The sequence below is a fragment of the Acidobacteriota bacterium genome (assembly GCA_028875575.1).
GTDB lineage: Bacteria > Acidobacteriota > Terriglobia > Versatilivoradales > Versatilivoraceae > Versatilivorator.
Map to the genome: position 1 here is coordinate 1 of JAPPDF010000009.1, position 57,671 is coordinate 57,671.

At 62.4% G+C, this 57,671-nt stretch carries 36 protein-coding genes; 13 read left to right on the forward strand and 23 right to left on the reverse strand.

Annotated features, from left to right (window positions below; all coding sequences use genetic code 11):
• Nucleotides 1–113 precede the first annotated feature (113 nt).
• From OXI69_01480 to OXI69_01505, 6 genes are all read right to left on the reverse strand, one after another.
• Nucleotides 114–890, reverse strand: coding sequence for an SDR family oxidoreductase (locus OXI69_01480; protein ID MDE2664803.1), 777 nt, complete (start codon nt 888–890; stop codon nt 114–116).
• Nucleotides 891–1,004: 114 nt separating this feature from the next.
• Nucleotides 1,005–1,997, reverse strand: coding sequence for an AEC family transporter (locus tag OXI69_01485; GenBank protein MDE2664804.1), 993 nt, complete (start codon nt 1,995–1,997; stop codon nt 1,005–1,007).
• The gene (locus OXI69_01490; GenBank protein MDE2664805.1) at nt 1,975–3,546 is read right to left on the reverse strand and encodes a hypothetical protein; all 1,572 of its coding nucleotides are present in this window, start codon (nt 3,544–3,546) and stop codon (nt 1,975–1,977) included. The genes OXI69_01485 and OXI69_01490 overlap by 23 nt, the downstream gene beginning before the upstream one ends.
• Complete coding sequence (locus OXI69_01495) at nt 3,543–6,341, reverse strand: PPC domain-containing protein (GenBank protein ID MDE2664806.1); 2,799 nt, start codon at nt 6,339–6,341, stop codon at nt 3,543–3,545. Before OXI69_01495 ends, OXI69_01490 begins: the two co-directional genes overlap by 4 nt.
• Before the next feature lie 148 nt (nt 6,342–6,489).
• Entirely contained in the window at nt 6,490–9,048 is a 2,559-nt protein-coding gene (locus OXI69_01500; GenBank protein ID MDE2664807.1) for a DUF1553 domain-containing protein, read from the reverse strand.
• Between the two features lie 19 nt (nt 9,049–9,067).
• Nucleotides 9,068–10,408, reverse strand: a complete 1,341-nt coding sequence (locus OXI69_01505; protein ID MDE2664808.1) for a DUF1501 domain-containing protein — start codon at nt 10,406–10,408, stop codon at nt 9,068–9,070.
• A 795-nt stretch (nt 10,409–11,203) separates the two neighbouring features.
• Here OXI69_01505 and OXI69_01510 point away from each other — a divergent pair.
• From OXI69_01510 to OXI69_01520, 3 genes are all read left to right on the forward strand, one after another.
• Nucleotides 11,204–11,830 (forward strand): hypothetical protein, encoded by a 627-nt coding sequence (locus tag OXI69_01510; protein MDE2664809.1) that lies wholly within the window; start codon nt 11,204–11,206, stop codon nt 11,828–11,830.
• Entirely contained in the window at nt 11,817–12,113 is a 297-nt protein-coding gene (locus tag OXI69_01515) for a transcriptional regulator (GenBank protein ID MDE2664810.1), read from the forward strand. Before OXI69_01510 ends, OXI69_01515 begins: the two co-directional genes overlap by 14 nt.
• A gap of 650 nt (nt 12,114–12,763) precedes the next feature.
• Nucleotides 12,764–13,663: a hypothetical protein gene (locus OXI69_01520; protein ID MDE2664811.1), complete on the forward strand. Its 900-nt coding sequence runs from the start codon at nt 12,764–12,766 to the stop codon at nt 13,661–13,663.
• Nucleotides 13,664–13,686: 23 nt separating this feature from the next.
• Here the strand turns inward: OXI69_01520 and OXI69_01525 are convergent, their stop codons facing one another.
• On the reverse strand, nt 13,687–15,018 hold the full coding sequence (locus OXI69_01525; GenBank protein ID MDE2664812.1) for a DUF1501 domain-containing protein: 1,332 nt from the start codon (nt 15,016–15,018) through the stop codon (nt 13,687–13,689).
• A gap of 298 nt (nt 15,019–15,316) precedes the next feature.
• Between OXI69_01525 and OXI69_01530 the strand changes: the two genes are divergently transcribed.
• The 5 genes from OXI69_01530 (at nt 15,317) to OXI69_01550 (ending at nt 22,101) form a co-directional block, all read left to right on the forward strand.
• Nucleotides 15,317–17,239 (forward strand): hypothetical protein, encoded by a 1,923-nt coding sequence (locus OXI69_01530; protein ID MDE2664813.1) that lies wholly within the window; start codon nt 15,317–15,319, stop codon nt 17,237–17,239.
• Nucleotides 17,240–17,259: 20 nt separating this feature from the next.
• Nucleotides 17,260–18,279: a phytanoyl-CoA dioxygenase family protein gene (locus OXI69_01535; protein ID MDE2664814.1), complete on the forward strand. Its 1,020-nt coding sequence runs from the start codon at nt 17,260–17,262 to the stop codon at nt 18,277–18,279.
• Between the two features lie 168 nt (nt 18,280–18,447).
• Entirely contained in the window at nt 18,448–18,648 is a 201-nt protein-coding gene (locus OXI69_01540) for a hypothetical protein (GenBank protein ID MDE2664815.1), read from the forward strand.
• Between the two features lie 310 nt (nt 18,649–18,958).
• Complete coding sequence (locus OXI69_01545; GenBank protein ID MDE2664816.1) at nt 18,959–20,689, forward strand: hypothetical protein; 1,731 nt, start codon at nt 18,959–18,961, stop codon at nt 20,687–20,689.
• A gap of 164 nt (nt 20,690–20,853) precedes the next feature.
• Complete coding sequence (locus tag OXI69_01550; protein ID MDE2664817.1) at nt 20,854–22,101, forward strand: FAD-dependent oxidoreductase; 1,248 nt, start codon at nt 20,854–20,856, stop codon at nt 22,099–22,101.
• 835 nt (nt 22,102–22,936) lie between these two features.
• On the opposite strand, the gene OXI69_01555 is transcribed toward OXI69_01550, so the two are convergent.
• From OXI69_01555 to OXI69_01595, 9 genes are all read right to left on the reverse strand, one after another.
• Nucleotides 22,937–24,316: a mandelate racemase/muconate lactonizing enzyme family protein gene (locus OXI69_01555; GenBank protein ID MDE2664818.1), complete on the reverse strand. Its 1,380-nt coding sequence runs from the start codon at nt 24,314–24,316 to the stop codon at nt 22,937–22,939.
• A 140-nt stretch (nt 24,317–24,456) separates the two neighbouring features.
• Entirely contained in the window at nt 24,457–26,124 is a 1,668-nt protein-coding gene (locus tag OXI69_01560; protein ID MDE2664819.1) for a family 10 glycosylhydrolase, read from the reverse strand.
• Nucleotides 26,125–26,361: 237 nt separating this feature from the next.
• Nucleotides 26,362–27,741 carry a hypothetical protein gene (locus tag OXI69_01565; protein MDE2664820.1) on the reverse strand — a complete coding sequence of 460 codons (1,380 nt, stop codon included), beginning with the start codon at nt 27,739–27,741 and terminating at the stop codon, nt 26,362–26,364.
• Nucleotides 27,742–27,944: 203 nt separating this feature from the next.
• Nucleotides 27,945–28,673, reverse strand: coding sequence for an NAD(P)-dependent oxidoreductase (locus OXI69_01570; protein MDE2664821.1), 729 nt, complete (start codon nt 28,671–28,673; stop codon nt 27,945–27,947).
• Between the two features lie 21 nt (nt 28,674–28,694).
• A complete protein-coding gene (locus OXI69_01575) occupies nt 28,695–29,492 on the reverse strand; it encodes an NAD(P)-dependent oxidoreductase (protein MDE2664822.1) in 798 nt (265 codons plus the stop codon).
• Nucleotides 29,489–31,183 carry a hypothetical protein gene (locus OXI69_01580; GenBank protein MDE2664823.1) on the reverse strand — a complete coding sequence of 565 codons (1,695 nt, stop codon included), beginning with the start codon at nt 31,181–31,183 and terminating at the stop codon, nt 29,489–29,491. Before OXI69_01580 ends, OXI69_01575 begins: the two co-directional genes overlap by 4 nt.
• 49 nt (nt 31,184–31,232) lie before the next feature.
• Nucleotides 31,233–32,933 (reverse strand): hypothetical protein, encoded by a 1,701-nt coding sequence (locus OXI69_01585; GenBank protein MDE2664824.1) that lies wholly within the window; start codon nt 32,931–32,933, stop codon nt 31,233–31,235.
• Nucleotides 32,934–33,082: 149 nt separating this feature from the next.
• Nucleotides 33,083–34,657, reverse strand: coding sequence for a hypothetical protein (locus OXI69_01590; GenBank protein ID MDE2664825.1), 1,575 nt, complete (start codon nt 34,655–34,657; stop codon nt 33,083–33,085).
• Complete coding sequence (locus tag OXI69_01595) at nt 34,654–35,859, reverse strand: Gfo/Idh/MocA family oxidoreductase (protein MDE2664826.1); 1,206 nt, start codon at nt 35,857–35,859, stop codon at nt 34,654–34,656. The genes OXI69_01590 and OXI69_01595 overlap by 4 nt, the downstream gene beginning before the upstream one ends.
• A gap of 429 nt (nt 35,860–36,288) precedes the next feature.
• Here OXI69_01595 and OXI69_01600 point away from each other — a divergent pair, with 429 nt between their 5' ends.
• The gene (locus OXI69_01600) at nt 36,289–37,044 is read left to right on the forward strand and encodes an aldolase/citrate lyase family protein (GenBank protein ID MDE2664827.1); all 756 of its coding nucleotides are present in this window, start codon (nt 36,289–36,291) and stop codon (nt 37,042–37,044) included.
• Between the two features lie 12 nt (nt 37,045–37,056).
• Here OXI69_01600 and OXI69_01605 read toward each other — a convergent pair whose 3' ends face one another.
• Nucleotides 37,057–38,235, reverse strand: a complete 1,179-nt coding sequence (locus OXI69_01605; protein ID MDE2664828.1) for a GNAT family N-acetyltransferase — start codon at nt 38,233–38,235, stop codon at nt 37,057–37,059.
• Between the two features lie 223 nt (nt 38,236–38,458).
• Here OXI69_01605 and OXI69_01610 point away from each other — a divergent pair, with 223 nt between their 5' ends.
• Together OXI69_01610 and OXI69_01615 are read left to right on the forward strand one after the other, a co-directional pair.
• The gene (locus tag OXI69_01610; GenBank protein ID MDE2664829.1) at nt 38,459–41,311 is read left to right on the forward strand and encodes a VCBS repeat-containing protein; all 2,853 of its coding nucleotides are present in this window, start codon (nt 38,459–38,461) and stop codon (nt 41,309–41,311) included.
• Between the two features lie 37 nt (nt 41,312–41,348).
• Nucleotides 41,349–42,245: a dihydrodipicolinate synthase family protein gene (locus OXI69_01615; protein MDE2664830.1), complete on the forward strand. Its 897-nt coding sequence runs from the start codon at nt 41,349–41,351 to the stop codon at nt 42,243–42,245.
• A gap of 66 nt (nt 42,246–42,311) precedes the next feature.
• Here the strand turns inward: OXI69_01615 and OXI69_01620 are convergent, their stop codons facing one another.
• The 6 genes from OXI69_01620 to OXI69_01645 all read right to left on the reverse strand — a co-directional run bounded on the left by OXI69_01620 (nt 42,312) and on the right by OXI69_01645 (nt 54,665).
• Nucleotides 42,312–46,070, reverse strand: coding sequence for a S8 family serine peptidase (locus OXI69_01620; GenBank protein MDE2664831.1), 3,759 nt, complete (start codon nt 46,068–46,070; stop codon nt 42,312–42,314).
• A 173-nt stretch (nt 46,071–46,243) separates the two neighbouring features.
• On the reverse strand, nt 46,244–49,582 hold the full coding sequence (locus OXI69_01625; protein ID MDE2664832.1) for a leucine-rich repeat protein: 3,339 nt from the start codon (nt 49,580–49,582) through the stop codon (nt 46,244–46,246).
• Between the two features lie 826 nt (nt 49,583–50,408).
• Complete coding sequence (locus OXI69_01630; protein ID MDE2664833.1) at nt 50,409–51,839, reverse strand: amidase; 1,431 nt, start codon at nt 51,837–51,839, stop codon at nt 50,409–50,411.
• A 75-nt stretch (nt 51,840–51,914) separates the two neighbouring features.
• Nucleotides 51,915–52,577 carry a hypothetical protein gene (locus OXI69_01635; GenBank protein ID MDE2664834.1) on the reverse strand — a complete coding sequence of 221 codons (663 nt, stop codon included), beginning with the start codon at nt 52,575–52,577 and terminating at the stop codon, nt 51,915–51,917.
• Nucleotides 52,578–52,641: 64 nt separating this feature from the next.
• Entirely contained in the window at nt 52,642–53,661 is a 1,020-nt protein-coding gene (locus tag OXI69_01640; GenBank protein ID MDE2664835.1) for a dihydrodipicolinate synthase family protein, read from the reverse strand.
• Nucleotides 53,658–54,665, reverse strand: a complete 1,008-nt coding sequence (locus tag OXI69_01645) for a dihydrodipicolinate synthase family protein (protein ID MDE2664836.1) — start codon at nt 54,663–54,665, stop codon at nt 53,658–53,660. The genes OXI69_01640 and OXI69_01645 overlap by 4 nt, the downstream gene beginning before the upstream one ends.
• A 412-nt stretch (nt 54,666–55,077) precedes the next feature.
• On the opposite strand from OXI69_01645, the gene OXI69_01650 reads away from it, so the two are divergent.
• Both OXI69_01650 and OXI69_01655 read left to right on the forward strand, forming a co-directional pair.
• Nucleotides 55,078–56,550 (forward strand): sulfatase-like hydrolase/transferase, encoded by a 1,473-nt coding sequence (locus OXI69_01650; GenBank protein MDE2664837.1) that lies wholly within the window; start codon nt 55,078–55,080, stop codon nt 56,548–56,550.
• Nucleotides 56,551–56,574: 24 nt separating this feature from the next.
• Complete coding sequence (locus OXI69_01655; protein ID MDE2664838.1) at nt 56,575–57,606, forward strand: GNAT family N-acetyltransferase; 1,032 nt, start codon at nt 56,575–56,577, stop codon at nt 57,604–57,606.
• Nucleotides 57,607–57,671 lie beyond the last annotated feature (65 nt).

Sequence of the window (57,671 nt, forward strand, 5' to 3'; positions counted from 1 at the left end):
TGAGGGGGAGTCGCAGAAGCCGAGCCGCAGGCGAAGGCTGATGCGGAGGGGGGCATACGCGACGCCGCAAAGCTGCGGCTTCCTGAGTTACGGCGTTTGTTTCAGGTAAGCCGTCAGGCGCAATAGCCGCCGTCCAGCACGATGTTTTGCCCGGTGATGTAACGGGACGCCTCGGAGGCCAGGAAGAGCGCCACGCCCTTGATATCGTCGAATTCCGCCATTCTTCCCAGAAAGACGCGACGGTTGTACTGCGACAGAAAGGGTTCGTGAGCCACCTCCGGGTTGTAACCGCCTGGGGAAATGGCATTCACTCGAACACCGTGGGGCCCGGCCCAAGCCGCCAGGTACTTGGTGAGCCCGACGAGGCCGTGCTTGTGAAACTGGTAGTCGGGCGGGGTGGTCATGTTGGTGCCGGCATAGTTGCTGAAGTCCGGGGCGACCACTCCCTGAACGGACCCGATGTTGATGATGGTCCCCTTTTTTCTCTTCATCATGGGATCCATAAAGGCGCGGGAGATGGCAAAGAGTCCCGTGCCATTGACCTCCATCGACTGCCTCCAGTCGTCCAGTGGAGCTGCATAACTCCGCATGGAGCGTCCCACTGAGTTGTTGACCAGAATGTCGACTGAGCCCTGTTGTTCCAGCACTCGCTCACTAAAGGCCAGGATCGATTCCTCGCTTCCTTGGTCGTAACTTTCGCCGCTGGCCTTCAGTCCCCGGTCCACCAGGCTGGCCGCCCATTCCAGGCAGCGGGACTTGTTGCGAGAAGCGATGATCACGTGAGCTCCGGCTTCGGCCAAGGCTTCCGACATGGGAGTTCCATAGAGTCCGGTGCCCCCGGTGACGATGGCCGTGCAATCGGAAAGATCGAACAACTCGCGAACGTGCATGGTATTTCTCCTGGGGGATGAGATTGCGTGACGGTGAAACCGGGTCGTTCGAGGATGATGCGCCCGGGACGACAGCTATCATACTCCTGTAGTCGCTTCCTTAACCCGCATTTCTCAGCGGACCAGCACCAGCACCAGGGAAAGGGTCAGGATGCTGGACAGCGTGGAGAAGAGTACCGCTCTTGAGACGAAAGCGACGTTACTGCCGAGTTCTCGAGCGAAAACGATCGGCATGATCGCCGTAGGCATGCTTGCCTGCAGCACCACCACCTGACCCAGCAAGCCTCCCAAGCCAACCAGGGACGCGGCCCACCAGGCCCAAAGGGGACCGACCAGTAGTCTGAGAGCGACCACGCCCCAGGTGTCGGGATGGTTGATCCGAAGCGGGATGCGGCCCACCTCCATTCCGATGGTGATCAACAATACCGGAATTCCCGCCCTGCCTAGGATGTCGACCGGCTCGAAGACGGAGGCCGGCAGGGGGATTTCAAAGGCGCGTAGGAACAGCGCAGCCAGAATGGCGTAGGGAACCGGCATCCGGGCCAGCTTCCAAAGAGATTGCCGGGTTCCGTGCACGCCCCTGGCAGCCAGAAACAAGCCACAGGTGTTGTGCGGCAAAGAGTTGGTTGCCACCAGGACAGCGGCCAGGCGCAGTCCTTCCTCGCCGAAGGCAAACAGCACGAAGGGGAATCCCAGGGTGACGGCGTTGAAGAAGGTTGCCGCCATGACGGCGGCGCCGGTGGCGGGCCCGTCCATACGGCGAAGCCTGGCATAAATCCATCCCAGCAGAGCCATGCCCGACAGGACCAGAAATACGAACGCAACCACTTGTCCCGCCTGCGCCAGGGTGACCTCCACCTTCATGAGGGAAGAGAAGAGTAGTGCAGGCGACAGGATGTAGAGACATAAACGGCTCAGACTGCGGAGCTCGAAGTGCAGCAGCCGGTCGGTGAGAGCTCCCAGTCCGGCAAAGAAAATGGGGGGTAGCAGGGCATCCGCGAAGGTGCGGCCCACTGCAACCAGAAACGAGGTGATCATGGAGTCGGCGTGGAATGAAACGCAACGGAATGCCGGACCGTGCAGACTACTTCCCGGAAGGGCCGTCAACGGGTTCCGCCTCCGGCTCAAGCACGAATAGCGGCTGCAGGCCGGGAGAACGCCAGACCAGCAGGCGACCGTCCTGGTCTCCCGCCACGACCGTCCGACCATCCCTGCTCACTGCCGACACGTGGACGAAGGAGGACACGCCGCCAAGCCGTCGTTCCCCCAAGCGTACGATGGGATCTCCTGAACTGATCAACAATCGGTCGCTGTCGGCAATGAAGCTCAGGGAAGTGATCTCTTTCTCGTAGCCGCCGAGGGTCTGTTTCTGTTCGCCCGTTTCAAAATCCCAAAGCTTGACGTCGCCATCGGCGCCGCAGGTGGCCAGAATCTTGCCGTCTGCTTTCCAGGCCACGTCCAGAACATGGTGGGTGTGTCCCTCAAGGGTCTTGGCCAATTGGCGGCTCTCGACCTCAAAGACTCTGGCAAATCGGTCGGTGGAGGCGGTAGCCAGATAGCGGCCGTCCGGTGAGAACTCGATTCCGAGGATGGTGTCGATGTGCGCATCGGGAACCTCTCCCGCGAGTTCCCCATTCTCCGCGCGCCAGATCTTGAGTTCGCCGCTTCTGGACGGGTCTCCACTTCCGGTTGCCAGCAGTTGGCCATCGGGACTGAAGGCCAATGCCGTTACCCTTCCCATGGGCCCGGATGAATCTTGCGCCGATCCGACCACCCGCTCCAAGACCCAGGACAATTCCTGTTTGTTCTGGCTTGGTTCGGTCGGGCTTGGAACCGGACCTGACATCTGCAAACGCCAGAATTTCAAGGTCCTGTAGCCTCCAGAAACCAGGAGATCACCCTTGGGACTGAAGGCCAGCGAGTGAACCATGTCCAGGTGGCTGACCCCCGGCTCCGCATAGAGGCTGCCCGGGTTCAATGAGGGGTCGGTGAGTCGTGCCGCCAGTCGGCCAGAGGCCAGGTGGTAAACGAGAATCCTGTTGGAGCGTCCGCAGGCGGCGTAGTTGCCATCAGGACTGATGGCGGCGCTGTAGACAGGATTCAAGGTTGCCGGAATGACCTTCCAATTCAATTGGGGCAAGAGGCTGGTCGGGTCGCCTGCCCGGGCACCCTGATCGATCCAGAGTTTAAGGAGCCCAAGCTCTTCGGAGGTGAGGGGCGCAGCCTCGGCGGCATTCCCCTCAGGCGGCATAAAGGGTTGGCGGATATGAGCGGCCACCTGGAGCAGCAGACTGTCGGCGCCGTTGCCTGGAACGACCAGCGGTTCTGCTCGATCGCCGGAGAGAATCAGCTGCCTGTCTTCCAGAACCACTTTTCCGAGAGCCAGGCTCTTGCTGTGACAGGCCAGGCATTTGGCCTGAAAAATCGGAAGGAGATCCCTGTTGAAGCTGACAGGTTCCTGCCTGTCCGGGACCGAAATGGGAATGGATCCGTCCCGAGCCCCATCCTTGTCCTGGTCGAGTTGAGCCCGGACAGGGGCGGCCGCGACGGTCGCCAGCAAAGTCAGCCAAAGAATCACCGGATGTCCCGGCGCCGGCAGTTCGGGCCGGCGTCTGGCCCGGCGGCCGGAATGGAGGGTCTTGAGGAACCGCTTCATGGACGGTGTCTGAGAGAGGTCTCCTGCAGGACGGGTTGCACCCGGATCGTCAGCGGCTCTTCCACCTGAATTTCCTGCTCGTTCAGTTGAAGCGTTGCTTGGAGCTTGAGCGGATAATCGCCGGGATCCAGATCGGCAGCCAGCCGGACAAGCAGGGCGGAGGTCGTCTCGCCTTTCGGAATGGTTACCGACTCGGCCTCGATCCCGACGATGTGGATGGGAACTTTGAGACCGATCTCAACCGGGTCGGCGTAGTTGAACAGGCGCTTGATGGAAAGGGGCAATTCCAGGTTGGTCCCGGCTTGAGAGTGCCACAGCCTCTCCTTTCCAGTCAGGAGAATGGGAGACGGATGGATGGTCAAATCCAGAGCTCTGGAATGAGCAGCCATCCTGACTTTTCGAGGGGATGCCTTGGCAATCGCCTCTTGCAAGCGCTTCTCGGCCGCCCTGCGCGCCCGCTCGGCCTCCTTGGCTTGGGCGGCCGCATCCGCCTCGGATTGGGGAGTTGTCTTCCCGGTGCTTCTTCCCGCCACAACCGTTTTCCGTTCGGACAGTTGTTGTAACCTCATCGTTTCCCGACGGGCATGAGCCACCCCTTCGGGTTGGTTGCGATAGGTGACCTGTCCCACTGCCACCGTCGAAAAAGTGTACTTTCCGGGCTTGAACTCGTTCCCCCGCTTGGTGACCTTGTAGACGAGCGTTCCCTCGCTGCTCTCATCGTCCACAACCAGCTTGGTGGTGCCCTCCCTCAGTCCGTCAAGCGTTCCCAGGCGCAGCTTCAACTCGCCCGGCAGAAGGGGGCGGCGAGCGAGCTGAAAGGGGATTTTCAGATTGCCTTCCAGAGGGACGTCCCACGCCTGCTTTTGGATCCGGAACTCTGGAAGCTGAGGGGCCAACTCGTTTCGGCTCACGGCCAGGGTCCGATTCCGCACCAGCCGGGATTGCGCGCCTGCCCGTCTCAGCGAGCCGGAGTTCCAGACCAGGGTAGCGTGGCGCGCCTGACGCTCAACCGCCCGGCCATCGATCCTTGCCCTGCCGATCACCTCCACGGCCCCGGTCCAACCCGCCGCCTCGGGAGACGCCTCGAAGTACAGGTAGGTTCCGTTGCTCTTTTCCAGGATGGTTGCTCCCGGGAAGCTGATCCCGGGGGGCAACCCCTTGACCTCGAGATCGATCCTGCCCTCGAATCCGTCGCGCCGGATGGCCATGACGTTCATGCGGGTCTTCCCTCCCAGCCGCACCAGGGGTTCCCAGATGATGCCGTCGTCGTTGGAGCCTCCGGGATCGTCGGTAGCCACCAACAGGCGGAAATCGGGATCGGAATGGCGAATCGACAGCCGGTAGAGTTGGGAGGGGCGGCTCTCCCGTGTGGCCGCCAAATCGTGAATCTTGAGCCGGTAGGCGCCGTCGTGCTCGGCCTTGAATCGAAAGACCGGGTCGCGGCTTCCGGTGTTATAGCGCTCGTCTCCGAGAAAAGTGTTGTCATCGTCCAATCGCGCCACCAACTCCGGCTGCTCCAAGCCATTGCCATCGACGGACAACCTCTGCAGCACCACTACGGGATCGGTGGGCAGACCCAGCCGATGTGAGAACACTTCAATCCAGTAGCTGGCGCCCTTCTCGGCTTCAAAGACAAACCAGTCCTGGTCTGCCTGGGGGAAGAACTGCCCCTGGATCTCGCAGGGCAGCGAAACCCTCTGGGCCGAATGGGGCTGATTGTTGGGTTCCAGTTCGCTGACCAGGGGAGCCGTGGCAAAACCAAGGCTGGCGGAGTTCGAGACTCCTTCGGGCGAGTTCAATCGGAAGTCGATGCCTCCCGCCACAACCTGTCTCGGTTCCAGGAAGGAGTTGACAGGCAGGAGATGAGCATCCTGGGGAAGAGTGATTTCGACGGTTTTCTCCTCCAGGGGCACCCCTTGGGGGTTGAGCACGGAGGAGGTTTTGCCGCCCGGGAGATTTTGCCCGTAAACCACGTAGGATTGACGACTCCCCGGCCGGCCGGCCGGCGGAAAGATGTATGCGATATGCGGTTGGGTTCCCACCGAGAGGCGATAGGCATATTCGGGACCGCCTCGATAGAGGTAGTCGTAAATCTTGACGACGTACTCTCCGGCAGCAGGGGCCGTGAAGTCCAGGAACGGGTCGAGGCGGTAGGTGTCCCGATCGCTCATGAGCTCTCTACCGGAGGCGTCGCAGAGCACCAGGGTCGCATCCATCTTGGAGTCTAATCGCTGGGCCAGCACTTTCAGCACGATGCGCTGTCCCTGCTCGGCTTCGAATGTGAAATAGTCGGCTACGCCTTCGTTGCTACGGCCGTTTACGGTCACACCCAAAGGAATCCGCCGGGACTTTGGCAGCGTGTGGTTGTCGTCCTCCGAGAGCACCTCTTCCTGATCTCCGACCATAAAGGCTCGAGCGTTGGAAATCCCGAAGTGCCCGGCCAGGCGCAACTCGTAGACTCCCGGGGGCACGTCGGGGGCAATGGTGACCTTGAACTTGCCGGGAACGGGCCGTGGAGTCGGCTCGAGCCAGGTGCTCTCTCTCATCAGCGGGGAGCCGGTAATTCCCGGGTGGGAAAAGAGGAGGCGGTCGACGCCGTCCATGTTGCTGCCGGAGACGGTGACCTCAACGGTCGAGGCCTGTTTCCCACCGGAAGGGAAAGCCGTCATAAGCCGCAGAAACGGCATTTGGCCCCAAGCGGGGATGCCCGCCAACTGCCAGAGTCCGGCGGCTCCCAGCAACACCAACGCCACCGACCGCAGCTTCGCAGCAGTGTTTGAAGTCCTGTGTTTCATGGAGATTTCTCCCCCTCCGGGTGCGAGTGGCTCGCTCCTCCACCGGAACCGGTCACATCGGGAACCCTCCCGCGGATTGGATGCTCCCACCCCAAGTCAACCGGTTCGGCAACCTCCTCAGCCGCTCGGGTGCGAACTCGGCTAGTGGTCAATGGTTGAAAAGGAACTCTTTGGTGTTGAGCAGAGCCCAGAGGGTGTCCTGATAGGCCTCTTGCAACCGGCTCCGCGAGGCAGCGGCAGCGTCCGACACTTGAGTCTTTTTCCGTATGTAGCCCAATGCGAGCTCCATTTCCGGCTCTTCTGGCAAGCGCGACAGGGCCCACAGATAGAGTTCCCGTATCTTTTCTTCGTCGGTCAGGCTGGAATCGTTGGCCAGGCGGATGGCCCGTCCCCGCGGGTCGCTGACCCTCTCGTGGATCTTGCGAGAATTCAACAGGTGGAGGCTCTGGGCCAGGTTGGCGTCATGGGTTCGCTCGGACTCGGAGGCGCTGGCATTGTTGGGTCGGCCGAACAGCGTCAGGAAATAGGAGTCGGCGTTGAAGCTGTCGTCGGGTAGCTGCACGGCCCGCGTCCCGATGGGCTGACCGGGGAATTGGGTCGGCACGTCGGTCACCTGGTCGATTGCGTCCAGCAGGACCTCGGCCGTCAACCGCTTGGGGTAGTACCTGGAGAAGTTCTGACTGTCATCCGCGTTTCGCCCATTGGGATGGGAACTGCGCTGATAGGTCCGGGATTGACAGATCGTCCGGATCAGCTCCTTCAGGTCGAAGCCGCTTTGGATGAAATGGCCGGCCAGAGCGTCCAGCAAGTCCGGATTGGTGGCGGGGTTGGTGCCTCTCATGTCGTCTTCCGGTTCGACCAGGCCCCGTCCCATGAAATGCTTCCAGTAACGGTTCACCAGCATGCGGGCAAAGAAGGGATTGTCCTTGTCGGCCATCCAGTCGGCCAGAACCTGCCGAGGGTCCTGCTCTGGGGAAATGTCGAAGGCGCTCGTACCCAGTCCCGTGGGCATCACCGGCAGCTTGGTCTTGGGATTGATGGCGGCTGCCGTTCCGCGGTCATGGAAAATGACTTCCTCCCCGGCCTGAGTTCCCGGCTTTCGCGCCAGACGAGAGAAGAAAGCGGCAAATCCGTAGTAGTCCTGCTGGCTCCATTGTTCGTAGGGATGGTGATGGCAGCGGGCGCACTGCAGCCGAACGCCCAGATAGATCTGGGCCGCGTCCTGAACCTGGTCTTCGATGCTCTTGACTTCCCGGAACCAGGTCACGGCCGGATTGCGGCCAATCTCCCCGGTAGCCGTAACGATCTCTCGCATCCACTGGTCGTAGGGCTTGTTTTCCAGGAGGCTCCGGCGGATCCAGGCGTGGAACAGAAAATTGCCCCGGGTGGATCGCTCGTCCCGTCGTTTGTTGCGGAGAATGGCGCTCCACTTGTTGGCGAAATAGTCGGCGTAGTCCGGACTCGCCAGCAACTGATCGACCCATTTCCGGCGCTTGTCGGGGTCCGGATCCGCCAGAAACTCTCTGGCCTGACCAGGGGTGGGCAGGCGCCCCGTGATGTCGATGGATGTGCGGCGCAGAAAGGTGGCGTCGTCGCAGGGTTTCGAAGGCGGCAGCTCCAGAGTCCGGAGTTTGCTGAGCACCCAACGGTCGATAAAACTTTCTGGCGGCTCCCCTTCCAGCACCCGACCGCCGTAGGGGACCGTCACTCGAAAGACCGCCACCTGGTCCTGGAATCGGACCATGACTGCCGATTGACCGGCCCGTTCCCCGACCCGCACCAGGCCCGAAGGGCTTACCTCTGCCAGCTCTTTCTGGTTGGACTCATACTGGCAAAGGCGGGTCACATCTTTGCTGGAACCGTCCGAATAGGTTGCCGTTACCAGGAGCTGCTGCTCCTGTCGGCGAGACATCAGTCGATGGGCCGGGAGAACCTGGATTCCCACCACGCCGGCGTCATTGGGCCCCCCGTAAGGCATGCCTTGCCTGATCCAGCGCGAGAGCAGGTCGAAGGCCGGAGAGTTCCGCTCAACCCGAAGCCCGCCGCCGTGAGGGACCGACCCCGTTGCCTTGAGCAGGAGCAGGCTCCGCTCCGGTGCGGCTGGAAACAGGCGGCGTCCCCGTCCCTCAATCACCAGAAACTCGAAGTCTTCCTGGGGTTCGAAGCCGAACAGCGACAATCTGAAGCCGTTTTGACCCGAGGCCTTGCCGTGGCAACCGCCGCTGTTGCATCCCGATTTGGTAAAGATGGGAACAATCTCGTTGGGGAAATTGACACGTCTCGAATGCCCGATCTCTCGAACGGAAAGGCGGGTGACGGCACTGGGTCCCTGGTTGACCCCGGCCGTTACCCGAACCGATCCGTTGGCCAAGGGCGTTACAAATCCGGTCGTGTCGATGGAGACGATTCCGGCGGGTCGGGACTCGTAATGGACTTGGCGGGTGTAGTCCACCAGTTGCCCATCACTCAGGCGGCCCGTCACCAGGAGCTGCTGTCTTGCCTCCGATCCGCGCAGCCATGCCACCGCGTCGGGATCGGTCGAACCGGGCCGACCGGTCTCCAGGGTCAAGGCTACCAGCGGGTTGGCATCGGAAGCAGGGGTGGACTGAGGGGACTGGCTCCGTGCGGGAACAACCAGGAGAAGCAGAACCGATGCCAAGCTCAGGCTGGTGACCCGGGGAAGGCTCGACCGAGGAATGGTCACCATTGCTAACCCACCTTTGTAGTCAGATCAGTTCCGGCATGGGCATATGGCCGTCGACCAGGTAGTGTGGCCGATCGTTCAGATCGGTGAGATGGGTCCTGGCGGCGTCAATGCCCAGATTGTGGTAGAGCGTGGCAAAGATTTCCTGAACGTGGACCGGTCTTTCCTTGGGTTCCTCACCCAGTCGATTGGTGGAGCCGATGGCTTGGCCGGCCCGCATCCCACCGCCGGCCATCAGGGCACAGGAGTTGCGCGGCCAGTGGTCGCGGCCGGCATCCTTGTTGATCTTGGGAGTTCGGCCGAACTCGCCCCAGGCGATGACCGAGACATCCTTGTCGAGTCCGCGCTGGTGCAGGTCTTCCACCAGGGCGCTGACTCCCTGGTCGAAGGCCGGAAGGTAGTAGCGCCCGTTCTTGAAGTTGGTGCTGTGCCAATCCCAGTAGCCAAAGCTCACCGTCACGCAGCGGACACCCGCCTCCACCAGTCGGCGAGCCACCACGAACTGGTCCATGTGCATGGGAGCGGCGTCTCGTTCCAGTCTCGGAGAACCTCTGCCGTAGCGGTCGCGGAGCTTGGAACTCTCCTGCTCCACATCCAGCGCCTTCAGCAGCCGGCTGGAGGTCAGGACATCGAAGGCCTGCTCCTGGAAGCTGTCCAGACCCTCCATCAAGCCGGTCCGGTCCACGTCGCGCCGGAAGCGGTCGAAGCTCTGCAGCAACTGCCTGCGGTCCGAAAGACGTTCCAGGCTGATCCCGTTCAGGGTCATGTCGTTTCTGATGTCCCCCTGCGGCTTGAAGGGAGTGTGGGCCACACCCAGAAAACTGGGTCGGCCGAAGTTGTATTCGCTGTGGCGGGACTTGTGGGACAGGTTGACGTAGGGCGGAATGGCGGGATCGGTGGGGCCCTTCAGCTTGGAAAGTACCGATCCCAGTTCCGGCCAGCCTCCCGGGGGAGGGTTGCCCCGGCGGCCGCTGATACGCCCGGTCATGCATTGATAGGAGGAGTGTGAATTCTCGGCTCCAACCACGGTCCTCACCAGCACCAGCTTGTCCATGGTCTTGGCCAGGTTAGGCAGGTGCTCGCAGATGTGGATTCCCGGGACGTTGGTCTTGATGGCCTGAAACTCGCCGCGGATCTCGGAGGGAGCATCGGGCTTGAGTTCGTACATGTCCTGGTGCGGGGGCCCGCCCGGCATGTAAATCATGATGATGGCCTTGTCGGACCTGCCCAGGCCGGACTGCTTTTCCGCCTGGAGCAGCTGGGGCATGGTCAGCCCACCCATTCCCAGCGCGCCGATCTGGATGAAGTTTCGCCGCGACATGCCGTCGCACATCCGGTGGCCTTTCCCGTAGATGGTCAACATTGCTCTCAGCCTCCTCCAGACGATTGCCTGATCCGAGCCATTGAATGCGGTGCCCGTTAATGTACCACTTCCGAGTCTGAAGTGTAAAGACGCTATCGCCGCAGAAGGGAACAGGCCTCATTGATGAGTTGCTTCCGCACACTACGTGAAACAACAGAAAAAAAGAGTGATCCACGAAGTTACACGAAGGGGTTGGAGAAGGCTCGAGAGGAATGCGCCAAAGGTTGGCAAGGGGGTCAACGAAGGATACAAGGGACAAAAGGGATCTGTCCGCGAAGGGACTGCAAGGACCGCGACCGAGCCAGTGGGGGGGCAGTTCCCACCGCATCGTGATTTGCAGGGGTTATTAACATCGATGCACAGGATGCACAGGATTTTTTTCAGGAAACGGCTGGCCTTCAATGCCGGAAATCCGCAAATCCGCATCGGATAGTCGCCCGATCTGCCTTCTGGTGCAGGAAACTCTCGTCCTGTTAATCCTGTGCATCGATGTTAATTGAGCCTTTCGCAAAATTCGGCAGCGGGACGTTTGCCGGAAATGGCCACAAAAGGCACAAAAACACAACTTGTGACTTTTGTGCTTTTTGTGGTCAGACAGCATTTTTAGCCAAGTCGCACCCGATATCGAAAAAGGCAGAACCTGGGGTTTGGCGGCAAGATGACCTGCCCGCTGCGAACTTTGCAAGAAGCTCTATTGAAATTAAGTTCTTGACATAGACTAGTCTGAATAACAGACTAATAACATGTATCAACGAGAGCAAAGCTGTCGATAGCAGGGATTAGGAGGGAGCAGTGATGAACACCGAAATCGCTAGTAACGATTTGATGTATATCCGGGAGGTGTTGGAGCGCACGCACCGTAGCATCGACCAGAGTGCATGGCCATTTGTCTTGTGGGGAACAATTGTTCTCTTCTGGTATCCGATCCACAATTTGATGTTTCTGAACGTACTTCCGAACTGGTGGCGGCAACTCCTGATCGTCGCTTTGGTTGTAGGCTTTGCTGGCATGATTTTGATTGCGCGATGTATGAAGCGGCGACCGGGTTACGTCGTAGGGGAGAAGACGTTTGTTGGCCAGCAAATTACGAAGATCTGCTCGTGGTATGTCGGGGCGGCCGTACTGCTAAGTGTCCTTGGGCCGAGTTCGGGGATCATCCCGGGCCCGCAGGTCCCGGTTGTTTGGGGATTTGCTTACGCTCACATGGTCTTTGGTGTCGGTGTGTCCACTGATTCGCGCCAGTATCTGGTAAGTGCGGCTGCGATATTTGCAGGTTCGTTGTTGGCCATGGCATTTACCCAGTTCAATGGTCTTATCCTGGGTCCGTGTATGGGGCTTGGCATGTTGGTTCCCGGCGTCACTTCCATGCGTCGCGCGAAAAGACGGATGTTGGCGGAAGAGAATAGTGGTGACAAAGCCTGAATTCGACCCTGCCTTTCTTTCTCAGGCGCGACTGGGGATCATCTCCGTTCTGATCACGGTCGAGGAAGCCACCTTCCCGGAGCTCAAGGGCCTGTTGAGGCTGACCCAGGGAAACCTCGGGGCTCACTTGCGCTGGCTGGAGGAAGCGCGATACGTGTCCGTGCGCAAGGAGTTTGTCGGGCGCAAGCCACGCACCACCGCATCCCTGACGGAAGCGGGCCGCGCCGCCTTCAAAAGACACATCGCAACATTGGAAGCCATCCTGAGGAACGGAGAGAGGTAGACCCTGAACCCTAGCCCGCAATTCTCACCAGGCCGCTGAGCATACGGTAGAAGGATGTTCGTCCTTGACATCTTGCAGCACTTTGTTTGGGGTCTTCAGTGTACAGACGGTGCTGGGAGCGCCCTGGCTTGTCCTTTTCCCCTCAGCGCATCCATGCTCGCTCGACCGTAGTGACCGCTACGCTCTTCGCTCCCGAGCACGCGCTGAGGGGAAAATGCCTGCGCCATGACCACGCCCCCTGGTGAGAATTGCGGGCTAGCGGCCAGGCCGGGTTCTGTTCCTGCCAGGCTCTTCCTTCGGGGCATGCTTTGATCCAGCTAAATGCCCCGTCCAGGGTTGACGCGGTTGCCGGAATCGGTCAGAATCCGTTCATATCGTTTCAACATCCGTTCAGGCTTTACGTCATGCCGCCCCGCATGGGGGCGGTTGCAGGCTCTCGGACTTGGCCCGCATTGTCTCGGCGGCGCGCTGGCGATGGAGGGAAGTAGCTTGTTTTCAGTATTTTGCCAGCATTATTGTCCCGCCAGGGTGTCTTCAAGGGTTCGCATGCCGGGACAGCCCATGCAGCCTGCAGGCCCGTCGGTCTCACCTTGTACGCCTCATGGAACCGGTAGAGGCTCATCCCCAGTCGTTATGGAAGGAGTTGACCAATGAGAGTTCCTACGTCTTTCCACCCGTGCCTCAGTGCCAGTCTGATTGCAATCGTCTGTCTGGCGGCCGCCGGCTGCAGCCAGGAGCCTCAGGTCGACCGGAACACCCCGGAGTATCTTTTTTCCGAGGTGAATAGGGCCGTGGCGGACGGGCGTTTCGAAAAGGCGCTCAGTTCCTCGGGCGCTCTGCAGGCGAAGTTTCCCAAGAGTGAACAGGCCGCCAAAGCCCGGCTTCTGAACATCGTCCTGCTGGTGGGCCAAAGCGACGGGTACCGCAGCATTGCGGATGCCTACCTGGCCGGCATGGAAGCGGACCCCAAGCAATACGGCACGCTGCGCTCCACGGCCTTCAACTATCTCCGCAAGCGAAAGAGCGTGGCGCTGGTCCTGTATCAGGCCTGCGACCGCTTTCTCAAGAGGCATTCGCCGGAATCCACCTATGCCCTGGAGTCCTCCTGGCCGGTGGACGAGTCCGAGCAGGGGCCTGACCAGTTGGAGGAGGTGAGGAGCGGCAATTTGCTTGATTCGGAGCAGCAGGAGGAGGTCGAGGTCGTCGAGCTTCCCAAGGGAGTCGCCCGAACCTTGGCCAGGTTTGTGGGGTCGGAGCAGGACCTGGCCCAGGCCCGGACGACCCTGGAGCAGGGATCGGTGGACCTGGTTCCGAGCGGGGTGCTAGTGACGTTGACACAGTGTCTGCTGGACAACCAGAAGTTGTTTGGCCGGGAGGGACTGAGCGAGCACAAGAACTATGCGCTATTCGTGGTAAAAGCGGCGGAGTCGCTCAAACTGGCGCTCAAAACTTTGCAGGACAGCCCCGATGAGGCCATTCAGGCCAAGGCGGATGAGCTGCAGGCCCAGATCGATGCGCTGTATGGAAGGAAAACCGGCGACAAGAGCTGAACTACGGTCGATCGCCGAGTGTGTCAGATGACTTCCGGCAAGGGGCGATAGCCGTCGACCAGGTAGTGCGGCCGGTCGTTCAGATCGGTGACCTGGGTCCTGGCGGCGTCGATGCCCAGGTTGTGGTAGAGGGTGGCGAAGACTTCCTGAAAGTGAATCGGCCGCTCCTTGGGTTCTTCTCCCAGTCGATTGGTGGTCCCGATCGCCTGTCCGGTGCGCATGCCCCCGCCCGCCATCAGCGCGCAGGATACCCGCGGCCAGTGGTCCCGCCCCCCATCCTTGTTGATTTTGGGAGTGCGGCCGAACTCGCCCCAGGCAATCACGGTGACGTCCTTGTCCAGCCCGCGTTGATGCAGATCCTCCACCAGGGCGCTGACCCCCTGGTCGAAGGGTGGCAGGTTGTCCCGGCCCCTCTTGAAATTGCCGCCGTGCCAATCCCAAAAGCTGAAGCTGACGGTGACGCAGCGAACTCCGGCCTCCACCAGCCTGCGCGCCAGGAGGAACTGCCCCATCAGTCGCGGGGCGGCGTCCCCCTGATGCTGCGGGGTCCCCTCTCCGTAGCGTTCGCGGATGCGTGGATCTTCCTTCTCCAGATCCAGGGCTTCCAGGAGCCGGCTGGAGGTTAGAACGTCGAAGGCCTGCTGGTTGAAGGCATCCAGGCCTTCCATCCCACCGCTCCGGTCGGTATCCCGCCGGAAGCGGTCGAAGCTTTGAAGCAACGCCCGGCGGTCCGACAGCCGTTCCAGGCTGATCCCTTGAAGGGTCATGTCGCTGAGGGTATCGCCCTCGGGGCGGAATGGCGTGTGTGCCACTCCCAGGAAGCTGGGGTGTCCGAAATTGTAGGGCTTGTGCCTCATCTTGGGGGTGAGATTCACGTAGGGAGGCACGGCCGGATGGGTGGACCCCTCCAGCTTGGAGATGACCGAACCGATCTCGGGCCACCCGCCGGGGGGCGGGTCGTCCTTCAGGCGTCCGGTCATGCACTGATGGGACGAGTGGCGGTTCTTGGCCCCCACGATGGTTCGCAGGAGCGCCAGCTTGTCGGTCATCTTGGCCAGGCGGGGAAGATGCTCGCAGATCTGAATTCCGGAAACGTTGGTGGGGATGGGCTTGAACTCCCCGCGAATCTCCGAGGGTGCCTCCATTTTGAGCTCGAACATGTCCTGGTGCGGCGGGCCGCCGGGGAGATAGATCATGATGATGGCTTTGCTGGATTTGCCGACACCGGCGTGGCGCTCGGCGCGCAACAGTTGCGGCATGGAGAGTCCTCCCATGCCCAAGGCCCCGATCTTGATGAAGTTGCGTCGGTGGATACCGTCGCAAAGCCGCTGCTTTTGTCCATGGATGGTGAGCATTGTCCGTTGCCCCCGTTCCCCGAGTTGCGATGCAGCCAGGGTGAGTGGTTCTCCAAGTGTGGCCTGGAGATCAATTGCCGATGATTTAGGGAAATTTACCACTTGCACTGAGAATTTGTAAAGGATTTGCGAATATTCGCAGGTTCCTTGTCGGCCAGTCTCCGAGGTAGCGTGAACCTGCCAATCCGATCGCCGGGATGTTGTACAATGCGGCCCGAAGGAATGATGAATGATGAGTGGATGAATGATGAATCGTTTTAGTTTCCGGTGTTTCGGCGTTTTCACACTCGTGACCAGTATGGCCGTCAGTTCGTCTGCCTCTGAGGCGGCGACCGAGCCTTCGGCGCCTCGGGGGCCCTTTGGCGCCAACGTCACCTGTCTGGCTGTCGATCCGGAAGATTCCCGGAGGCTCTACCTGGGGACCGCTCGAGGAAGCCTGTTCACCAGCAGCGACGGGGGCCAAAGCTGGGAACGCGGCGCCAGTGGGTTGACCGGGAGTGGGGTCGAGGCTCTGGTGGTGGCTCCTTCGAATCCTCGAATTCTCTACATCGGAACCGCGTCCGGAGCGGTTTTCAGGAGTTCGGACCGGGGTGTCTCCTGGACCGCCCGATTTCACGGGTTGCCCGGTCGGGCTGTCAAGGCTCTGCTGGTCCATCCCCGCAAGGGCTCCATCGCCTACGCGGGCACTTTCGGCGGGGGTGTGTTCAAGACGAGCAACGGCGGGAGAACCTGGAAGGCAAGCAACCGGGGACTGGCCGGAAGTCAGGTGGAAGTCCTGGCCATGGATCCGCGGGAGCCCCGGACCCTTTACGCCGGCACCCACCGCAAGGGCCTCTTCAAGAGCCTGGACGGAGGAAAAACCTGGAACAGCAGTGGATTGAACGATCGTTGGATTACGGCGGCGGTGGTGGATCGTGACGATCCGGCGGTCCTCTATGTCAGCACCGACGACAACCTGGGCGGCATGGTCTACCGGAGTCCGGATGGCGGGGAAAACTGGAGGCTGGTCAAGAAAGGCGCTGTTGTCCTCGACCTGGCCCTGATCGGATCGGGTCCGGCAGCCCCATTTGCCGGCACCCTGAACGAGGGATTGCTGAAGACGGCTGACGGGGGCGAGAAGTGGAAGAAGATCCACGGGGGGCTGCCCGATCTTTTTCCGGTGACGGCCCTGGCCGCCCTTGCTGACGACGGCTCCACCCTGCTGGCGGGTACGGCGGGCGGGGGTGTTTTCCTGAGCACTGACGGAGGCAACGATTGGAAGGCCTCGAATCAAGGGCTGACCGATGTCCTGGTGCAAGCCCTGGCGTTCGATCCCGCCAATCCCGACCAGGTCTACGCGGGCACGCTGGATTCCGGCATTTTCAAGAGTTCCGACGGTGGCCTCAAATGGGAACCCGGTAACCAGGGTCTCACAGAGTCCCGGGTGGAGACCCTCCTGATCCATCCCTCCGACGCCGGCCACGTCTACGCCGGCACTTTTGGCGGCGGGGTCTTCAAGAGCATCAACGGGGGAACCAGTTGGACCGCGGCCAACCGAGGATTGCCGCCGCTGAGCCTGGTTCGGTCGCTGCTGGCGGATCCTGCCAGGTCTTCCGTGCTTTATGCCGCGGTCGATGGGGAGGGCGTTTTCAAAACCGAGGATGCCGCCTCTTCCTGGGAGTCGGTCAACCGAGGACTTACGGAAAAGAGTGTACGGGCTCTTGCCATGGACCCGGTTGCGGCCAGCACCCTTTACGCGGCCACCGACGGCTCTGGAGTGTTCAAATCGGTCGACGGTGGAGAGACCTGGAAGGGTGATGCCCAGGGGTTGCCCGGCCTCATGATCGATGCTCTGGCAGTCGGTCCGCCCCCTTCCCGCATCCTGTACGCAGGCTCTTACGGGGATGGGGTGTTCATGAGCAGCGACGAAGGGGAGACCTGGTCGCCCGCCAACCGGGGATTGCCGCCATTTCCGGTGGTGCGGGCCCTGCTCGTCGATCCTTCGAAGCCGTCCATTCTCTACGCGGCCCTGCGCCGCGGTCTCTTCAGGAGTCTGGACGGTGGCTCGAACTGGGAGGTGCTGGAATCGGTCCGGCACGGTCGGGGAGTGACCGGCTTCACTGCAGGCCGGCTCCACACCCTGGTCCTGGCCGGATCCGGGCCGGTCCGTCTCTTTGCCGGGACCTCGATGGGAGTGCTGCAAATGACACCAGGGATCCAACCGCAAGGTGGTCCCGACTAACCTGATCAAGGGAGGCTCTCGTGAAGCCATTTTTGGATTCCACGGGCATTGTTGGCGATGCATCCGAACTGAGACGGCGAATGGATCGGGATGGCTATCTGTACGTCAGGGGGCTGTTGCCGCACGGGCTGCTGGAGGAACTGCGCCTGAAGTGGCTCGGGGTCCTGGAGGAAGTCGGTTGGCTGGAGGACGGGGCCGGGGAGGGAGGCATTGCCAACCTGGAGGCCTTCTGCGTGGAGCCCGAACGGCCCTACATGGAAGTCATGACCCGGGTGTTGTCGATCATGGAATTCCAGTCCATCCAGCACCATCCCGACCTGCTGGCGGTCGTGGAGCGGCTGGTGGGAGGTAAGGTCCTGCCCCATCCACGATTGATCGGTCGGACCATCTTTCCCCAAAAAATCGAGTACACCACCCCGCCGCATCAGGACTGGGTCCCCATCCAGGGGACGGCGGAGACCTACACGGCCTGGTTCCCGGTGAGCGACCTGGCAGGGGAGATGGGGGGCTTGCAGCTCTCTTCCGGTTCTCATCGGGGCGGAGTCTACGAATTCCGCCCTGCGCTGGGGGCCGGTGGCATGGAGGTGACGGATAAGCTGCCGGGAGAGTGGGTTCACAACCCGGTGGAGCAGGGCGACGTGCTTTTCTTTCACAGCCTGATGGTTCACAAGGGCGTCGCCAACCGAAGCAAACGGCTGCGCCTCTCCATGGACGCCCGGTTCCAGAGAGTCGACCAACCCATCGCTCCCGGAAGCCTGGAACCCCACGGAAAGGAAGTTCGCAACTGGGAGCAGGTCTATGCCGATTGGCCCCCTGACAGCCCGTTAAAATATTATTGGCGGAAACTTCCACTCAAGATTCAACCCTTCGATCCCAGCTATTTCGAGAAGCGGGACCGGTTGGGCCTGGAGTTGGGTGCAGCCGGGGATCCCCGGGCCCGCTCGGTCCTGCAACGCATCGTCGCCCGGGACACCGACCCGGCGAAACGCGCCAGGGCCGCCAGCCTGCTGGCCCAACTGGCGCAACAGGCCGGTAGCTGATCCACATTTCCGGCCAATGGTTATGATAGGCTGTCTTAAACGCCGGGGGGCGGTGCGGCAAAGGCAGCCGTGAAGGCGCTTCCTCCGGCATTGGAGATAGTTGCCAAAAGGTCTCGGTCAGTGGGGAACCACTTCCGGGCCTGGGGCTGACGAGGAACCGGATCCGCCATGTATAGCCTGTTACACTCCCTCCCTCTTTCCCGAATCGCATTGGAACAGCTTCCCGCTGCAGCGGGCGCCCTGATCGTGGCTGAAAGCTTCTACAAGTTTGGAAGTTTCAGCCTCGAGTGCCTGGCTTTTCTAGCCACCTGGTACGCATTCGATCTGGTTCTTTCCCTGTTTCGCAGAAGGCGCCGGGGATCGATCTGACCAGGGTTGCCAGTGGCCGCTGCCCGGCTTCCGCCCCCAACCGCATCAGCCTTCAACTGGCGGCTCGGCTTCTGCAACTCCCCCTCAGGGTGAGCGTAATTCCTTTTTCCTGGTCCTTCGTGTCCCTTCGCGGATCACTCTCTTGTGACCCGTCCCTGACCGTGGCAGATCGCTTCGTGGGTCACTCTTTTCGGGTGCTGCCGGGCTGAAGCCGAGGAAACCTTCTCCGGGATCTATCTTTTCCGACGGCGACTTGCTATCATTTCGGGATCCATATCAGCAAAAAGCGACATCGCCGGGGAGAACCAGGATGCAACCGATCACCAGACGAAGTTTCATGATTGTAGGAGCCGGTGGATTGGCTCAGTTGCTGCATGCCGGCCCCAGGCCCAAGCGGGCCGGAGCAGTCGGCAAGAAGCGGCGGCTTCTGTTCAATTGGGACGGGTCCATGATTCACTGCTGGGGCCGAACCGCATTGCCCCATTCCTATGGTCCCCTCACGCGGGAGCAGTTTACCTCTCTGGTATTCGACCCCATCGAGAACACGGGCGTGGACACCCTCATGTTCAGTTTCGGTAGCGGCAACGTGGCCGAATATCAGAGCAACGTGCTGGAGTGGCCGGGCGAGGCCGACCGGTTCAAGTTTCCGGAGAGCAAGACCTGGCACGGCGGGACGGAGGTCGATCCCAAGGACCAGTATCTCAACCCCAAGAGCCTGGCGGACGCCGGCCACAATCCTCCCAAGGTGATCGTGGAGGAGTGCCGCAAGCGCGGCCTGGATGCTTTCGTCTCCCTCAGGATGAATGACATCCATGACGGCCAGCACGCCAGAGGCGCCTTGCCCAACCCGGAACTGCCCACCTTCAAGCGAATCAACCCCGACTGGTTGGTGGATGATCTCGACTGGTGGACGGCGCTGAACTTCGCCCATCCCAGAGTCCGGGCCCTGAAGCTCAAGGTCGCCGAGGAGTTCTTCGATCGCTGGGATTTCGATGGCATCGAGTTGGACTGGTTGCGGCACACGCTCTACTTCCAACGGGGTACCGAGCGAGAAAACGGGAAGTACCTGACCGAGTTCATGCGCACCATCCGCAAGAGCCTTAACGAGAAGGCCAAGCGCCGGGGCCGGCCCATCGAGATTGCCATCCGCATCCCGGAGAAGCTGGAGTGGTGCGCACTGGGCGGTTTCGAAATCGAAAAGTGGATCGAAGAGGATCTGGCGGATATGCTGATCCTGGGTCAGGGCCTGACCGAGCTGCCGACTCTTAGCGAGTTTCGAGGCCTGATGAAGGCTCGCCAACTTCCCATCTATCCCAGCCTCTACAGTTACGGGAACAGCTACCGCGTCAGCCCGGACGAGGTTATTCGAGGGAGCGCCTCCAATCTGTGGCGGGACGGCGCCGACGGCCTTTACACCTTCAACTGGTTCATGTATGGCAGTTGGCGGAAACACCTGCTGAACGAGATCGGCGATCCCAAGCGCATGAGGAAAAAGGACAAGCACTACACGGCCGTTCAGCGGTTCGAGGCCAGCCCCCGAGCCCCGGGCGCCGACTACGTGCGCTACAACACGGTTTCCAAGGGAGCCCCAGTCCCCTTCAACTTGAACGTGGCCGACGGCGCCAAATCGCTTTACATGCCGGTTGCCGACGACTTCAAGACCAGCAAGCCCAAGACGGCCGAGCTGTGGATGGCGCTGGACTATTCCAAGCCGGGGGACCGTCTGACGGTTTCGGTGGGTGACACCGTGCTGGAGCCCGCCGGAGTGGATGTGGCCTCCAGCTGGCAGGACGTGGGTTACCGAATCGCCCCCTTGCCCGGCAACGGCATGATCGGATTTCCTGCCGACAAACCCTTCGACATGCATTTCAAGGCCTTGAAGTTTCAGGTTCCCATCGCGGCCCTCAAGAGTGGCCGCAACCCGGTGTCCATTCGGCTCAACTACCGGGGGCCCGGTTCGGACAAGCCCCTGAGGATCAGGCGAGTCGAGCTGGTCACCCGAATGTCCGAGACCCGCACCATCAGCCGCGCTGCGGTGTAGCCCATATCTGATTTGGGGCTCCTGTCTCGCCCTCCCGTTCGACGACGGTGGGTGGCCGCTCCGCCCGGAGCGGCCGGTTGGGGTCTCGTCCGTCAGCAGTACCCCTTTTACAACTCATTCACGTTATTGCGGTTTCAGTACAGGTGTACAGTCAGGTCAAGGCAATGGCGGAAGAATCGGATGTCCTGGTGATTGGTGGCGGGGCGGTGGGGGTCTGCACGGCCTACTTCCTGGCCCAGAGGGGTTGCCGGGTTACCTTGATCGAGAAGGGGGAGATCTGTTCCGGCTGCTCTTACGGCAACGCCTGCATGATCGTGCCCAGTCACGCCATGCCGGTCCCGGCGCCGGGCGTCATCGGCAAGTCCCTGAAGTGGATGTTCAGGGAAGACAGCCCGCTGTTGATCAGGCCCCGGGTCGACTGGCAGCTCTATTCCTGGCTGCTGCAGTTCGCCGCCTCCTGCCGCCGCCGGCCCATGGAACGAGCCATCCCCGTTTTGCGGGACATGGGCCGCACAAGCCTGCTCCTGTTTCGGGAGTTGGCTGCCACCGAAGAGCTCAGCTTCGACTTCGAGCAGCGGGGGCTGATGAGCGTCTACACCACGGCGGCCGGAATGGAGGAGGGCAGGGAGGAGGCCGAGATCATGGCCAGGCACGGCATGGATCTCAAGGTCCTGTCAGGGGACCAGGCCCGGGAACTGGAGCCCGCGCTCAACCGGAGGGTGGTAGGCGCTCTCTATTCCGCCGAGGACGCCCATGGCAATTCCCATCGGTTTGTCACCGGCCTGGGAGAAACCCTCGGCAGGCATGGGGTGGCCGTCAGGACGGGGACCCAAGTAACCGGCTGGTTGCGTGAGGGAGGACGGCCTGCCGGAGTCCGAACGGAGCAGGGAGATTTCCGCGCCCGTGAAATCGTTTTGGCCATGGGGTCCTGGACACCCTTGCTGGCCCGGGAACTGGGAGTCCGGGTCCCGGTTCAGGCCGGAAAGGGGTACAGCCTGACCATGGACCGGCCGGCGCTCAGCCCGAAGATTCCCCTCATCCACGCGGAAAGAAAAGTAGCGGTGACTCCCATCGGCAGTCGCCTGCGATTCGCGGGAACCATGGAGTTTGCCGGGATCGATCTGAGCTTGAACCCGACCCGTACCGATGCCATCCGGCGGGGGGCTCTGGAGGTGCTCTCAGGGGCCGAAAATCCCGCCAACGTGGAGCGCTGGTGCGGCTTGCGCCCCTGCACCCCGGACGGGCTGCCCATCATCGACCGGCTTCCCCGCCATCCCCACGTCTACCTCTCCACCGGCCATGCCATGCTGGGGTATACCCACGGCCCCGTCAGCGGCAAGCTGATGGCCGAGATGGTCTGCGGGGAACCACTCTCCCTTCCCTTGGAACCCCTCAGCCTTGGGCGGTTCTGACCGCTGTCTGAAACACCCCGGTTTCACCCTGTTTCAGCCTCCCCGACGTATGGGACGGCGGTGCGCCTGGGTGAATAGTGAATAGTGAATAGTGGAGAGTGAAGAGTGAAGAGCTGTTTGATCGACACGCAAAGCAACTGGTCGGTGGCGGCGCAGTCCTTCAAATAAGTCCCGCCCCCCGCCCTGCCGGGCGGATCATACGAGAGTGAAACTACGAATCTTCATAGCCTGTCGGGAACAAGGATCATGTTCCGTTAGAACGGTGTTCTACCTATTGAACATCGATGCACAGGATGCACAGGATTAACAGGACGAGATCTTCCTGCACCAGAAGCCGGCTCGGGCGATGATCCGGTGCGGATTTGCGGATTCCCGGCATTAGAAGCTAGTGTCCTGTCCCATTAATTCGGTGAATTATTTGAGACGTTAACTCATTGAATTCATTCTAATTTCTAGCCGAAACACTGCAATTGAACTTCTGAGACAGGACACTAGCCGTTTCCTGAAAAAATCCTGTGCATCCTGTGCATCGATGTTAATCATCCTTGTAAGTCACGATGTGGTGGGAAGCGCCCACTACCGGCTTCGCCGCGGTTCTTGTTGCCCCTTCACGGAAAATCCTTTTGTCCCTGGTGCCCTTCATTGACCCCCTTGCCGACCCTTGGCGCATCCCTCTCAAGCCTGCTCCAACCTCTTGGTGGCCATTCGTAGTCCTTCGTGTCACTTCGTGGGTCACTCATTTTTCTGTTGTTTCAAGTAAGGCAAGTCATCGGGCGCTTGCCCGTTCCCGAACCCCGCGGCTGTTCACTCTCCACTATTCACTCTTCACTCCCCACTACGACCCGCTCGTCCAGACGGGACCGGCCTCGGTTCGTTTCCACATCCTTTCGAACTCGGCCGTGCCCACTTCGTCCCAGAAGTCAGTCTCCACCGGATTGGCATAGCCCGGGACAGGTCCCGGGACGTGGGGGCCGTGTCCGGAGTACCGCCGCCCGAATCCCGGCGGACTCAGAAACTTGATGTTGGCGCCCTCGGCATCGGGATCGAAGCGGAAATAGAGGTGCGGCCCCGGACGGTAGCGCACCCTGACCAGGAACCGTGTCTGTTTGGGGCGGGGCGCCCGGGCCAGCCGCTCCAGCTTTTTCCTGTCGATCCTCACCCCGAGACCAGGTCCCTGCGGAACCGCCACGCTGCCGCCCACCACCGGCATGGACTCGACGGTCACGTCTTCCGCCCAGAGATTGCAAAGGGCTACATGGTCCAGAGAGGCCATGGGATAGACGGCCGCCTGGTGGGCCAGGAAGGCCTGGTTGATGGTCCCCCCGGCCATCTGCAGCAGGAAGGGGGTGTTGGTGCTCTCCGCCATGGCCGCCAGCTTCCTGGCTGAGCCGATACCGGCATGGCTGGACATGAACCCGTCAGAGAGCCCCCTGCGCATAAAGACCTCGGCCGGGCCATGGTGGATCAGGATCGGGATGGCGCACTTTTCGCGAAGCAGGCGATAGCCGTCCTGGTCGATGGATCGGATGGGATCTTCGATCCGCCCGGCAATGGGAAATCGTTCCAGCTCCTTGAGGACCGGATAGACGGCTTCGAAGCTGGAATCCTCGTTGAAGTCGTACTGGACTCGAAATCCCCGGGGGGCCGCCTCCTGCATGGCGGCAGTCTGGTCGACCACGTTCTGCAGGACGTCCACGTGGTATTTCATCCAGCGGTAACCGCGTTTCGACAATTGCCTCACTTCTTCGGCCATCTGCCGGGGAGGTTGCGACATCGTCCAGGCGGCGATGGGGACCCAGGACCGCACCCGAGGCCCGATCAGTTTCCAGGCCGGCAGACCCAGCGCCTTGCCCATCAGGTCGTAGACGGCCATGTTCATGGGCAGGTTCCGAGGGTCGTTGATCCAATCGAAGGGACTGGTGCCCAGATAGTCCTTGAAGTCGCTCCAGGGAGATCCCCAATTCTCCCCGTAGCCCTCGATCCCAGCATCGGTCTTGACGATGTAGATGGTCCGCAACCGGCTGTGCAGCCCCTGGTAGCGAAACAGCCACTCGGCATGGTAGTCGTGGTAGGGAGGAAGCACCTCGTGCGCTTCGATTTCGGTTATCTTAATCTTCCGGGCCAGTTGCGAGAACAGCGACGACGACCAGAAGGGCAGGCCGGCCGCGGCCAGCCCGGATTGACGAAGAAAACCGCGCCGGTGAATGAGAGCCATGGTGCCTCCCGGGGAGGGGAAGAAGATATTTTGAGGGCCACGCCCGCTGCAGCTTGATGGCGAAGAAACTTGTTTTTCCAGTCTTTCTACCTGTGTCTTCGTGGTCCTTCGTGTCCCTTCGTGGATAACTCTTTTTTCTTTCAACCGGACTTGTAGTTCACCGACGCCTCCACCAGGCCCAGTCTCAGGGGGGTGGTCAGTTTGGGGGTGCGTTTCACCAGTCGAACCTGGATGACGTTGATTCCCTGCTTCAGGGGCGGGGTGGCGACGTCGTATTCCAGGGTCCCCGTCAGATACTCTCCTTGGTAGGGACCGCGCCTCCTGTTCCAGTAGGAGACCAGGTCGAAGGAGGGGGACTGCTTGTCGGGCAGGCGCTCCCCGTTGAGATGGACCTCGATCTGGTCTTCTAGGGTGCGGTTCTCGAACAGGAGGCGCAGCTTGACACTGTCCAGGGTGCCATTGCGCGTGGCCGATTCCAGGTCATCGGAAATCCTGAGTCGCAGGCGGGGGCCGCCTCCGGGCGGCGTCTCGGTGAGGTCCACCGGGAGCTGCACCGCCGGCACCGCCGATGAAAAGGCTGCGCCGTGGTTGTTCCATGCGCCGGGGAACCAGCGTCGCTTGTCCATCTGGTAGCGTTTGTCCAGGGTGGCCAGCCGCTCGGGGTCGCCGATTTCCCGGAAAAACTGCCGCTTCCAATCCGTTTCCTGGGCGAAGTAGTTGAACAGCTGCAGTCCGTCGGCCCCGCCCTGCCAGAAGCGCATGGCGATGGCTCGGTTGACGTCCAGGTCGGCAGTGGGTCCGCTCATGTAGCGGAGCAGCTCCAGTCCGCCCAGCACCCGGCAATCGGTGCCGCGGGCCGCCTCCACGAACGATTCGAAGGGCATGTCGAAGGGAATGAAGCCCCCTCCCGCAATGAGCAGGTCCACCAGGCCCTCCCGGATCCAGGTGCGCACGTCCAGACCCACCCGCAGGGCGTCGGCGAAGGTGGGCGGGACCCGCATGGCCAGTTCGATCTTGCGGCCGGTCTCCCGGCTTACCTGGTCCCGGCGGCGCTTGATTTGCCGCAGCATGTCGGTCATGTGGTGGTGATTCTCCACCGCCTCGTGCAACTTGAAAAAGGCCGGGTGCCGCATGAAGTCCAGCTCCACGCCGTCCACCTGAAATCGGGTGAAGACCTCGGTGATGGTGGCCGCCATGTGCTCGCGGACTTCCGGGATGGCATAGTTCAAGCCCATGCGGATCCCCCATTCCTTGCTCTCCTTGGAATAGCCGGCGGGGTGCCCGATCAGCCATTGGGGGTGTTTGAGCCGAAACTCGCTGTGGTTGGGGGAGCTGGGATCCACGCCGTAGTGGCTGTTCATGCGAAAGGAGCCGAACAGGCCCATGCCTTCCTCCCGGCACACCTCGGCAAAGGTCGCCAGGGGCCCCTTGCCCGATTCAATGAGTCGCCGGACATTTTCGTAGACGCGCCATTCCCAGTCGCTTTTGAAGGTTCCGTGCCGGCGGCCGAAAACCTCGGCGACCTCGCTCTCATAGTGGTAGACCTCGCGGTCGCCCAGACAGAAGCAGATGGTATCGACCGGGGTTCCCTGGTAGGTCCGGACCACCTGGCGGAAGTGCTCGGCGGTCAGCGGAGGATCGCTCCCCATGATGGCGCCGTCGTGGTTGGACAGCATGCGGCGGCCCTTGTTACCGGCAGGAACGGGGCGGCCCCAGCCCGGATTCACAAGGGGCGAGGTCAAGCCTCCCAACCAGGGGCCGGCCAGCAAGCCGCCGCCGACTGTCTTGAGGAACCGTCTTCGTCTCATGACACCTCCTTGGGGCTCTTGCAAATTTCGGCAGGGGGACCATTACCGGAAATGGCCACAAAAGGCACAAAAACACAATTTGTGACCCTTGTGCTTTTTGTGGTTAGACAGGCCTTATCACCAGGTCGCACCCGATAATGACAATGGCAGAACCTCAGGTTTGCCGGCAAGATGACCTGCCCCGCCACGAATTTTGCAAAAAGCTCCCTTTACAATTGAATCCACTGGCCGCATCGGTCAGGGCTTGCCGGATTGCTCCCACACCGGACCTTCCGCCGTGCGTTCCCACATGGCCTCGAATTCCGCAGAACCGGTCTCGTCCCAGAAGTCGCTGACTACCGGATTGGCATAGCCCGGAACCGGCCCGGGGACGTCGGGCCCGAAGCCGGAGTATCTTTGCCCGAATCCGGGGGGATTGAGGAACCTCACGTTGGCCCCGGGAAGATCGGGGTCGAACCGGAAATAAATGCTGAGGCCGTCTTCATAGCGGGTCCGCACCAGGAAACGGGTTTGCCTGGGCCGCGGGGCCTGGGCCAGCCGCTTCAGCTTCTCCCGGTCGAGGCTGATCCCCAGCCCGGGTCCTTCCGGGAGCGCGACGCTTCCTCCCACCACGGGCATGTCCTCGCGCGTCACCTGCTCCTTCCAGAGATGGCACCCGTTGACATGGTCCAGGACGGCCATGGGAAACACGGCCACTTCATGGGCCAGGAAGGCCTGGTTGATGATGCCGCCCGTCTGTTGGAGCATGAAGGGCGTATTGGTCGACTCCGCCATGGCCGACAGCTTCATGGCGTGGCCTACGGGAGCGTGGCCGCCCATGAAGCCGTCGCAGAGGCCGTCTCTCATGAAGACGTCGTGGGGGCCGTGGTGAATGAGGATGGGGATGGAGCACTTCTCCCGCAGCAGGCGATAGCCGCCGCGATCTTCGGAACGGAAAGGGTCTTCGATCCGTCCGGCGACGGGAAACTTTTCCAACTCCCGCAGCACCGGGTAGACGGCTTCGAAAGTGGAGTCCTCATTGAAGTCGTAGTGAATCTTGAAGCCGGGGGGAGCGACCTTCTGCATGGCCTCGGTCTGATCGATGGCGTTCTGCAGGACATCCACGTGGTACTTGAGCCAGTGGTAGCCACGCCGGGATACGTCAAGCACTTCCTCCGCCATTTCTTCAGGCGGCCGCGAGACGGTCCAGGCCGCCACCGGTATCCAGGAGCGCACCTTGGGTCCCAGGAGCTTCCAGGCGGGCAGACCCAGAAATTTCCCCATGAGGTCGTAAACCGCCATGTTCATGGGCAGGTTGCCGGTATCGGCCATCCAGTCGAACGGGTCGCTGCCCAGGTAGTCCTTGAACCGCCCCTTCCGCAGAGGGCCGCCGCTCTCTCCGTAACCCTCCAGTCCCGTGTCCGTCTTGACCACGTAGATGATGCGTCTCTGCAGGGAGAGTCCGTGATATCGGAAGAGCGTCTCGGCATTGTAGTCTTGAAAGGGGGCGACCACTTCGTGCTCCTCGATCTCGACGATTTTCATCCTCGCCCGGGCTTCGGACAAGAGGGAAAGGTGAAAAGGAGCCAGCCCCGCTCCCAGGGCGGCGGTCTTCAATAGACGGCGGCGATGGATCATGGGTCTGTCCGTTGAGCTATTTGCAATATTCGCGGCGGGGCAGGTCATTGTCCCGGCGAACCTGAGGTTCTGCCTATTTCAATTTCGGGTGCGACCTGGCGACCAAGGCTGTCTAACCCCAAAAGGCACAAATGTCACAAGTTGTGTTTCTGTGCCTATTGTGGCCATTGCCGTAAGCCCATGGATACAGAGTCGGAAGGCCTTCAGGGCCGGCGCCAGAGGTAGGCCAGGTCGTCCTTGGGCTTGAAGCCCAGCACCCGCCTGGTCTTTTCGTTGAGAAATTTCCCCTGGGGCATGTCCGCGCAGATGAAGAAGATTTCGCAGCGGGAAGGCAGCCGGTCCAGTTCGATCTCCAGGCCGAGCCGGAAGGCCTCACCGGCGTCGTCCCAGGAGACGATGAAGGGCACTCCTCCCGAGCCCCGCTTCACCTGCTTGGGATCGCGAAAGTTGTAGAACAGGTAGTCCAGGACGTAGACGTCGTGGTGTTGGCTGAACACCCGGCAGATCTCCTGGCCCAGGGACTTGGTCAGGGCGTAGAGGATGGTGCTGGGGTGGGGAGGGACGTCGGGCGTGATGCCGTGGTCGATGCCCTCGTAGAGGGGACCGGTGATGGTGAAGTGGGGTCCGGTGTTGATGACCCGGCGAATCCCATGGTCCACGGCCGCCTGCATGATGTTGTAGCAGCCCAGGGCGTTCACGTCGAAGGCGATCCGCCGGTGCTCCCTCAGCACCGAAAGGTTGAGGATGGCGTCCATCCCCTCGGCGGCACGCTGCACCTGCTCCATGGAGCTGACATCCACCCTCCGGAAGGGATGGGGCGTGTCCTCCTTGGGGGGCTTTATATCGGTGAGCAGGAGTTGGTGGTGGTCCTCTAGCGCCTTGACCACGTGAGGTCCCAGGTAGCCGGTGGCGCCGATGATGAGCACTTTCATGGACTTGACCTGATATTCTCCTCAGGGCCTGAACGAGGGCCGGTAGCCCAATGCCCCCTTGGCGTTGGCGACCGGAAAGCGGGAGCCGGGGAACTCCGACTGCACGTGGAAGATTCTCCAGCGGCCTACTCCCTGGGCGTGGTCGGAGAGCTTGGCGTCCAGGGCGCCGGCGACTGCCTGTGCCACTTCCCGTTCCTCCACCCACAGGGGGTCGGCGGCTTGTCCCTTGACGGCCGCGGCCTTTATCACCTTGCCGAGTCGAAGCACGATCACCTGCAGCTTTTGTTCCCGGGCGAACTCCCGGCAGGTGTACTCGCCCAGGTGCTTGGCCAGCACGGACGGCCGGGTGGTGGGAAGCGGCCGCCAGCGTTCGCTGACCAGGAAGTCCTCCTCGTAGCCCGTCATCAGCTCCAGTGTGCTGAGAAAGAGAAGACGGTCGACCCCGGCGTCCACGGCGGCCCTGGCCAGGTTGTAGGTCCTGCGGGTCAGGTGGTCGATCTGTTCCCGCTCGTCCGCGCCCGCAGGCGGCTCGGCCACGTGGACGATGGCCTCCACCCCCTGCACCAGCTCGTCGGTGGCCGAGTCGTGATCCAGTTGGCAGGCAGTGAAGGGGAAACGGCTGGGGACAGCCGTCAGACCGGTGAGCCGAACACCGCGGTCGCGGCTGAGGTGGTCGGCAATGACCTGGGCCAGCTCCGTCTCACCGCTGGTGATCAGGACCCGGCGCTCGCTTTGGGAGGAAGCCCGAGCTTCCCGGTCGAGACTGCTGCCGCCCGTCAAGAGAATTCCAGCTCCCTGCAAGAAGTGACGTCGATTCATGCCTTCCCATGCCGATCGTTGAGACTTTCCCGCTCGCCCAGATCGGTCTCCGAGTCCCGCCGCATGTTCTTCCCCAGCAGGTACTTGATCTCCACTTCCAGGTTGCTCACCGCGATCTGAGGCGTGACCTCCGGGTCCCGCTGCTTCAGTTCCACCTCCAGGCGGTTCAGGCCCCTGGCCGGCCAGTGGTCCGCGTCCAGCTTGTAAACATACCAGTAACCGAACTGGAAGAAGCGCGGGATCTTGAGCTTAAACATTTCGTTGATCTTGCGCAACCTCGAATCGGGAAGCGGCTTCCCGTTCAGCCGGAAGACGATGCGGTCCAGCTCGGTGGTGTTGGACATCCGGACCCGCAACAGGACCTGGTGAACCCGCCCCGTCCTGGCCCAACGCGTCAGCTCGTCGCTGATCCTGAATTCCAGGCTCACCGGCCGGTCGACTTCCAGCTCCGCCGGGAGATGCCGCCCGCCCCGGTCGGGGTAGCGTCCCGTGGTCGTCTGCAGGAAATAGTATTTGTCCCGGGGAGCCATGACATCGGGATGGGGCAGCTCCCTTAGCCGCTCGTAAAAGGAGCTCCGGTAGGGCCAGGTGCTGAACCACTGGGCCACGTAGAGCCCGTCCACCCCCTGGTCCCACAGATTACAGGCGGCGGCCCGGGTGACGGGGAGGGTGGACTCCATCAGGCGATCGGAATCCACCGTGCTGGGGAGGTAGCCGTGAACGCGGCAAGAGGATCCACGCGCGGCCGACAGCATCGGCCCCAGGTCCAGCATCGGATCGAAACGGCCGGGCCCCTGCGGGACGAGCACGTCCACGATGCCTTGCCGCAGCCATTCCCGGATGTCCATGCCCACCGATTCGCACTGCTCCAGGCTGGCCGGCACTCGCAGCACCAGTTCGCGCCCCTCCCCGCTCCGCTTCACCGCCCGGTATACCCGCCGGATCCACTCGGTCATGATCCGGCGCCCGGGCTCGACCTCGTCGGGGCGGAAGTAGTAGGGCATGTAGTTGAGCTGCAGCTCGAAGCCGTCCACCGGGTAGCGCTGCAGCGTTTCCTCGATCAGGGCGAACCGCTCCCGGCGCACTGCCTCGTGCTTGAAGTCCAGACCGTGGAAACCGGGGAAGGACGGATCCACTCCGCCCCCGGCGCCGAATTCCAGGTGGCGGTGGTTCAGGCGGAACTCAGAGGCGCGGGTGTCCTCCCCGCGCTTTCCGGTCCCCTGCTGGACCAGCAGCACCGGGTAGATCAGCATTCCCCGGCTCCGGGCCCGGTCGCAGACGACGCGGAGCGGGTCCTGGCCGGCCCGGATCAGGCCCTTGGCGTTCTGGTAGGCGCGGCGGAAGATGAGGTGGGGCCATTTGCTGTTCCTGAGGTGGTCTCCCCAGAGCTCGCCCACCCGGGTGTCGTGCAGCACGGTGCGGCCGTCACCCATGGTGAACATCAGGGCTTCCACCGGGGTCCCCAGCAATTCGTCCACGGCCGACTCGAACTGCTCCTTTCGCATGGGGGGCTCGTACATGTAGATGAGGGGATGACGGCCGTCGTGGTAGAACATGATGCGGGGCTTGCGGTCTGCCCCGCCGTCAGCCGAAGCGGAGGCTTGCACCGCCCGCGCGTGCGGGGAAGGGGAGGCCGCCCCGCCGGCGAGGCCGGCTGCGGCAGCTGTCTGGAAGAAGCGGCGCCGTTTCATGGGTTGCTTCACCACCCCGGGGCGTCAGGATCCCCAGGGGTTGCAGACCTCAGTCTGTCAGGGACTGCACTTCACCCAGGTCGGGGTCCTGTCCCCGGTGAAAGTTCTTGCCCATCAGGTACTTGATGTCCAGCTCCAGGTCTCTCAGGAAGATCTGGGGAGTGATGTCGGGATCTCTTTGGGCCAGGGTGATCTCCACCGTGTTGCTGCCCTTGCGCGGCCAGTGGCTGCGGTCCAGCCGGTAGATGTGCCAGTAGCAGTTGTTGACCCGGTAGCGCGGCGCCACCATGCGGTAGAGCTGATTGATCTTGCGCAAGCCGGACACGGGAAGGGCCTTCCCGTTCAGGCGAAAGCTGAACCGGTCCAGCTCGGTGGAATTGATCACTCTGGCCCGCAGCAGGACTTCATGGACGCGGCCGTCCTTGTGCCAGCGGAGCAGATCGTCGCTGACGGTCATCTCCACCTTGACCGGCCGGTTGACCTTCAGATCGGCCGGCAACTGCATGGAGAGTCCGGGCTCGGTGGAAGGACTGGGGTAACGGCCGGTCATGGTGGTCACGAAGTAGGTCTTGTCCTTGGGGGCCATTACCTCGGGATAGGGGAGCTCGCGCAGCTTTTCGTAGAAGTCTCCCTCGTAGGGCCAGTTGCTGAACCAATGGGCCAGGTAGAGCCCGTCGACGCCCTGGTCCCAGTAGTTGCAGGCCGCGGCCCGTATCATCTTGACGGTGGCCTCGCCCAGCCGATCGGAGTCGACGTGGCTGTGGATGGCCGCGTGGACTCGGCACGGGGATCCCTTGGCGGCCGCCACCAGGGGGCGGAAGTCGGCGTTCTGGTCCACCAGCTCGGGACCCGAGAAGTTTTGGCCGATGAGCACGTCCACGATTCCCTGGCGGATCCATTCCCGGACGTCGAGCCCCACCGAGTAGCAACCCTCGATGCTGGTGGGAATGCGGATGGCCAGCTCGCGCTGGGCGCCGCTCTGCTTGACGGCGCGGTGCACCCGGGCGACCCACTCCGTCATGATGGGGCGCCCCGCATCCACCTCGTCCGGCCGGAAATAGTAGGGCATGTAGTCGAGCTGAAGCTCGAAGCCGTCCACCGGGTAGCGGTTCAGGGTTTCCTCGACCAGGGCGAACCGCTCGTTCCGCACTTCGTCGTGCTTGAAGTCCAGGCCGTGGAATCCCGGAAACTCGGGATCCACCCCGCCGCCGGCCCCAATCTCCAGGTGAGTGTTGTCGAATCGAAAATCCGAGCCACGGGTGTCTGTTCCCCGCTTGCCGGTGCCCTGCTGAACCAGCAGCACCGGGTAGATCAGGATCCCCTTGGCCCTGGCCCGGTCGCAAACGACGCGCAGCGGATCGTGTCCGGCGTCGATGAGCCCCCGGGCGTTCTGGTGGGCCCGCCGGAAGATCAGGTGTGGCCATTTCTTGACGTTGTGCCCCCACAGTTCGCCCACTTGGGTGTCGTGCAGCACCGTCCGGCCGTCTCCCATGGTGAACATGATGGCTTCGATGGGGGTCCCCAGCAGCTCGTCCACGGCCGTTTCGAACTCTTCCTTCTGCATGGGAGGTTCGTACATGTAGATCAGCGGGTGCCGCCCGTCGTGGTAGAACATCATGGTGGGCTTTCGACCGGACGAATCGGTGGGTGCCGGTTTCGGGCCCGGTTGAGCCGCAGCCTTCTTGGCCCCCAACAGGCCGAGTGAGGCGGCGCCGGCCAAGGTTCTCGAGAGGAAGCTTCTTCGTCGCATCGTGGTTCACTCCTTCTGACAAAAAAGGATTGCAGGGTTTCCATCGGCTGGCGCCAACGGATGAATCCGGACACCGCTTTGGGGGTTCACTCAAACTGCCGGGACAACATCGCCCGGGAGGGAGGGCGCCCCGCCCGCATCCGGTCCGTCTACAGCATGTCGGGTCTGTCGGAAATGGACCGGGGACCCTCGTACTCGACCAGGATTTCCATCCGGTCAATGGTGACCCCTCCGCCCAGCCCCTCGGGACGGGAGGCCAGCCGGGCCGACAGCACATTCTCCCCGGGGCGAGGCAGCGCTTTGCGGAGGGTGTACTCCAGCCACTGGAAATCGTAGCGGTGGCTGGTGCGCCGCATGGATTCTCCCCCCAGCGAGCTCCCGTTGAGGCTCAACTCCAGGTTGTCGGCGGCCACCAGGTTCCGCACTCTCAGCAGCAACCGAGTCCGACCCACCCGGTCCGACCGGCAGTCGTCGGCGACATAAAAGGGGACGGATGAGCTCTTCGGGCTCTTCCCCTCCAACTGCAACGGGAGCGGGTGGTCGTAGCCCAGGGCGGCCGCATCCTCCACGCGCGGGGAGACGAAGTAGTGCTTGGTCCGTTCCTTGACGGCTTCGGGGTCGCCGATGTCGGTCAGCAGCGCCCGCTCTTCCTCCCGGAAGGGCCAGGGGAACCAGGGGGCCACGATCAGTCCGTCCGCCCCCTTGGCCCAGTAGTTGGCGATGGCCGCGCGCAGCATGGCCGGGCTGGCATGCTTCTCGTGCTGCATGAAGTAGGGCTGCAGAACAGGGTAGACCTCGGCCCCGGCCGGCCGGGCCAGTTCGACCAGCGGCTCGAAGGGCAGATTGGGGTCCAGCAGGAAGTAACCGTAGTAGAGGGGCGCCAGGTAGTCGACCAGCTTCTCCTCCACCCAGGTCCTTACGTCCAGTCCCAGCGAACGATTCATGGCCTCGGTCGGAAAGACCCGGGCCCCCACGATCCGGTTCTCTCCCTTGCTTCGAATCATCTCCGAGAGCCGGCGCACGTAGGCGGTCATCAGGGGCGTGTGGCCTTCGACCTCGCTCGGCTTGAAATAGTAGGGAGTGAAGGCGAAATCGTACTCGATGCCTTCGGCCGGGTAGCTTGCCAGTTCCTCCATCCAGGAGAACTGCGTGTCCCTGACCCAGGGATGGGCGAAGTCCATGTTGTTCTCCAGGCGGCCTCCGCCTCCGGCGGCCGGTCCCGAGGTGCCGATGACATAGCGAGGGTCCCTGGGTGCTCCGCCCATGCGCATGCTGATGATGAAGTCCAGATGGCGTTGGTGCGCCCGATCGATCAGCACCTGCAAGGGGTCCAGCCCCCGATCGATCAGGCTCTGCATGTTGTACCAGGCCCGCCAGTAATAGGAGCTGTCGAAGGGGAGCGCCTGCGACATGGCCCGCCGGCCCACCTTGGTGTCGCTGAACAGCCCGCCTCCGGTTTCCACCCCGTAGATCAGCGTATCTACCGAGGTCTCCACCAGTTCGTCCACCGGACGCCAGGCGTCCTCCATGGTCATGGGCGGTTCGAAGGCGTAGAGGTAGTAGTGGCGGGCGTCGTTGAAGTACATGGTGCGCCGCGGCCTGGATCCCCGCTTTGGCTTGGATTGCGGCCCGGCTGCCGAAGCAGCTCCGCTTGGGGCCAGAAGGCCCGGGGCCGCCAGGGCGGCTCCGCCCAGAAATTGCCGGCGATTCAGAGCAGGTTTCACAGGATCCCCCCTGCCGCGTCGTCAGTCGATTGCGGGTTCTCGGTGGCGTCTCCTCCCAGCCAGCGGTAGGGCCTCGGATACAACGCCAGCGCTCGGTCCTTCAGAGGGAGCTGGACAGGACGATTGCCTTGCAGGGCCGAAAGCTTGCAGGCAATGGCCACCTCGAGAGCCTGTCTCAGGTCGTGGCCCGAGATCCACAGTTCGCTCCCGCTTCTGACGGCATCCACGAAGGAACGGATGGAGGCCACCAGGTAGTCGTCGCCCTTTCGCAGGCCGGGAACCTGGTCCAGGATACGGCGCCAGGAGAAGAGGCGATAGCCGGGATCGATGAGACGGCGGGAACCGCCGCTGCCGGTCCCCTGGTAGATTTCGGGTTTCGCCCATTTCCAGCGGACGAGGGCGTCCTCGCTCCACACGTCCACCCCGCTGAGCTGTCGGGTCCCGTAGGGTTGGGTGAGCCCGAAGACCTGGCAATCGGGCCCGCGGCTCATTCGGAACAGGGCATTGACGTTGAGCCCCTTGTCATCCTTTTGCTTGAGGGCCTCCGGAGGCCCGGCCCATGCCATGACCTCTTCGACCTCGGCGCCGGCAAAGAGGCGCAGCACGGAAATGTGTTGGCAACCTCCGCCGGAGATCTCGCCTCCGAATCCGTGCACGGCCATTCCCAGAGGCTGACCGTATTTACCCGCGTTCAAGCGTTGGCCGGCTTCCTGAACTTCGGGCATGGCACGCTGCAGATTGCCACCCGCAAAAACGACTCCCCGTTTCCGACAGGCTTCCACCATGGCATCGGCATCAGCCAGCCTGGCGGCCATGGGTTTGTCGGTGGACACACCCTTGACCCCGGCTTCGGCACAGGCGATAACGGCTTCCTTCATGTATTTGCTGGGCGTGATGACAGCCGCCAAGTCGGGAACGACTTCCTTCAGCATGGCGTTGACATCCTTGAAGAGCGCCTTGACTCCGAAGCGTTCTCCCACGATCTTGCGCCGTTCCGGATTCCACTCGGCAATGGCGACCAGTTCGGTGTCGGGCAGAGCCCGATAGACCTCGGCGAAGTACTGTCCCATGCGACCGCAACCGATGATGCCGACACGATATTTCTCTTTGGAGGGGCGGCCGCCGGCCAGGGAAGGCAGTGTGGCCAGGCCGGCGGAAGCTGCCATCGACTGACTCAGAAATTTCCTGCGGTTGATTTTCATGCTCTAGGTTTCTCTTGCTTGAGGCAATCCAGGCGGGAAAAGGCCGCCGGCCGGCCTCCAAACCTCGAGGTCCCACCTGCCAGCGCGAATCGGAACGAAGACGCGGCCTGTTCACGGAATGTCCGGGACAGGAGCCTATGACAAAGCTTCTGCCGGGTCAAGGTACAAACTCCGATCCGCGGGAGCCGATCAGGGGTCGATGGCTCGCCGGTGTCGCCAGGGGCGAAGACGCCCCGGCCGAATGTTGCCTTGGGTGCGTCTGGTGGTTGCAGGGAAAACAGTGGATGCGAAGAAGACGGTTCCTGCAGGCAGGAATCTCTCCTCTGGCGGTGTCGCCGCCGCACCGGCTCTGTTTTGGACCGGGGAAAACGTTTTGTTGCTGGCGGTGCGGTCTTGGGGTATGTTCACCCAAAGGAGGCGAAAGAGAATATGCGAGGGAATCGAGTCAAGGAAAAGCTCAACAAGGGAGAGGTGGCCATTGCCGTCGGAGGACACAGCCATACCAGCGACACCATCGACTTTCTGGGTCCACTCGGCTTTGACGGGATCTGGCTGGAGGGGGAGCACGGTTCGGTGAGCTGGGGGGGGATCGGCGATCTCTCCAGGGCGTGCGACCTGTGGGGAATGGCTTCGGTCGCCCGCCTGCACCAGAACGATCCCGGAGTGATCACGCGCGTTCTGGACCTGGGTGTCAACGGCATCGTGGTCCCTCACGTCAGCAGAAGGGCCGAGGCGGAACGGGTTGTGGAATCGGCCTTTTTTGCGCCGGCGGGCAGGCGGGGCATCTTCTCAGGCAGGAGATCCTACGGCACCTCCGACTTTCATGAGCGGGCCAACCTGGAGACTCTGGTCATCGTCCTGATCGAGGAGATGCAGGCGGTGGAGAATCTGGAGGATATCCTTTCGGTCGACCACATCGACGTCTTTTTCGTGGCGCCCGGGGATCTGGCCCAGACCATGGGGATGGTCGGCAAGCACAGGGACCCCAAGGTGGAAGCGGTGGTGGAGGAGGCGATTCGACAGATCGTGGCCTCGGGGAGGACGCCAGGCGCGCTGGGGTACGAGGACAAACTGCAGCACTACTACGATTTGGGGGTACGGTTCTTCCTGACCAACTACAATGCCTGGCTCGAGGAGGCCGGACGCGCCTACCTGGACAGGGTCGCCGCGGTCAGGCCGGGATAGACGAACCGCCGCTCACACGTAGTCCAGCATCCAGATGTGGAAGCCGAAGGGGAAGGCCCGATCCAGGCCCTCGGCGGCTTCCTGCGCAAGGTCGAGGATCTGGGACGGCTTTTCGGGTCCGAAGACCAGCCGCGCAGCCTGGCGAAGAGAAAGCTCCTGCCCGCCGTCCTGAGGGCTGGAGCTTCGGCCTCCGCCGACCTCCAGATCGGTCCCGTCCCACCTCAGGTCCACGCGCTCTCCCGTTTCACGGACCGACAGGCTCACCTGGCCGGCGCATCCCGTCAGGCGACTCTTCAGACAGGGAGAGAGCTGCTGCAGCAGATTCCCCAGAGAAAGAATCCTCACCATCTTCAGGCCGCAGCCGTCGGCTATCTCCATGGGGATGCGGGTTCGGCAGCCGCGACCGGTCAACAGCTCGGTCATGGGATTGTCGGGGAGGGGCACGAACACCTGCATCCGTTCGCCTGCCGGCTCGGGCAGCACCCGGGCCAGCAGCGAGGACAGGGCCCCTGAGGTCCCCCCCCACTCCACCACCCCCGACTTGTTGTAAGCCCGGGCAACCACCAGGTAGCCTTCCACCCGTCCCTTCTCCTCCGCCACCCAGACTTCCGACTTGGGAAGGCTGAGCAGCGTCAGGTATTCGGCCTGAGTCCGGGTCAACCGGCGCGGTTGGCCCTCGTGAATCTCGATGATCCTGTCCAAGTCAGTCCCGCCTTGAAACGGGCGAACGGGCAGAAGCTGCTCGAACCGGCCGGCCAGTTGGGGTTCCACCTGGTAGGCCCAGCCGTTGGACCCCACCACCTCCCAGCCCAGGCGCCGGTAAAAGTCCCGGGCGGGTCCGGTCCACAGCAGCCCGAAGGCGTCGCCCCGGGCGGCCATGGCCTCGACGGCGTCCTCCATGATCCTGCTGGCGGCTCCGCGCCGCCGGCGTTCCGGATCGGTGGCCACGGCGCAGATCATGCTGACGGGAAGGGCGCAGCCGTGCTCCCGCAACTCCCGGCGCGCCATGGCCGCATGGCTGAAGATGTTGCCGCCCTCCGACACCACCCGAAGGTTGTCCAGGTTGCCCGGGGTGAAAACCAGGGGGTAATCGGTGGACATGTCCTGGCCGACGCCGGTCCTGAAGACCTTGTTCACCAGGGACAGGGTCTGGTCCAGTTCCTCCGGCCGGACGGGGCGGGCTTCTTCCATGGGAAGACTCCTGACGGCGCTGTTGCCGTTGACAAGGGATGGGTGCTTCTTGACCGGGGATTCTAGTCGGCCCCTCGAACGGGAGTCAAGGAGGGTAGGGAGTCAAGAAACCCTATTGACAAAAGGGCGGGCTTGCTTCTGAATGACGGGGACCGGTACTTCGAGAAATTTGTGGAGACGATGGTCGGCAAGGCCTGCCCGGTCTCCGGCAGGGAGTGAGCTCATGGCTGCAACACCAGGCAGAATGATGATCTCGGGTCTTGCGGCGGTCTGTGTCCTGTTGGCGTGGGGCGGGTCTCAATACCGATCTCAAGATTCAATTGCCTCCAAGCGCTGGACCGTCTCCAGCTTTCTGGAGTTCAATCGGGGAACCCTGGGCGACGCCGGCGCCAACACCTACGTCACCGCCGCCGGGGAGGTGAAGCTCATCAACCTCTGGGACCTCAACCGGGACGGTTTCATCGACATCGTCCTCCCCAACACCCATGACAACAACGAGCAGATCGATCTCTTCATCTACTGGGGCGTGGACGAGAACCATGTCGGGCGCCGCACCCGTCTTCCCAGTGGCGGCGGAACCGGCCAGGCCCTGGGCGATCTCAATGGGGATGGCTTCACCGACCTGGTGGTGGTCAACGGGCGCAACGGAATCAAGAGCAACCTGGACAGCTTCATCTACTGGGGCGGCGCCCAGGGCTTTGACGCCGGGCGCAGAACCGAGTTGCCGACCCTGGGAGGCATGGCGGCTGCCGTCGCCGACCTCAATGGGGACGGCTCTCCCGAGATCGTCTTCGCCAACAGCGCCTGGACCGGCGGCCGGCCTTCCGGCCCCGAGAACGCCTCCTTCCTCTATTGGGGTTCGAAGGAGGGGTTTTCCGTCGAGCGGCGCCAGTCCCTGCCCACCGCCGCGGCCACCGACGTGGCTGTCTCGGACCTCGACCGGGACGGCTTTCCCGAGATCGTCTTCGCCAACGAGGGAAGCGGCGCCGATCTCGGCGGCGCCATGATCTATTGGGGCGGCGCCGGAGGGAAATACTCGGCCGACCGCCGCACAGTGTTGCCCGGGGAGCGCAGCTCGGCCGTGGCCCTGGCCGATCTCAACGGAGACCGGGTCCCCGAGATCGTTCTGGCCAACCGCTACCGTCCGCTCATGCGCGAGCCCGACGACCGCAGCGAGTGGGATACCGACGTCGACAGCGAATCCATCCGTTCCTTCGTCTACTGGGGATCGAGCCGGGGCTACAGCGCCGAGAGCCGCCTGGAGCTGCCGACCGTGGCGGCCAGCGGCGTGGCGGCGGCGGATCTCGACAAGGATGGGCTGCCGGACCTGGTTTTCGCCAACGGACCCCAGAAGTCCGGCCATGCCGCGCCCGGGCCGGGGAGCGGCTCGCCCATTTTCTGGAACAGCGCCGACGGATTCGAGCCTCGCCGCCGAACCGTCCTGCCCACCCTGAATCCGACCGACTGCCTCATCGAGGACCTGAACCGGGACGGTTACCCCGACCTGGTCTTCAGCAACGAGCACAACGCCCGTTCCCACCGGGCGCCCTCCTACGTCTACTGGGGCGGTCCGGCGGGGTTCGACACCACTCGACGGCTGGAGTTGACCACCCTGGGGGCAGCCGCCGCCGGCAGCGCCGATTTCGATCGGGACGGCAAGTCCGACCTGGTCTTTGTGAACCGCATCGACGGTTCAGCGGGCGACCCGGTGCCGGCCTATATCTACTGGGGCAATGAAGAGGGCAAGTACAGCGTGGATCAGCGCCTGGATCTCTACCACCCCTTCGGTTCCCCCGGGGAGGGGTACTCCTCCGCCGATATCGACAACGACGGCTGGGTGGACATCTACATGGGAGGTCCGGAATCGGCGATCTACTGGGGTTCGCCCCGGGGCTTCAGCTCAACCCGCAAGACCGTGGTCTCCTCCGAGATGGCTTTCTCGGCCCGGGCAGCCGACTTCAATCGAGACGGCTACCTGGACCTGGTCCTCAGCGAGTATGCCGCCAGGCATGGGACCGACCTCTATTGGGGCGGCCCCATGGGATTTGCCCGCAACCATCGCTTCACCTTTCAGGTGGAGGGCGTCCGCTGCCAGAGCATTGCCGACCTGAACGGGGACGGCTGGCTGGACGTGGTTTTCCCAACGGTCAATCGCGAGCTGGTGATCTTCTGGAACGGCCCCGACGGCTTCGACAACGCCAACAGGAAGACCCTGCCGGCGGGCCTGGCAGTTGCCACCGAGATCGCCGACCTCAACGGAGACGGTTGGCTGGAACTGCTGGCGACCAACCTGATGTCGGCCGAAGGGGGGCGGGAGAGCGACGTTCTGGTCTACTGGGGAGCGGCCGCGGGCTACCAGGCGGAGCGGGTGACGCGGCTGCCCGCCATGGGGCCGGAGGGGGTGGCCGTGGCCGACCTCAACGCGGACGGCCTCCTGGATATCGTGGCTACCAGCTACCATGCGGGCGAGACCCGCTCCCACCCCTCCTACATCTACTGGAACGCCGATGGCAGGTTCGACGCCTCCCGCGTCACCCACATCCCCACCCACTCGGGTTCGGGCGTGATGGCCGCCGATTTCAACAACGACGGCGTCACCGACCTGCTGTTTGCCTGCCACAAGCTGAAGAGCGCCCACCGCAACCTGTCCTTTCTCTACGAGGGGACTCCCCAGGGCTTCTCTCCCGAAAGGCGCCAGCTTCTTCCGGGACTCGGCCCCCATTTCCTGGCCGGGGTGGACGTGGGGCACGTCTCCGATCGGGGAGACCGCTACGATTACGTTTCAGAAGTCTTCGACGCCGGGAGCCCGGTGCGCTTCCAGACCCTCGCTTGGGAAGGCGAAACGCCCTTTGCCTCGGCCGTCGAGTTCCAGGTGAGAGGAGCAGACAGTATCGAAGCCCTCCGCCAGGCTGCCTGGAGCGGGCCCGACGGCGAAGGCAGCCTCTACGCCGGCCGCCGCGTTTCGCTGAAGGGACTGGAGACCCCGACCCGCTACCTGCAGTTCAAAGCGACGCTGGTCGGCCCCAACGGGACCGGAGCCCCGGTCCTGCGTTCCGTATCCATCGATTACCGCTGAGCCACGCGGAAACAGCGCATCAGGAGGTGACTCGCCCATGAAGGAACTCAAGGGAATCTATCCGGCCATCATGACCCCGTTCGACGCCCATGGCGCCGTCAGCGAGGCCGGTCTGCGCAAATTGGTGCGGCATGCCCTGGAGGTCGGCGTAAACGGCTTTTACGTCTGCGGGGGAGGGGGTGAAGGCCTGCTGCTGACGGTGCCGGAGCGTCAGCAGGTGCTCGAAATCGTGCTGGATGCCGTCCAGGGCAGGGTCCCGGTGATTGCACACGTGGGGGCCTTCCAGAATCCCGACGCGGTGAGCCTGGCCCGTCATGCCGGTCGGGCGGGAGCCGATGCGGTGGCCAGCATGCCCCCTGCCTATTTTTATCAGCCCGACCTGGACGGACTGGTCGAGTTCTATCGGCAGGTGGCCGAGGCGGCCGAGCGTCCGGTGCTGGCCTACAACATTCCCGGCCGCATTGCCCTCAACCTGGACACCCGCATCTTCGAGCGGCTCATCCGCATTCCGGGCGTGGTGGGCCTCAAGGATTCCAGCGGCAATCTGACCCAGATAACCCTGACGGCCGCCATCGACGACGGCAGGATTACCGTGTTCAACGGCGAGGACCAGGTGCTCTGGTACGGGTTGATGGCCGGCTGCGTGGGAGGGATCGGTTCCACCTATCCGGTGATGCTGAAGGTGTTCGTGAACCTCTACCGCGCCTTCCTGGACCGTGACTGGGAGCGGGGCCTGGAACTGCAGAGGGGAATCAACCGGACGGTGCGAGTGCTGGCGGGCTTCAACGTCCTGGCCGCCATGAAGCAGATTCTCAAGTGGCTGGATCTGGATTGCGGAGACCCCCGGCCTCCCAACCCTCCCCTTGCCGCCGACGATGCCCGCCAGCTCAAGTTGGGCTTGGAGAAGATCGGCTTTTTCGAATGGAGGCGCTGATCGGCTGCGGGGTCATTGGCCGATCAGTCGTTTCCGGGCAGGTCCCTGAACCGTGCAGCAGAACTCCTACTCCCGCGCCGGCACATAGGCCCCGTCGCCGCTACGGTGGCCCGGAGCGCCTCCGTCGTTGACGACCCCGTAGGCCAGGAAGGGGTTGTTTCCGGAGGTCTTCCGGATGCGGACGTAGCCCTGGGTGGTTGCCGGGGCGTGGTTGGCCAGGATGGAGTTGAACTGGCGCCAGTACCGCGAGCGGAGCGGTCGCGTTGTGATCGTCCTGACCAGCCTGCCGGTGTCTCCGTCATAGATGTCGAGATCGAAGACGCTGGCGCTGTCATCGACTTCTCCGGTATTGACCAGGGCCAGGTTGCTCCGGTTCTCCGTGTCCTGCTGAAGCCCGTCAACCCAGGCGTGGCCGGTTAATGCCGCACCGTCGGGCACTGCATGGTAGAAAAGTCCGTATTGGCCGCCGCGACCATCGGGCGTACCGGTGCGGGCCCCGATCACGATCCCGTTCATGTCGCCACCGTCAAGCGTGGCGAACAGAGCTCCGGCCAGTCCGCCCTTCGACGGCCTCAGGCCTTCGATGCCCTTCCGGCGCATTTCGGTGTCGATGACGTCGGGGATGATACGTTGCTGGCCGGGTTCCAGCGTCAGGCTGAAGCGGGCCGTGCGGTCGGGAGTGGTGAGCCCCTCCGCCACAAAGCTGAAGTGGAGAGTTCTGGTCTGTCCGGAGATGTTGGTCACCGTTAATTCGCTGGTAAAATTGTTTGTCTCTACGATAACCGGAAGGGTCTGACGCAGGCTGCCTTCAAGCGAGCCGACCGTGACCGGAAAGACGAACGAGCCGTCCGAGTTGGCTTGGTCGTTGATGACGCCGTATGCATAGAAGGGGGCGGTTCCGTCGACCCGCTCCACCTTGACGTAACCGTTGGTGGTGGTCCCCAAAACTCCCGAATACTGATGGAAGCCTCCCGGCGCCAGGGTCACATCCTCCAGGACGTGGACAGTTACATCGCTTGCGTCAGCTGAAAAAACCGTGGTCCTCAATGTAACCGGGCCATCTTCTGTGGAACCCATATTCTGGAAGGCCACATTGGAGCGGTCGAGAGAATTCTGGCGCAAGCCGCACAAGTAGACCGGCGCGTGGAATCCTGACTGCGCCGCAATGCCCGGATAGGCCAGACCTGCGCGACCGTCTGGAACGATCGTAGTAGTCCGGACCAGGACGCGCACTCGGGAAGAGCCCGTAACCGTAATCCCCAAGGTTCCAAGCCAGTCACCGACCTCGGGGATAGGGACACCCAGACTCCGTAGATAGCCGATGGCATCGGGCTCGATCTTCTGCTGTCCAGGTGCAAGAACGTCGGAGGCTGTGCCGCTTCCGCTTCCAATAGCGGCGCTGTAGGTGTAGTCGAGCCGAGCCTCAACGGAACCCCGGTTGGTCAGGGTTAGCTCCGAAGTGAAAAAAGAGTCGTTAAGACCCGGGGCCGTCAGGACTACCGGAATGAAGGACCGCGAACTCAGGTGGGGAATCAGGACTTCAATCGGTCCCGAATCGGCCACGCGTTCATTGTTGGTCTCACTGCTCTCGACGACCCGATCCAGATCGTCCACGATGGCGCCCAAGTAGTAGCGGCCGGGACGGACCCGGGGAGGGATGGGAAACGAACGACTGCAGGTTTCAGATTTGCCGGCCGGTAGGCCCGACTCGTATGAGCAGTCGGCAAACCAGGTGTCTTCAGTGGTAATGGTTGGATCGGCAGAAAGATAGAACCCCAATCGGAAAGGACCGGCATCGGTTTTTCCTTGATTGCGTATCCCTGAGGAAATTGAGACTTCACCACCGATCGTTGCCGTCGGGGGAGCCACGAGTGAATTTGTAATCAGATCGGGGTTGTCGTCGACCAGCGGTTCGAAGACGGCCGTGACGTTTGCGTTCGCGTTGATCTCGACCAGACACCGATTTTCAGAGGGCGCATCGCATCCCCGCCAACGGGCAAAGCGGAAGCCGGGATTGGATTGGGCCGTCAGAGTCAATTGGGTGCCGGCGGCATAGGCCATCGGCGGGATCACCGCGTCAAGGGCAGCGTCCACCTGGATACGGGGCTTGACCAGGTCGTTTCTGGAGTCGGCGACAGGGGTGCCGGTCATTTTCAACGCTCCCAGCAACTGTTCTACCAAGGCATCAGGAGCCTTGGACTTGAGCAGCGCCCAAGCACCGGTGACGTGAGGGACCGAAAGAGAGGTGCCACTGTATCGGTTATAGCCTCCCCCCGGGATGGATGTGGTGATCCGCCGCCCCGGCGCCAAAAGATCCAACCAGCGGTAACTGTTGGAACTTCTCGAAACAGAATCGGGGCTTGTGGCAGTGCCGATTCCGTTGACCGATCCGACACTGATGGCGCTGGAGATGCAGGCAGGATAGTTTATGCTCACGTCGGAACCGTCGTTCCCGGAGGCCGCAACGGGTGCAATGTTTACCCCTCGAAGGTTGTCCAACGCCGCTTTTGTGGCCGGGAATTCGTCGTCGCATTCTTCGGAGAAGATCTCGCCGCCAAAACTCATGTTGACGGCCGCGATGTCGAAATCGTCGCTCAGTTCCAGGACCCGTTCCAGTCCGGCAATAATGTCGCTCGAAGAGGCCTCGACGCAATCATCGCCGCATTTCGAAAATACTTGGACCGCAATGATCCCGGCGTCGGGAGCCATTCCCGCGAAATCAATGCCGCTACCGGCAGCTACCCCGGCCATTGCCGTTCCGTGAAAGCAATCGCTGAGGGTACAAGGTCTCGCCGACCCGGGCTCGGTCGACTCCTTGGCGCCACCGGGACAAAACGATTCCTGCTGTTCGCCGGAACCCGAAAAGCAAGCCTCGGACACCACCCTGCCCTGGAGGAAGGGGTGACTCTTGTCCACTCCTGTGTCCAGGATGACGACGGTTTGACCCGCACCAGTGTATCCTTGACTCCAGGCATGGGGGGCACCCACCAGCGCCGTGCTTTCATCCACCATAACCTGGACGACGATGTCTTCTTCGATGCTGACGACTTCCGGGTCTAAAGCAAGGGTCTGCAGAGTCGGTCCGTCCACCTCCATTGCTATATAGGGAATGAATTTGAACCGCCGGACCGAGGAGAGGTCGTGGCTACCAAGTCGAACCAGAAGAGAGTGTTGGACCCGGGCTACCCCGGCTGTGCGAGCCTCTGCCTGTTTCAAGCTGATGGTCGCCGAGGAAAAAGGGCGATCATCGTTCCTCAATCCCACAATAACTCTTGCCCTGCCTTCTGATCGTACTCTTTCCCTCAAAGAGACAAAGTTGCTGGTTCGTTGAGCTTCAACCAGGGGCTCTCCGGCGATGCCGAGTTCCGTGCTCAAGTCCTCGCTGGCGGGTGAGAGAGTGCTGATGCTAACTGTGGCGCCGGCGCAATTGGGATCCTGACTCCGAATCAGAACACCGGAACCACGAGGCGTTACCCGCGTAACCAGCGATCCACAGGCACCGCCAACGAAAATCGTCTTGGTGTAATCGTTGTCGGATTCGTTGCTCTCAGCTACGGTATCACCGGCATCGGCAACGATTCGAACCGTGTGCGTGCCGATACCCAGGCGCCCGATTGGAAAGTCCTCCCGAAATCGATAAACCTTGGGTTCCAGCGGTGCCGGAACCTGAAAGCTCTCCCACAATTGACCGTTGACCAACAGGTTGATTTGGAAAGATTCGGTGACGGGAGAATCGCCGCTGTTGATCACGGCGAAGTCCACAAAAACATTGTCGGAAGCTGTCAGGGAGCTATCGACCCGCGTTCTTTGCCGCCTGGAAACCACGATGCTGTCCGACCAACCCTTTGGTTGAGCGGGCGTGAGATTGGGCAGCGCGTTTTGGGAACGGTAGGAGTCTTGCGATACTACGAGAAACAGGATTGCTACGAAACCTAACCCTGTCCTTGAAATCGCTTTACCGCGCATCGGTCTTTCTATGTTTTGCTTGGATGGCATCCTCAAGGATCTGGACCGGTGTCTTCTGGTTCAGGTTCATGGCGGAAACTCTCAGTCGCATATTGAATATTGGCGGCCCCGGACTTGGATCCAATTGGCGCTATTGCCAGCTTGAATTGGCTGTCGCTGGGGGCATCCAGGCACATCTGAATGATTGTGGGTCGGTCGAATTCCCAGGACGTCTTTATTTGGGGGTTCCATTCGATGTCGAGGCTTGTCTGACGACCGACAAACTTGCCCTTTAGATCGAAGGCGTGGAAACGAAGTGCAGTTCCGGGCGGAGCCACGTGTTCCGGTTGGGAGTTCGCCGAGGCGAGCAGGACATTACGTCCATTTCCGAAAATACCAGTCAATCTGCGGCACTCACCAGGCCTCAACCAATCTTTAGCGGACTGGCCGGGCATCGAAAACAACTCCTCGAATCCTTCTTCAATCCCATCATCGATCAAATAACGCGCCTGAACCTGCAACGAGTCGGCGCCGCAAGGGGACCGGGCGAACACATACAGGGCGCCGACTGCCAACTCCTCAGCATCGGGAGCCCCAAGGGTCAGGATCTCGGCTCCTCCCTTGGGCACTGTGACTTGAATGAGGTTTTTTTCATGGAATCGGCCGTTGAAGGTGACCGCAGGAGCAGAAGGGATTCCTGCGTGAAACAGCAACCCTATCTCGCAGTCGACGGGCTGCGGATCCATATTGGTGATGACGACTTCGGTTTCGGCCGGATTCTCACCCATAGGACCGGCGAAAACACCGGGCAGGATGGATACGGTGGAGCAGGGTGCTCCGCCCCATAGAGAAAGACAGTAGGGCGTTTGCTGCTGCGAATCGGAGCCTGGGACGGTAACGGTGTGGTTGACACCGTCAGGCGGACGCAATACCAGTGTGTCGGTTTCCAGGTAAGGAGCGTCCTCACCTTTGCCGTCGGACCGGCGCAGTCCGATCTTGGAGAGCGCATCCAGGGACAGCGTCACGTTACTCTCGGATCGGGAATCGGCATCGTTGATCAGGCGGAACGAGATTTCCTGGTGGGTTTCTCCAGCCCGGAACATCACCCCGCTTTCCGGTGCAGGAGAGAGTCCTCTCAAGCTGGCCGACGGCGCATTTACTCCCACCGAGTAGGGAACCCGCACCGCAACCGGCAGGGTCCGACTCAAGACCAGGGGCACTTTGACGTCGGAACCTGGGGAAACTGTCTGCGCCGTCGAAGCGAATCCAAGAGAGGCTGTGAAACCGCGATCAATCAACAAACTGCTGAGAGTAGCGAGTGAGTCGTCGAAGACACCGGCGGGTAAAACAGTTAAACGGTTGCCAACTAACCACAGCGTGCCCAGGGATCTGAGCCCGCTAAAGATCCCACCGGGCAGTGAGGTTAGTGAGTTTTCGTGAAGAAGCAGTGATTCCAGCTTATTGACATCCTGGAAGATTCCCTCGGGCAAGGTTCTTAGTAGGTTGTGGTCCAGCCATAGATCCTGCACGTTGCTTAGTCCGTCGAAAATCCCTTCGGGAATTGAGATCAGGGAGTTCTCGGAAATAATAAGACTCCGCAGATTTGTCAGGCCCGAAAAGATCCCGGCCGGCAATTCTCTCAAGAAGTTTCCGCCCATCCAGAGGCTGTCGATCTTGGTCAGGCCACGAAAGACACCTTCAGGCAGTTCCCTGAGTAAGTTGCCGGAGATAAAGAGGTCGTCCAAGCTTGTCAGTCCCTGGAAAATTCCCTCCGGCAAAGTAGTCAGTGTGTTGTCGGTCAACCCCAACGTTTCCAGGTTGGTCAGCCCTTGGAAAACGTCCACCGGCAAGGTGGGAAGGAAGGTGAAGTTGAGAGAAATTTCCTTGAGATTGGTGAGGCCCTGAAATACCCGATCAGGCAGTGTTTCGAAGGAGTTCGTGTTAATCCACAGCGTTTCCAGGTTGGTGAGGCCGTCAAATGCGTCCTCGCGCAGGGTGGTCAGATAGTTGCCGCGCAAGTCCAACCACTTGAGGTTTTTCAGTCCAGCAAATATTCCCTCGGGTAGAGTGTGCAACGCGTTTCCCGGAATCTCCAGGCGTTCCAGCTTCCCTAAGCCCGCAAATATTTCCGCGGGAAGGATAGTCAGGTGGTTCTCCCACAAACTCAAGTCGGTCAGGGAATTCAGTCCGCTGAAGTCATCGGGCTGAAGGGTACTGATGCCGGCCTCGCGAAGATTCAGCGTCGTCACTCTGGACAGTTGTTCCCGCGTAACGTTAGAACATGCCGTTTCCCCACTGAGTGTTACCAATGTATCCCTGACTTGGGGAGTGCGATCACAGATTCCGCCCAGGTCGGAGTCTGGAAAACCATTGAATATCGAGACAACCTGAGTGGCAGCCTCCGGAATAGGCGTCACCAAAGACTCACTCTTCAAGAATGGAGCGTCCGGTCCAGTTCCATCCGCCCGACGCAGGCCAATTTCGGAGGCTTGGCCCAAGGTCAACACAACAGTCTTGCCCAGCAGGTCTGCGGCTTCGGGAAGCGTGAAGGTAATGTCCTTGCGGGTTTCCCCCGCAAGAAACAGCACTCCTTCCTCAGGAGTTGGCGACAATCCAATTGGGTTATCAGCAGTAGCGCTACCGCCAACCGTGTAAGGCACGCGCACGGCTACAGGCAGGACGCGGTGCAGCGTCACCGTAGCTTTAACGGTTTGCCCCGGGGCTGCCCTTTGCGTATCCGGGGCGAAGGTCAACCTGGCCTTCAAGTAGGAACGCACTTCGAGTCCTTCGTTGTCGGGATTGCTTCCCAAGGTAGCGAGTGCATCGTCGAAGATACCTGGGGGGAAGACGGTGAGATTGCCGTTGCGGTCAAGATTCAGCTCTTGCAAGTTGTTCAGTCCGTCGAAGATCCCTTCGGGAAGTTGCCTGAGCAGGGTTGTATCCAACATAAGCCGTTGCAGGTTACCGGTCTCCTCGAAGACTGATTGCGGTAGAGCCTTCAGGGGATTCCAATTGAGTTGCAAGTCGATCAGGCTGTTTAATCCCTTAAGTATTTCCTCCGGCAGTTCTCGCAATCGATTTACCCTAAGGTTCAACTGTTGCAAGTTTCGGAGGCCGCTGAAGACCCCTTCCGGCAAGCTTCTGAGCTCGTTCCAATCGAGTTGCAGATCAACCAGGCTGTCCAATCCAGCAAAAGCATCTTCGGGTAGTTCTCTCAGGGAGTTTGAAGTTAAGACGAGCTGTTCGAGGTTGACCAGACCACGGAAGTCATGGCTTTGAATGGATTCAATCCTGCTTTCTCTCACGTTCAAAGTCGTCACACCAGCCAGATGTGCCACTGCAACCTCGGAACAGTCCGATACCCCGGTGACCTCCACGAGCTTGTCCCGCACCTGGGGCGTCCGGTCGCAGACGCCTTGGGCAGACAGGTCGCCAGGTGAAGTTGCCAGAAGACAGGCGATCCAGCAAAGGACGAGACAACCGTTATCGGATCGGGTTGTCCCTTTGGGACGGAAAATCGTCCGATTCCATTCCGTCATCGTGCTGGTCATGTGCGAGAGGATGGTTCTGGATGATTCGCTGTTGACGCGGGAAGAAAGGCGAGACCACTGTTAGCGGTAAGCATACCCTAGATTCAGCTTCGTTCCACGGCGCAAACGGTGCATTTCTGTTCACTTCGGTTTGAATGGACAGGAGGCCGGCCATCCGCCTCGAAGCACTTGGCCACTGCCATTGGCCGCCCCAACATTCGCGGATATCCCGAGCCGGTACCCTCAGGTGAGGCGCCCGGGCTGATTGTCCCACCCAACCCTGAGACAACTCTTTGACGTGTTCTATGGATAATTACGTCTTTATATCTAAATATATAGTTTTTAACATGTTGGTCGAGGGTTCCTTCACGGTGGTTCGAGCAGTGCCGCGGCAGCCCTGCAGCACCGGTGCCGTACCTTGCGAAAAGCGAGGCAACTTATGGGGAACGCGTCACCAATGACGCAAGCTGCCTACGAATCCGCTTGGCGCGGGATTGCGCCGGGGGCTGTGGTTTCCAATCAGCAAGTACCGATCCCAAGGCTTCGAGTTCAACGTGGCCAAGACGCCTGCGCGGGATTGAGGCAGGATGAGTCCAGTTGCGGTTGCGGCGGGGGAACTGGCCTTGGGTTCGACAAGCTCCAACTTTGAGAAAATGACTTTTTGAGATAGCCGCTACAGTCGGATGGTTCAACCGGCGCCGGTTGAACAGATCGGCGGCCGGCGCTTCCAGAAGCCGGTGGCCTGCTCGTAGGCGTGAGCCAGTTGCAGCACCCCCAGATCGTCCTGGTGGCGGCCCACGATCTGGATACCCACCGGGAGCCCCTCCGGGGTGAAGCCGGCCGGCACCGAGATGGCCGGCAGGCCCAGCACCGAGATGGTCCAGCAGGACCGCATCCAGTCGATATAGGTCTTCATCCTGACGCCGTTGATCTCCTCCACGTAGGGCTGCCTGACGTCGAATGGGGGGACCTGGTTGACGGGACAGACCAGGAACTCACGGGTCTCCATGAATTCCCGGACCCGATGGTAGAGTTGGGTCCTCCGGAGCTCGGCCCTGGAGAGATCGATTCCGCTCAGCTTCCTGGCGGCCTCGATCTCCTCCTTCAGGGTGTCCTTGAGTTGAGATTGCTGCTCGAGGTTCAGGGCCGATAGCGTCAGCTCGAAGCGCCAGGCCCGCCAGGCCCGGAACACGGCCTCGGCCTCCTTGAGGTCGGGCGTGGCTTCCTCGACCCGGCATCCCAGGGATTCGAAGATCTGCCGCTGGCCTTCCAGGATCTGCGTGACCCTCGGATCGACCGGCAGCCCGCCCAGGGTGGGACTCCAGGCAATGCGGCACTCCCGGAAATCGCGCCCGAGGGGGGCGGCGAAGCGGCTGCCCGGTTCGGCGATGGAGATGGGCGAGCGCCGGTCGGGACCCGCGATGGCGCTGAGCATTAGGGCGGTGTCCCGGACGGTCCGGGCCATGGGGCCTTGAACGCCGATGGTGTACCAGCCCACCTGGCTGGGCCATATCGGAACCCGGCCCGGCGACGGACGCAGTCCCACCACGTTGCAGAAGTTGGCCGGGTTGCGGAGCGATCCGCCGGTGTCGCTCCCGTCGGCCAGGGGTTGCATGCCGCAGGCCAGGGCCACCGCGGCGCCGCCGCTGCTGCCGCCGCATGTTTTTGAGGTGTCGTAGGGGTTGCGGGTCTCCCCGAAGACCGGGTTGAAGGTCTGGGATCCGGCACCGAATTCGGGGGTATTGGTCTTGCCGATGGTGACGGCCCCGGCCTGTTTGAGGCGTTCCACGATGAGCGCGTCCCGGGTGGGTACGAAATCCCTGCAGGCCAGAGTGCCGAAGGTGGTGCGGATCCCCCGGGTCCACACCAGGTCCTTGTGGGCGATGGGAAGGCCGTGGAGGGGACCGACTTCATTCCCGGCCGCCAGAGTCCGGTCGGCGGCGCGTGCCTGTTCCCTGGCCCGGTCCGCCACCAGGGTCACGATGGCGTTGACCTTGGGATTGAGTCGGTCGATCTGGTCGAGATGGACCTCCAGCACCTCGCCGGAGGATACTTTCCGGGCCCGGATAAGGCGGCTCAGCTCGGTCGCGGTCAGGAAACAGATTTCTCTATCGGGCATCGAAACACTTCCTTGGAGCCATAGTGATGGTGAGAGCCGGGGATTGCCACGGAAACGTCCGGGCTTCAGGGCTTCTCAAGGCATCGGGCCTGCACGGCGAAGGACCTCCTGGTAGTCGGCCCCGTCGCTCGAGGCCTGGTGGGCTCGCTGCTCCCACTCCTTGATGGCTTCGGCCTTGGCGATCACCGCTTCCAGTTCGTCGGGCCGGATGACGATCACGCCGTCGTTGTCGGCGGCGATGATGTCCTCCTGGTGAATGGTGCGCCCTCCGACCTGAACCGGCCGGCCAGCAGCGGCCACCCTGGATTTGCCCACGATGTAGCCGGGTGCCACCGTCCGCGACCAGGCCGGGAACTCCATCCGGGCCAGATCGGGCGTGTCCCGAACCGCTCCCTCGATCAAGGCCCCGGCGAAGCCGTGTCTTCTCGCCAGGGTGGCGGCCCCTTCTCCGAAGATGCCGTGACCGTGCAGCTCCCGGGGGATCTGAATGACGATGATGGAGCCCGGACAGCTCTGGGCCTGGTAGGCATCCAGCAGCGGGGTCAGGTCGGCCGCGGCCTCGTCTTCGACCGTCTCCAGCTCCGCGGTGACGGCCGTCCCGAACATGGCGGTGAAGGGGACCACCGGACGGATGCCGGGGTCGAGGTGGCTCTCGGGAAGCTTCAGCCGGACTCGGGCGTCCGCCAGAAGGGCCGTAGAGAGGTTTGCCAGGCGCTGGCTCTGTTCCGGGCTGAGCATGGTGTCTCCTTGTGTGTCGGACCGCGGTGGGGTCCGGTTTGGAACGCTTCCCGCGGGGCGTTCCTCAGGTCTCCGCGTGGCGTCGGACGACGGCCTCGATCCGGGGGCGGTCCTCGGCCGCCACCTGGCCCATGGGCGGCCGGGTGGGACCCCCGGCTCTTCCCATGGTCTCCAGGGCCACCTTGATGCCGGCGGCGCTGTAGCCGGGCCGCAGGCTGCGCACGGCGGCCATGGGAGCGATCCGTTGCTCCAGGATCCGGTTCATCTCCGCCAGGTTGCCGGCCGTGCCGTTTTCCCAGAAGGCTCGGCAGGCCGCGGGGGCCAGGCAGGCCACCGCGGCCGTGTAGGCGCGGGCTCCGGAGGGAAGGGCCTTGACAGCGTGGCCTTCTCCGCGGGCGATCCACAGGAACCGGTCGGGGATCAGGCTTCCCAGCGAATGGCCCACCTCAACGCCGCCGCTGGAGTCCTGAAAGCCGATCACGTTGGGCAGCCTGGCAAGATCGCCGATGACCTGCGGCCAGTAGTCTTCAACCGGCACGGCGTAACCGTGCCACATGTTGACGAAGACTCCCATGCGGACGGTTGTGGCCACCCGGTGCATGTACTGGTAGACGCCCCTGGCGGTCGGACTGCCGTAAGGGGGGGCGAACAGCATGAGAGCGTCCACGCCCGCCCGCTCCGCATTGCGCGCCATCTCAAGGGTCAGTTGATAGCCACCCGCCACACCCTGGATGACCGGCATTTTCCCCCGGGCCCCCTCCACCGCCGCCCGCCCGGCGGCCTGGTGCTCCTCCAGGTCCAGCGAGAAGAGCTCCCCCAGGTTGCAGGTCACCACGATGGCCATGTCGCGGGCATGCCGCTCGGCGTGGTAGGCGACGTTGCTGCGGAGACCCTCGACGTCCAGCGCTCCGTCGGGCAGGAAGGGGGTAGTCAGAAAGTTGTGCACCCCCCGGCAGGCCCGGGTGAGCTCCTCCATGGAGCGTCCGGGTCCGGGGCTTAGGGAACACCCTGCCGACGTGGCCAGAGTACCCCCTGCCACCAAGCCCACCGTTTTCAGGAACCGGCGTCGCTTGTTTCCCGTCATGTTGAGGTCAACTCCGAGTACCGGCCCGCTATTTCGTAGATTGCCGCCGTTGGGCCGACCTGAAGCTTGGGCGGCCGCACGCTGCCTCCCGCCCGTCCCAGCGCCTCCAGGGCCGCCTTGATGGCGGCAACCCCGAAGCCCGGGGAGCGGTCGGGAAGCGGTAGCTGGCGGCGGATGGCGGCCAGGGGAGCGATGCGCTCCCTGTAGAGATTCTCCATGCCCTTGGCATCTCCCTTGGTGCCCAACCTCCAGAATTCATGGCAGGCCCCGGGCGCCAGGGAGGCGAAGGAAGTGGCGTAGGCGGTGGCCCCGGCCGGCAGGGCTTGAAGCGCATGCTCCTCTCCGCGGGCCGTCCAGACCAGGCGCTTGCGGGCCCGGGGTCCGAGGGATCGGCCCAGGTCGATGCCGCGGCTGCCGTCCTTGAACCCCATGACGTTGGGCAGGTCGGCCAGCTCCTCCAGCAAGCTGGACCAGTCATCCCTCTGTGTCCGCGGGTAGATCAGGACTCCGATGGCGACCGATTGGGCGATCTCGGTGAAGTACCGCCGCTGGCCCTCCAGGGTCTGGGGTCCTCCGGGAGGCGGAAAGATCAGAATGGCCTCAGCGCCGGCCTCCTCGGCGTTGCGGGCCATGCGCACGGCGAACCGGTAGCCGCCGCGCACTCCCGCCACCACCGGAAGCCTGCCCGCGGCGCCCGTCGCCGCCGCGCTCACCACCTCCCGGTGCTCCTCGAAGCCAAGCGAGAACAACTCGCCCAGTCCGGCCGCCACCACCAGGCTCAGCGGTTTGATTCCGGCCTCGGCGTAAAAGGCGGCGTTTTGGAGCATCCCCTCGGGGTTGATCTCGAGATTGGCCTGAAATGGCGTCGGCAGGTAGCTGTGAACGCCCCGCAGGGACTGCCGCAGGTCGTTCAGGGAACGCCTGGAGCCAGAGCCGGCTGTTGCCCCCTGGCTCAGTCCGGTCGCCAACTGAGACAGGATCCGCCTGCGGGAGGTCTGGGCCACGGGAGTGCTCGCGGTGTCGGGACTCCAAAAATCCGGAGAGATGCGGGCCGGTCAACGCCGGCTTCGATTCGGGAGGGAAGCTTAGCACAGGCGAACTTCGGGCGTCTCGGATCTTGGCGGACTTGCACCTCTTGTCGGCAGGGGCTTTGAACGAAGAAATCCACGAAGACCGCGGAGGAACAAAAAAAGAGATATCCACGAAGGGCCACCAAGGACGACGAAGGGCCACGAAGGGGCTGGAGAGTGCTCGAGAGGGATCGGTCAGAGGTCGGGAAGGACGAAAGGATTCTCAGGTGGACTGCGCTGCCTTGTGATCGCCTCGGCCGGCGACCTATAATGTCCCCTTTTCTTGCAGTTGCCGGTCCCGCGCGAGGTACGGAGCCGGGACCTCATTCGACGTCCAGTCGACGCCATGAACACGCCCTCCAAGCCCAATATCGTCCTCCTGATCAGCGACAATCAGCGGCTGGATACCCTCGGAATCCTTGGAAGGACCGCCTGTCGAACCCCCACCTGGGACCGCGTGGCCCGGGAAGGGGTCCTGATGGAGAACCTGCGGACAACCAGCCCCATCTGCTCTCCGGCCCGGGCTTCCTTCTTTACCGGTTTCCAGCCCCACCAGGCCGGCATGCCCCATCTGCCCTACCTGGGGGCGCTTCGGGTGGGCCAGGAGGACGAGTATCCCGACATGGAGATCACCCGGCCTCCGATCTCCCACTTTTTGCGGGAGCAGGGGTACCAGTGTCTCTACGCCGGCAAATGGCATCTGGGAACCCGCAACATTCAGCGCTGGTTCGATTGGGTCAGCGCCTGCGACAACGGAGAGCGTTCCTACTCCGAGTGGTGCCGCTGGCAGGGAGTCCCCGACGGCTTCATCTTTCACGACGACGAGCGCAGCGGACCCTATCGTTCCGCCCACTATCCGCGAATGACGGTGCCCCGGACCGGAATCCTGGACATTCCCGCCGACAAGGAGCACAACCGCTGGATCCTGGGACACGGCTTCGAGATGTTCGGCCTGCGCGACCCCGACAAGCCCTTTTTCCTGGTGATCAGCCTGGAGGGTCCCCATCCGCCCCTGGTGGTTCCCGAGCCTTGGTACCATCTCTACGATCCCGAGGACATCCCCGAACCGGAGAACTGGAATCCCGGTCCGGACGAGCCCGGATTCCTGGAGGGGAGCTACTACCGCCGCTTGAGAAACGAATGGGGCGAAGACTTTTCGGCCTGGCGCAAGTCCATCGCCGTCTACTGGGGCTATGCCACCTACATCGACTGGCTCTTCGGCCGGTTCGTGCAGCGCCTGGAAGAGTGCGATCTGCTGGACGAAACCCTGCTGGTGATGCTCTCCGACCACGCCGAGATGATGGGGCAGCACGGGCTGTGGCAGAAGTTCTGTCCTTACGAGGAGGCCATCCGGGTCCCCTGGGCCATGCGCTGGCCAGCGGCCTTCAAGCCTGGCACGCGCTGTCGGGTGGACGCCAGCCACGTGGACGTGGCCGCCACGCTGCTGGCCCTGGCCGGCGTGGAGGTCGAGTCCCTGGGCCTCGAAGGAGAGAGCCTGGTTCCCTACATGACGTGCGCCGAACCCGAGCCCCCGGCCCGCGACTGCTTCGTGCAATACAACGTGGCCCGCAACTTCGCCGGTTGGCACGGGGTGGAGAACTGGCGAGCCATGGTGCGCCGGCCCTGGAAGTACGTCCTGCACGAGAATGGGGAGACCGAGCTCTACCACCTGGGCGATGACCCCGGCGAGTTGACCAACCTGGCGGGCCGTCCTGAAAGCTCGGAGACGGCGGCCACGCTCAGGGAGGCCTTGCTGGCCTGGTCGCGGCGCACCCGGGACCCCTTTTTGAAACATTTGGAGGCGCGGGCCGGCGGTTGAACCGCCCCTCTTGCGAAGGTTCCAATGAAAGAATCCAATGGCATCCCCCTGAAAGACGGACGCACTCTCGATATCGAGGTCCTGACCTTCCCCGTCGACTCCGCCCGGCAAAACGCGCTCATCGGCTTGTGGCGGACCGAGTGGACCGGGGGGGACTACGACTGGCTGCGGTCCATGAACGGCGACTACAGCCGGCATCTCAAAATCCAGGCGGTCCTGGGAACCGTCGAGGGCCGTCCGGCGGGAACGGCCTCGGTCTGCTACTCCTGCCGGGAACCGGAAGTCTCGGTGGTCGGATCGGTCCTGACCCACCCGGACTGCCGCCGTCTGGGAGTGGCCGAAGCCCTGACTTCCGCCGTGGTGGACCTCTCCTTCCGAGCCGGCTGCCGGGTGTCCTACCTGGGAGCCACCCGGGATCCCAGGAACGTCTATCTGCGCTGCGGGTTCCGCTGGTGGAACGGAGGCGTCATGCGGCTGGAGCGGGAGGATTCGTCCGGGTGCGAGGAGGACTTTTACGCACCGGGCCAGGCCACCACCGTTCGCGAGGCCAATTGGGGGGACCTGGCCGCCTTCGCCTGCTTCGTGGTTCAGCCCTGGGATACGCTGGTGCTGGATTATCCGCGAGCCCTGCTATCGGGGAAATACGTCAAGTTGCAACGGTGTGTCTCCAACTTTCCGGCGGTCCACCAAGAGGCGGCGCCGCGAGGAGGGGTGGTGGGCGTCCTGGTGGGCGAGTCGCCCCACCGGGTGCTGGGCTTCGGCTCCATCACGCCCGAGCCTGGTGAGTACCGGCGCCACAAGGCGGTCATCGACGTCTGCAGCCACGACAACTATGCCGAAGGGGCGGACTCCCTGACTCAATGGCTGATGTCGGAGGCCACCAGGCGGGGGGTCGAGCGCCTCCAGGCCTACGTGGCGGACTCGGACGCGGGCAAGCAGGAACGCTTGCGGCGATTCGGCCTGAAGCCGCTGGCCCGGCTGCCGGGGCAGATCAGGCTGGAGGGCAGGGCGGTGGATGTTTTGGTGTTGGAAGGAACGGTGGGTAGGGGGGCGTAGGCAGGTGACGGCGGGTGATCGTGGCGTTGGGCGGAGTTTCATTGGGGAAGCAATGCGTTCCTGAG

Bases quoted from the DNA above. Each gene is read 5' to 3' on its own strand.
- OXI69_01580 (MDE2664823.1), bottom strand. From the start codon at position 31,183: ATGAAACGGCGCCGCTTCTTCCAGACAGCTGCCGCAGCCGGCCTCGCC.
- OXI69_01500 (MDE2664807.1), bottom strand. From the start codon at position 9,048: ATGGTGACCATTCCTCGGTCGAGCCTTCCCCGGGTCACCAGCCTGAGC.
- OXI69_01480 (MDE2664803.1), bottom strand. From the start codon at position 890: ATGCACGTTCGCGAGTTGTTCGATCTTTCCGATTGCACGGCCATCGTC.
- OXI69_01495 (MDE2664806.1), bottom strand. From the start codon at position 6,341: ATGAAACACAGGACTTCAAACACTGCTGCGAAGCTGCGGTCGGTGGCG.
- OXI69_01555 (MDE2664818.1), bottom strand. From the start codon at position 24,316: ATGGCTCTCATTCACCGGCGCGGTTTTCTTCGTCAATCCGGGCTGGCC.
- OXI69_01545 (MDE2664816.1), top strand. From the start codon at position 18,959: ATGCAACCGATCACCAGACGAAGTTTCATGATTGTAGGAGCCGGTGGA.
- OXI69_01595 (MDE2664826.1), bottom strand. From the start codon at position 35,859: ATGAAAATCAACCGCAGGAAATTTCTGAGTCAGTCGATGGCAGCTTCC.
- OXI69_01575 (MDE2664822.1), bottom strand. From the start codon at position 29,492: ATGAATCGACGTCACTTCTTGCAGGGAGCTGGAATTCTCTTGACGGGC.
- OXI69_01520 (MDE2664811.1), top strand. From the start codon at position 12,764: ATGAGAGTTCCTACGTCTTTCCACCCGTGCCTCAGTGCCAGTCTGATT.
- OXI69_01600 (MDE2664827.1), top strand. From the start codon at position 36,289: ATGCGAGGGAATCGAGTCAAGGAAAAGCTCAACAAGGGAGAGGTGGCC.
- OXI69_01510 (MDE2664809.1), top strand. From the start codon at position 11,204: ATGAACACCGAAATCGCTAGTAACGATTTGATGTATATCCGGGAGGTG.
- OXI69_01530 (MDE2664813.1), top strand. From the start codon at position 15,317: ATGGCCGTCAGTTCGTCTGCCTCTGAGGCGGCGACCGAGCCTTCGGCG.
- OXI69_01650 (MDE2664837.1), top strand. From the start codon at position 55,078: ATGAACACGCCCTCCAAGCCCAATATCGTCCTCCTGATCAGCGACAAT.
- OXI69_01635 (MDE2664834.1), bottom strand. From the start codon at position 52,577: ATGCTCAGCCCGGAACAGAGCCAGCGCCTGGCAAACCTCTCTACGGCC.
- OXI69_01550 (MDE2664817.1), top strand. From the start codon at position 20,854: ATGGCGGAAGAATCGGATGTCCTGGTGATTGGTGGCGGGGCGGTGGGG.
- OXI69_01610 (MDE2664829.1), top strand. From the start codon at position 38,459: ATGGCTGCAACACCAGGCAGAATGATGATCTCGGGTCTTGCGGCGGTC.
- OXI69_01570 (MDE2664821.1), bottom strand. From the start codon at position 28,673: ATGAAAGTGCTCATCATCGGCGCCACCGGCTACCTGGGACCTCACGTG.
- OXI69_01640 (MDE2664835.1), bottom strand. From the start codon at position 53,661: ATGACGGGAAACAAGCGACGCCGGTTCCTGAAAACGGTGGGCTTGGTG.
- OXI69_01605 (MDE2664828.1), bottom strand. From the start codon at position 38,235: ATGGAAGAAGCCCGCCCCGTCCGGCCGGAGGAACTGGACCAGACCCTG.
- OXI69_01630 (MDE2664833.1), bottom strand. From the start codon at position 51,839: ATGCCCGATAGAGAAATCTGTTTCCTGACCGCGACCGAGCTGAGCCGC.
- OXI69_01565 (MDE2664820.1), bottom strand. From the start codon at position 27,741: ATGATCCATCGCCGCCGTCTATTGAAGACCGCCGCCCTGGGAGCGGGG.
- OXI69_01585 (MDE2664824.1), bottom strand. From the start codon at position 32,933: ATGCGACGAAGAAGCTTCCTCTCGAGAACCTTGGCCGGCGCCGCCTCA.
- OXI69_01540 (MDE2664815.1), top strand. From the start codon at position 18,448: ATGTATAGCCTGTTACACTCCCTCCCTCTTTCCCGAATCGCATTGGAA.
- OXI69_01615 (MDE2664830.1), top strand. From the start codon at position 41,349: ATGAAGGAACTCAAGGGAATCTATCCGGCCATCATGACCCCGTTCGAC.
- OXI69_01490 (MDE2664805.1), bottom strand. From the start codon at position 3,546: ATGAAGCGGTTCCTCAAGACCCTCCATTCCGGCCGCCGGGCCAGACGC.
- OXI69_01655 (MDE2664838.1), top strand. From the start codon at position 56,575: ATGAAAGAATCCAATGGCATCCCCCTGAAAGACGGACGCACTCTCGAT.
- OXI69_01505 (MDE2664808.1), bottom strand. From the start codon at position 10,408: ATGTTGACCATCTACGGGAAAGGCCACCGGATGTGCGACGGCATGTCG.
- OXI69_01560 (MDE2664819.1), bottom strand. From the start codon at position 26,124: ATGAGACGAAGACGGTTCCTCAAGACAGTCGGCGGCGGCTTGCTGGCC.
- OXI69_01525 (MDE2664812.1), bottom strand. From the start codon at position 15,018: ATGCTCACCATCCATGGACAAAAGCAGCGGCTTTGCGACGGTATCCAC.